Origin of the sequence: Sphingopyxis sp., from assembly GCF_965227415.1 — a bacterium.
In the GTDB taxonomy this organism is placed as follows: domain Bacteria; phylum Pseudomonadota; class Alphaproteobacteria; order Sphingomonadales; family Sphingomonadaceae; genus Sphingopyxis.
On the sequence record NZ_OZ245749.1, the window covers coordinates 173,015 to 230,685 of the forward strand.

47 protein-coding genes and 4 pseudogenes (2 of these 51 running past the window's edge) are annotated in these 57,671 nt (G+C 61.3%); 22 read left to right on the top strand and 29 right to left on the bottom strand.

The window, feature by feature from the left end:
- The 4 genes and pseudogenes from ACO055_RS00815 to ACO055_RS00830 form a co-directional block, all read left to right on the top strand.
- On the top strand, nucleotides 1-856 hold the 3' portion of the coding sequence (locus ACO055_RS00815) for an arylsulfatase (RefSeq protein WP_422060722.1). Its footprint begins 782 nt before the window's first position; 856 of the gene's 1,638 nt are visible here — the last part of the coding sequence; the start codon falls outside the window, past its left edge; it ends in the stop codon at nucleotides 854-856.
- A 91-nt stretch (nucleotides 857-947) separates the two neighbouring features.
- Nucleotides 948-1,439 (top strand): nuclear transport factor 2 family protein, encoded by a 492-nt coding sequence (locus tag ACO055_RS00820; protein ID WP_422060723.1) that lies wholly within the window; start codon nucleotides 948-950, stop codon nucleotides 1,437-1,439.
- A 46-nt stretch (nucleotides 1,440-1,485) separates the two neighbouring features.
- Nucleotides 1,486-1,833 carry a putative quinol monooxygenase gene (locus ACO055_RS00825; protein WP_422060724.1) on the top strand — a complete coding sequence of 116 codons (348 nt, stop codon included), beginning with the start codon at nucleotides 1,486-1,488 and terminating at the stop codon, nucleotides 1,831-1,833.
- Between the two features lie 162 nt (nucleotides 1,834-1,995).
- Nucleotides 1,996-2,328 (top strand): annotated as a pseudogene (locus tag ACO055_RS00830) (ATP-binding protein); the annotation flags it as partial.
- A gap of 406 nt (nucleotides 2,329-2,734) precedes the next feature.
- On the opposite strand, the gene ACO055_RS00835 reads toward ACO055_RS00830, so the two are convergent.
- The 4 genes from ACO055_RS00835 to ACO055_RS00850 form a co-directional block, all read right to left on the bottom strand.
- Entirely contained in the window at nucleotides 2,735-3,085 is a 351-nt protein-coding gene (locus ACO055_RS00835) for a response regulator (protein ID WP_422060725.1), read from the bottom strand.
- 166 nt (nucleotides 3,086-3,251) lie between these two features.
- Nucleotides 3,252-3,509 carry a DUF3606 domain-containing protein gene (locus ACO055_RS00840; RefSeq protein WP_422060726.1) on the bottom strand — a complete coding sequence of 86 codons (258 nt, stop codon included), beginning with the start codon at nucleotides 3,507-3,509 and terminating at the stop codon, nucleotides 3,252-3,254.
- The gene (locus tag ACO055_RS00845; protein ID WP_422060727.1) at nucleotides 3,506-4,024 is read right to left on the bottom strand and encodes a DUF1543 domain-containing protein; all 519 of its coding nucleotides are present in this window, start codon (nucleotides 4,022-4,024) and stop codon (nucleotides 3,506-3,508) included. Before ACO055_RS00845 ends, ACO055_RS00840 begins: the two co-directional genes overlap by 4 nt.
- Nucleotides 4,021-5,742 (bottom strand): FAD/NAD(P)-binding protein, encoded by a 1,722-nt coding sequence (locus tag ACO055_RS00850; protein WP_422060728.1) that lies wholly within the window; start codon nucleotides 5,740-5,742, stop codon nucleotides 4,021-4,023. The genes ACO055_RS00845 and ACO055_RS00850 overlap by 4 nt, the downstream gene beginning before the upstream one ends.
- Nucleotides 5,743-6,072: 330 nt before the next feature.
- Here ACO055_RS00850 and ACO055_RS00855 point away from each other — a divergent pair, with 330 nt between their 5' ends.
- The 4 genes and pseudogenes from ACO055_RS00855 to ACO055_RS00870 all read left to right on the top strand — a co-directional run.
- On the top strand, nucleotides 6,073-8,304 hold the full coding sequence (locus ACO055_RS00855) for a glycosyltransferase family 4 protein (RefSeq protein ID WP_422062385.1): 2,232 nt from the start codon (nucleotides 6,073-6,075) through the stop codon (nucleotides 8,302-8,304).
- Nucleotides 8,305-8,316: 12 nt separating this feature from the next.
- Nucleotides 8,317-9,597: a glycoside hydrolase family 130 protein gene (locus ACO055_RS00860; RefSeq protein WP_422060729.1), complete on the top strand. Its 1,281-nt coding sequence runs from the start codon at nucleotides 8,317-8,319 to the stop codon at nucleotides 9,595-9,597.
- Between the two features lie 68 nt (nucleotides 9,598-9,665).
- A complete protein-coding gene (locus ACO055_RS00865) occupies nucleotides 9,666-11,816 on the top strand; it encodes a catalase (RefSeq protein ID WP_422060730.1) in 2,151 nt (716 codons plus the stop codon).
- A 673-nt stretch (nucleotides 11,817-12,489) separates the two neighbouring features.
- Nucleotides 12,490-12,723, top strand: a pseudogene (locus tag ACO055_RS00870) (transposase); the annotation flags it as partial.
- Here the strand turns inward: ACO055_RS00870 and ACO055_RS00875 are convergent.
- Nucleotides 12,720-13,592: a bifunctional 5,10-methylenetetrahydrofolate dehydrogenase/5,10-methenyltetrahydrofolate cyclohydrolase gene (locus ACO055_RS00875; protein ID WP_422060731.1), complete on the bottom strand. Its 873-nt coding sequence runs from the start codon at nucleotides 13,590-13,592 to the stop codon at nucleotides 12,720-12,722. The pseudogene ACO055_RS00870 and the gene ACO055_RS00875 overlap by 4 nt on opposite strands.
- A gap of 4 nt (nucleotides 13,593-13,596) precedes the next feature.
- A complete protein-coding gene (purU, locus tag ACO055_RS00880; protein ID WP_422060732.1) occupies nucleotides 13,597-14,454 on the bottom strand; it encodes a formyltetrahydrofolate deformylase in 858 nt (285 codons plus the stop codon).
- A 758-nt stretch (nucleotides 14,455-15,212) separates the two neighbouring features.
- Between purU and ACO055_RS00885 the strand changes: the two genes are divergently transcribed.
- The gene (locus ACO055_RS00885) at nucleotides 15,213-15,650 is read left to right on the top strand and encodes a MarR family winged helix-turn-helix transcriptional regulator (protein WP_422060734.1); all 438 of its coding nucleotides are present in this window, start codon (nucleotides 15,213-15,215) and stop codon (nucleotides 15,648-15,650) included.
- A 14-nt stretch (nucleotides 15,651-15,664) separates the two neighbouring features.
- Here ACO055_RS00885 and ACO055_RS00890 read toward each other — a convergent pair whose 3' ends face one another.
- The 4 genes from ACO055_RS00890 to ACO055_RS00905 form a co-directional block, all read right to left on the bottom strand.
- A complete protein-coding gene (locus ACO055_RS00890) occupies nucleotides 15,665-17,188 on the bottom strand; it encodes a class I adenylate-forming enzyme family protein (RefSeq protein ID WP_422060735.1) in 1,524 nt (507 codons plus the stop codon).
- 90 nt (nucleotides 17,189-17,278) lie between these two features.
- A complete protein-coding gene (locus tag ACO055_RS00895; RefSeq protein WP_422060736.1) occupies nucleotides 17,279-18,580 on the bottom strand; it encodes a hypothetical protein in 1,302 nt (433 codons plus the stop codon).
- 29 nt (nucleotides 18,581-18,609) lie between these two features.
- A complete protein-coding gene (locus ACO055_RS00900; RefSeq protein WP_422060737.1) occupies nucleotides 18,610-19,452 on the bottom strand; it encodes a p-hydroxycinnamoyl CoA hydratase/lyase in 843 nt (280 codons plus the stop codon).
- Between the two features lie 15 nt (nucleotides 19,453-19,467).
- The gene (locus ACO055_RS00905; protein WP_422060738.1) at nucleotides 19,468-20,865 is read right to left on the bottom strand and encodes an aldehyde dehydrogenase; all 1,398 of its coding nucleotides are present in this window, start codon (nucleotides 20,863-20,865) and stop codon (nucleotides 19,468-19,470) included.
- A 121-nt stretch (nucleotides 20,866-20,986) separates the two neighbouring features.
- Here ACO055_RS00905 and ACO055_RS00910 point away from each other — a divergent pair, with 121 nt between their 5' ends.
- The 5 genes from ACO055_RS00910 to ACO055_RS00930 all read left to right on the top strand — a co-directional run bounded on the left by ACO055_RS00910 (nucleotide 20,987) and on the right by ACO055_RS00930 (nucleotide 27,521).
- A complete protein-coding gene (locus tag ACO055_RS00910; RefSeq protein ID WP_422060739.1) occupies nucleotides 20,987-22,165 on the top strand; it encodes a thiolase domain-containing protein in 1,179 nt (392 codons plus the stop codon).
- Nucleotides 22,165-22,545, top strand: a complete 381-nt coding sequence (locus ACO055_RS00915; protein ID WP_422060740.1) for a Zn-ribbon domain-containing OB-fold protein — start codon at nucleotides 22,165-22,167, stop codon at nucleotides 22,543-22,545. Before ACO055_RS00910 ends, ACO055_RS00915 begins: the two co-directional genes overlap by 1 nt.
- Complete coding sequence (locus tag ACO055_RS00920) at nucleotides 22,545-24,218, top strand: acyl-CoA dehydrogenase family protein (protein WP_422060741.1); 1,674 nt, start codon at nucleotides 22,545-22,547, stop codon at nucleotides 24,216-24,218. Before ACO055_RS00915 ends, ACO055_RS00920 begins: the two co-directional genes overlap by 1 nt.
- Before the next feature lie 199 nt (nucleotides 24,219-24,417).
- Entirely contained in the window at nucleotides 24,418-25,146 is a 729-nt protein-coding gene (locus ACO055_RS00925; RefSeq protein ID WP_422060742.1) for a hypothetical protein, read from the top strand.
- Nucleotides 25,143-27,521: a TonB-dependent receptor gene (locus ACO055_RS00930; protein WP_422060743.1), complete on the top strand. Its 2,379-nt coding sequence runs from the start codon at nucleotides 25,143-25,145 to the stop codon at nucleotides 27,519-27,521. Before ACO055_RS00925 ends, ACO055_RS00930 begins: the two co-directional genes overlap by 4 nt.
- Here the strand turns inward: ACO055_RS00930 and ACO055_RS00935 are convergent.
- On the bottom strand, nucleotides 27,499-27,708 hold the full coding sequence (locus tag ACO055_RS00935) for a hypothetical protein (RefSeq protein ID WP_422060744.1): 210 nt from the start codon (nucleotides 27,706-27,708) through the stop codon (nucleotides 27,499-27,501). The genes ACO055_RS00930 and ACO055_RS00935 overlap by 23 nt on opposite strands.
- A 47-nt stretch (nucleotides 27,709-27,755) precedes the next feature.
- Between ACO055_RS00935 and ACO055_RS00940 the strand changes: the two genes are divergently transcribed.
- From ACO055_RS00940 to ACO055_RS00965, 6 genes are all read left to right on the top strand, one after another.
- Nucleotides 27,756-28,352: a TetR/AcrR family transcriptional regulator gene (locus tag ACO055_RS00940; RefSeq protein WP_422060745.1), complete on the top strand. Its 597-nt coding sequence runs from the start codon at nucleotides 27,756-27,758 to the stop codon at nucleotides 28,350-28,352.
- Nucleotides 28,285-29,730 (top strand): amidohydrolase family protein, encoded by a 1,446-nt coding sequence (locus ACO055_RS00945; RefSeq protein ID WP_422060746.1) that lies wholly within the window; start codon nucleotides 28,285-28,287, stop codon nucleotides 29,728-29,730. The genes ACO055_RS00940 and ACO055_RS00945 overlap by 68 nt, the downstream gene beginning before the upstream one ends.
- Before the next feature lie 87 nt (nucleotides 29,731-29,817).
- Nucleotides 29,818-31,194, top strand: a complete 1,377-nt coding sequence (locus tag ACO055_RS00950; RefSeq protein WP_422060747.1) for an amidohydrolase family protein — start codon at nucleotides 29,818-29,820, stop codon at nucleotides 31,192-31,194.
- A gap of 122 nt (nucleotides 31,195-31,316) precedes the next feature.
- Nucleotides 31,317-32,474 carry a serine hydrolase domain-containing protein gene (locus ACO055_RS00955; RefSeq protein WP_422060748.1) on the top strand — a complete coding sequence of 386 codons (1,158 nt, stop codon included), beginning with the start codon at nucleotides 31,317-31,319 and terminating at the stop codon, nucleotides 32,472-32,474.
- 270 nt (nucleotides 32,475-32,744) lie between these two features.
- On the top strand, nucleotides 32,745-34,169 hold the full coding sequence (locus ACO055_RS00960; RefSeq protein WP_422060749.1) for an aldehyde dehydrogenase family protein: 1,425 nt from the start codon (nucleotides 32,745-32,747) through the stop codon (nucleotides 34,167-34,169).
- 60 nt (nucleotides 34,170-34,229) lie between these two features.
- Nucleotides 34,230-35,690: an APC family permease gene (locus ACO055_RS00965; RefSeq protein ID WP_422060750.1), complete on the top strand. Its 1,461-nt coding sequence runs from the start codon at nucleotides 34,230-34,232 to the stop codon at nucleotides 35,688-35,690.
- A 415-nt stretch (nucleotides 35,691-36,105) separates the two neighbouring features.
- Here ACO055_RS00965 and ACO055_RS00970 read toward each other — a convergent pair whose 3' ends face one another.
- The 6 genes from ACO055_RS00970 to gabT all read right to left on the bottom strand — a co-directional run bounded on the left by ACO055_RS00970 (nucleotide 36,106) and on the right by gabT (nucleotide 42,996).
- On the bottom strand, nucleotides 36,106-36,423 hold the full coding sequence (locus ACO055_RS00970) for a 2Fe-2S iron-sulfur cluster-binding protein (protein ID WP_422060751.1): 318 nt from the start codon (nucleotides 36,421-36,423) through the stop codon (nucleotides 36,106-36,108).
- Nucleotides 36,424-36,459: 36 nt separating this feature from the next.
- Nucleotides 36,460-37,656, bottom strand: coding sequence for a cytochrome P450 (locus ACO055_RS00975; protein WP_422060752.1), 1,197 nt, complete (start codon nucleotides 37,654-37,656; stop codon nucleotides 36,460-36,462).
- A 266-nt stretch (nucleotides 37,657-37,922) separates the two neighbouring features.
- Entirely contained in the window at nucleotides 37,923-39,362 is a 1,440-nt protein-coding gene (locus tag ACO055_RS00980) for an aldehyde dehydrogenase family protein (RefSeq protein ID WP_422060753.1), read from the bottom strand.
- Nucleotides 39,359-40,501 carry a CaiB/BaiF CoA transferase family protein gene (locus ACO055_RS00985; RefSeq protein ID WP_422060754.1) on the bottom strand — a complete coding sequence of 381 codons (1,143 nt, stop codon included), beginning with the start codon at nucleotides 40,499-40,501 and terminating at the stop codon, nucleotides 39,359-39,361. The genes ACO055_RS00980 and ACO055_RS00985 overlap by 4 nt, the downstream gene beginning before the upstream one ends.
- A gap of 3 nt (nucleotides 40,502-40,504) precedes the next feature.
- Nucleotides 40,505-41,674, bottom strand: a complete 1,170-nt coding sequence (locus tag ACO055_RS00990; protein ID WP_422060755.1) for an acyl-CoA dehydrogenase — start codon at nucleotides 41,672-41,674, stop codon at nucleotides 40,505-40,507.
- Between the two features lie 20 nt (nucleotides 41,675-41,694).
- Nucleotides 41,695-42,996, bottom strand: coding sequence for a 4-aminobutyrate--2-oxoglutarate transaminase (gabT, locus tag ACO055_RS00995; protein ID WP_422060756.1), 1,302 nt, complete (start codon nucleotides 42,994-42,996; stop codon nucleotides 41,695-41,697).
- Nucleotides 42,997-43,095: 99 nt separating this feature from the next.
- On the opposite strand from gabT, the gene ACO055_RS01000 reads away from it, so the two are divergent.
- A complete protein-coding gene (locus ACO055_RS01000) occupies nucleotides 43,096-43,674 on the top strand; it encodes a cupin domain-containing protein (protein WP_422060757.1) in 579 nt (192 codons plus the stop codon).
- A 202-nt stretch (nucleotides 43,675-43,876) separates the two neighbouring features.
- Here ACO055_RS01000 and ACO055_RS01005 read toward each other — a convergent pair whose 3' ends face one another.
- The 7 genes from ACO055_RS01005 to ACO055_RS01035 form a co-directional block, all read right to left on the bottom strand.
- Entirely contained in the window at nucleotides 43,877-46,042 is a 2,166-nt protein-coding gene (locus tag ACO055_RS01005; RefSeq protein ID WP_422060758.1) for a TonB-dependent receptor, read from the bottom strand.
- Between the two features lie 316 nt (nucleotides 46,043-46,358).
- On the bottom strand, nucleotides 46,359-47,780 hold the full coding sequence (locus tag ACO055_RS01010; protein ID WP_422060759.1) for a sigma 54-interacting transcriptional regulator: 1,422 nt from the start codon (nucleotides 47,778-47,780) through the stop codon (nucleotides 46,359-46,361).
- Nucleotides 47,781-47,829: 49 nt separating this feature from the next.
- Nucleotides 47,830-48,651 carry a hypothetical protein gene (locus ACO055_RS01015; RefSeq protein WP_422060760.1) on the bottom strand — a complete coding sequence of 274 codons (822 nt, stop codon included), beginning with the start codon at nucleotides 48,649-48,651 and terminating at the stop codon, nucleotides 47,830-47,832.
- The gene (locus ACO055_RS01020; RefSeq protein ID WP_422060761.1) at nucleotides 48,648-49,412 is read right to left on the bottom strand and encodes a gamma-glutamyl-gamma-aminobutyrate hydrolase family protein; all 765 of its coding nucleotides are present in this window, start codon (nucleotides 49,410-49,412) and stop codon (nucleotides 48,648-48,650) included. The genes ACO055_RS01015 and ACO055_RS01020 overlap by 4 nt, the downstream gene beginning before the upstream one ends.
- The gene (locus tag ACO055_RS01025; RefSeq protein ID WP_422060763.1) at nucleotides 49,409-50,143 is read right to left on the bottom strand and encodes a type 1 glutamine amidotransferase; all 735 of its coding nucleotides are present in this window, start codon (nucleotides 50,141-50,143) and stop codon (nucleotides 49,409-49,411) included. The genes ACO055_RS01020 and ACO055_RS01025 overlap by 4 nt, the downstream gene beginning before the upstream one ends.
- Before the next feature lie 53 nt (nucleotides 50,144-50,196).
- Nucleotides 50,197-51,711, bottom strand: coding sequence for a glutamine synthetase family protein (locus ACO055_RS01030; RefSeq protein WP_422060764.1), 1,515 nt, complete (start codon nucleotides 51,709-51,711; stop codon nucleotides 50,197-50,199).
- Nucleotides 51,712-51,716: 5 nt separating this feature from the next.
- On the bottom strand, nucleotides 51,717-53,036 hold the full coding sequence (locus ACO055_RS01035; RefSeq protein WP_422060765.1) for a hypothetical protein: 1,320 nt from the start codon (nucleotides 53,034-53,036) through the stop codon (nucleotides 51,717-51,719).
- A gap of 496 nt (nucleotides 53,037-53,532) precedes the next feature.
- On the opposite strand from ACO055_RS01035, the pseudogene ACO055_RS01040 reads away from it, so the two are divergent.
- Nucleotides 53,533-54,159, top strand: a pseudogene (locus tag ACO055_RS01040) (SDR family NAD(P)-dependent oxidoreductase); the annotation flags it as partial.
- 223 nt (nucleotides 54,160-54,382) lie between these two features.
- On the opposite strand, the pseudogene ACO055_RS01045 reads toward ACO055_RS01040, so the two are convergent.
- The 5 genes and pseudogenes from ACO055_RS01045 to ACO055_RS01065 form a co-directional block, all read right to left on the bottom strand.
- Nucleotides 54,383-54,771 (bottom strand): annotated as a pseudogene (locus tag ACO055_RS01045) (transposase); the annotation flags it as partial.
- Between the two features lie 304 nt (nucleotides 54,772-55,075).
- Complete coding sequence (locus ACO055_RS01050; protein WP_422060766.1) at nucleotides 55,076-56,017, bottom strand: Gfo/Idh/MocA family oxidoreductase; 942 nt, start codon at nucleotides 56,015-56,017, stop codon at nucleotides 55,076-55,078.
- On the bottom strand, nucleotides 56,014-56,856 hold the full coding sequence (locus ACO055_RS01055) for a class III extradiol dioxygenase subunit beta (RefSeq protein WP_422060767.1): 843 nt from the start codon (nucleotides 56,854-56,856) through the stop codon (nucleotides 56,014-56,016). The genes ACO055_RS01050 and ACO055_RS01055 overlap by 4 nt, the downstream gene beginning before the upstream one ends.
- A complete protein-coding gene (gene ligA, locus ACO055_RS01060) occupies nucleotides 56,856-57,266 on the bottom strand; it encodes a protocatechuate 4,5-dioxygenase subunit alpha (RefSeq protein ID WP_422060768.1) in 411 nt (136 codons plus the stop codon). The genes ACO055_RS01055 and ligA overlap by 1 nt, the downstream gene beginning before the upstream one ends.
- A protein-coding gene (locus ACO055_RS01065; protein ID WP_422060769.1) for an amidohydrolase family protein crosses the window boundary here: on the bottom strand, nucleotides 57,263-57,671 show its 3' end. It continues 611 nt past the right edge of the window; only the last 409 of its 1,020 coding nucleotides appear in the window; its start codon lies beyond the right edge, outside the window; the stop codon is at nucleotides 57,263-57,265. The genes ligA and ACO055_RS01065 overlap by 4 nt, the downstream gene beginning before the upstream one ends.

The window sequence follows — 57,671 nt, forward strand, 5'->3', positions numbered from 1 at the left end:
GCTCGGCATCCTCGCGCCCGACGTCATCGCCCACACGCCGCGCAACCGCGACGGCAGCTGGGATTCGCTGACCGCCGACCAACAGCGGCTCGCCGCGCGCAACATGGAAATCTATGCCGCGATGGTCGACCGGCTCGACCAGAATGTCGGCCGGGTGATCGAGTCGCTGCGGGCATCGGGCGAACTCGACAACACCGTCATCGTCTTCCTCGCCGACAATGGCGCCGAGGCGCTCGACGTCGAAACGACGGGCGCGCAAATGCTGGCCAGTTCGCTTGAAGGCGCCGATAACCGCATCGCCAATCGCGGCGCGGCGTCGTCGTACCTGACCTATGGCGCCGGCTGGGCGCAGGCCGCGACCGCGCCGTCATGGCTGACCAAGGGGTATCAGAGTGAGGGTGGCACGCGTGCGGTAGCCTTTATCAGCGGTGCTGGCGTGGCGCGGCGCGAAGGCGTCGAGACCCAATATCTGTCGGTGGCCGACATCGCGCCGACTCTTCTCGATCTGGCCCGAACCGATACGTCCGAGACGCAAATCGGCGGCCGTACCGTTCGACCGATCACCGGCCGCTCCTGGCTGCGCTGGCTCCGTGATCCGAGCGCGCATGTCTATGGTGCGGAGAATGGGATCGGATCGGAGCTTTTCGGATCGCGATCGTTTCGCCGCGGTGATTGGAAGCTGACGGACATCGGCGACGGCAACTGGCGCCTGTTCGACATCGCCCGCGATCCCGGCGAAACGCGCGACCTGTCGCTGTCCGATCCCGACCGGAAAGCGGCTCTGGCCGCGGCCTGGGACGATTATGCCAAGCGCGTTGGCGTTACCTTGCCCGACGCCATTCCTTATCGTCCCTGACGGGTCTTCTCGGTGTTCAGACGATTCCGGTTGCAATCATTTTCGCTCGAATGTTTTCCCCGGCCCGGAAGGCACGCACCTGATTAGCGCAATGATTAGTGCCGCTACAGGCACGCGCGATGCATGGTTCGACAAGTTGACACGTGTGGCACTCGAGCGTGGAGTTGTGATGACCTTTTCCGGACCATTGGAAGATCGCATGGCGCTTCGCGAACTGCTCGACGCCTATGCCGACGCCGTATGTCGCCACGATGCCGCTGCCTGGGCGACGACATGGGTCGAAGACTGCCTTTGGGTTCTTCCCGGTTTCGGCGAGTTTTCTGGAAAGGCTCTGGTCGTCGACACATGGCAAACCGCGATGGAGGCGTTTCCCGGTATCGTTTTTCGGGCCTGGCCGGGTGCTATGACAATCGACGGGGATCGGGCTTCGATGCGATCCTACACGTCCGAGACCTATACGCGCGATGGCGTCACTCACCACGACATGGGAGTCTATGACGATATTTGCTCCAAAGTCGGCGGGCGTTGGCATTTCGTGAGCCGCAATTTTCTTCCGCTGCGCCGAGAGCCAGCGGTTCGTTAGGAAGCATTCTGCCTCCATCATCTGCGATACGACAAAGGGGATGCCGATGAAGATCATCGTCGAAGCAAAGGTCGATATTGATCCGGCGCGTCGTACAGAGGCCTTGGACGGCGCGCGACAATGGATCGATGGCGCCCAGGCTCAGCCCGGGTGCCTTGGCTATTTCTGGACCGCCGATCCGCATGATCCGGCGCGCATACATGTGTTCGAGGAGTGGGACAGCCCTGAGGCTTTGTCTGCTCATCTCGCTGGTTCGCAGTATCGAGGAATGCTCAGCCACATTTCGGCCTATGGCCTGACGAACGCGATCAGCCGCAAGTTTGCCGTCGAACGCGAGGGGCCGGTTTATAATGATGCAGGTCTTGCGACCGCCGCTTTCGAGGTATCCAGCTGAAGGTGAATAGCCGTGAGGGGCCTCGTGGTCTGCTGCATGTCGTGGGTGTGGCGACGCATATCGCCCGGGCCTCCCCCTCGACTGGAGAGCTCTTCAAATTCGTTAGAGTTTGTGCGCCCAATTTCCGAAAGCATGAGCACTGTTCAGTAGACGGCGGCGGCCAATTTGCTCTGGTTGGTGACACGCCTCGAAGAGGAGACCCGGATCGGCAAGGGCGGGACCCTGGCGGCGCAGCTGTCGCGGCTCGACCTGATCGTGCTCGACGAGCTTGGATATCTGCCGTTCGCACGCTCGGGAGGGCAGTTGCTGTTCCACCTCATCAGCAAGCTTTATGAGCGCACCAGCGTCATCATCACCACGAACCTCGCGTTCGGCGAGTGGCCTACCGTCTTCGGCGATCCCAAGATGACCACGGCGCTGCTCGACCGCGTCACCCACCACTGCGATATCGTCGAGACGGGCAACGATAGCTGGCGCTTCAAAAACCGCAGCTGACCGCCACCTTCGCCGCCTTCAAAAATCTATCTTGCGCTGCGTGCGCCTCCGGTCGGGCTACGCCCGACCTCCGCCGCACGCAGCGCAAGGCTCACCTCAACAAACCCCCATCATATCCGCAAGGGGGTCCTTCTTCGACGCCGATCGGGGGTCCCGTTTGAACGCCGTTTGACACTCGCGGGTAAGGCCGCCGGCGAGGATATTGTCCAAGCCCTCGATTCCGGTTGAGGCGACGGCCCGTTGGTCGATAGTCTGGCTGGTCAATTTCCGCTCCCTAATGGTTTATCTCTAATGCACATGGCGGGATCGGGTTGCCGGAGGCAAGTCCGGGGAGAGTCATTTGGGCGTAATCCCGGACGGTTGCCGTGGAAAAAACGGACTGCACGCCAGTCAGAAAATCAGCAAATCAAGCCTGCAACGCGCGGAGGCCCTCCTCGATTTTTTCAAAGTTGAACGGTTTCATGAGGACAGGCCTGCCTTCATAGATCGGCGTAGCAGGCTGAACGAACCCTCCCGTACACACGAGAAACGATATCTGCTTTTTGTAAAGGGCTTCGGCGATAGGCTCGCTTTTCTCGCTACCGGCGAGATGAAGGTCGACAAATGCTGCGTCGATTTGAAGATCGGCAATTGCCGCAAGGGCAGATGCCACATCTTCAACCACCGCAACCGTCTTGCGCCCGAGGAGATCCAGATAGTCCTCCAGCATCATCGCCACGAGAGGATCGTCCTCGACGACCAGAATATTGACGAGCATCGGGCCCCTCCGGGTTGATGAAATCGGCGGTCAGGCGCGCACAAGATCGGACAACGGCCCGCTCTTCGATATGTTCCACGGCACGTGCAACGCTCACGCCGACGCGACGAACGAGTCCCAAGTCTGTGGCCGTCCTGCCGCGTCAAGATCGAAATATCAGGGTGTTTCAATTGTTGGGGCTGAAGCAGGTCGTGCTGTTGCTGAGATAGTCACGCACCGCATCGTGGCTCGGTCCAACCACTGCTACCGCGATCAGGATCCGCGGATGATGCACGCCTAATATGCGGACCCAGGCAAGCATCGCCTTCGGGTCGCTCCGGTTAATCAAGCCATCGTCCGGGAGTCCTGTATTCATGATCGCGGTCCTCGTTCCGTGCACATCGGCAAGGCGATGGAAAGTCGCTTCGGGGATTGGAATGGTCATGCCGCAGATCTCACGCGTATCGGCGTATAATCGCACGTGAACATGAGATCCTTGCGGGTTTGGCTAGGTACAAGATGCACATGCAGTCGCTGCGGGCCGCCACTGTCGCTGAGGGCGATTGCTTGCTCGGCCTCATAAATATCGTCGCGGTGCGGCTCGCGCCAATCGGCCGCGCTCTTGAGGGCGCGAGCCTTGGCCTTGGGCAGGCTGTCGGCCACAACGAAGATATTCTTGTGCTTCTCGAGAAACTCGCCCTCGGCGTAGCCGCCCAGATTGACATAGTAGAGGCGCTCGGGTCCGGCGAAGGGCTCGGGCCGGAGAGTTACGTCATGGCCGTCGACCTGGTCGATCTCTGCCCAGCAGTCGATATGGAGGCTGTCGGGAATGCCCCACCATTGGCGGCGAAGCTCGTCGTAGGTCTCGGTGATCGAAGGCGCGACGACAAAACGCATGTCATGGAGTTCGATGTTGGCGCCTTCGATCTCGCCGCCGATGTAGATTGCAAAAAGCTTCATGCGGCAATCTCCCCTTCGTCATTGGCGGGAGCCGGAGGCGTAGCGCGCAAAAGCGCCATTGCGAGCTGTTCGGCAACAACGAGGCCCATCTCGTGCGAGCTGGTGATGCCTTGAATGAAAGGGTGCCTTCCCAGCAGAAAGGGAAGGCTGAGGCAGAAGAGCTGATCTTCTGGAATGGCGTCTGAGACCGGATGGAATTGGTCGTCGATTGCGATCCCGCGCGAAGCGCCCGCCGGCGCGCCGGGCTGTGCGTCGCGCACGATGCCTTGCTGCAGGAGCGAGGGGAAGGGAAAGCTCTTCGCCTGCAGCGGCCGCTGCCCGGTCGCTTCGATGAAAATCGGGAAGGCGTGACGCTTGCTCATTGCGGTGACGACCGCCCCGCCTTCGGGCCGATGGCTGTCGATCCGATAATCGTCCCCGATAGCAAGCACGTCGAGCTTTCCGGCCCGATGCAGCGCCAGCATACGCCGGATCGATTCATGCGGGACGGTGGCATAATCGTCGACGAAAACCGGTTTGAAATGCTTGGCGAAGCGCCGATATTCCTCGGCGTCGAGGTGCGGCACGATCAGCGCCAGAACCTCGTGCATGCGCAGAATGGCATAACGCCAGGGTACCGTATGCTCGCGCTCGTAATTCCATCGCGCTTCGGCCAGGTTGGTTTCTGCCCATTCGAAGGGGTCCACGTCGGCGCGTTCGGCAAAGTAACGCTCGCAAAAATCCTCCAGTTCGAGATTGGCGAGGTCCGTTCTGGCCGCATAATCCGGATCCGCGGCAATGAGCTCCTGCTTGAACAGCGCGAAGGCGGGGTCGAGCAGCAGCCCGTCGGCAGCGATCAAGGCCTCCATCGCTTCGGGCGTACAGATCGATAGCGGCTCATAGGGCAGCGGCGCGAAAAAGTCTGCCTCGGGAAGCAGCCCCTTTCGCGACATCATCGTCATGTGGAACTCGTCTGTGCCGGGCGCGGGCTCATAGATGAGCTGATCCTCGCCATCTTCGGTGAATTCACCGTGTGACACCGCAAGCGCCACAGCCGCATCGATCGCGCTCAGGGACGTTCCCCGAATTCCGATCTGTGTCGGTGCAATGTCCGCCAGCGCCGACGCAGGCCAAGGACTGAGATAATAGCCCGGACGCGCTTGCGGATCCTCGGGCCATTGGTGCCCGGTCGCCAGCACGACATGGTCGAAGCGCGCCTCGCTGAGCGCGCCGGACCGGGCGCGGACGATGAGTTTCATCGCGGTCTGTTCGCTGATCGCATCTACGATGCGGCAACGTGTCCTGACATCGACCGAAATGCCGCGGGCTTTTGCCCGGTCGAGGACGGCGTGAAACTGGTCTGTGAAAAAATCGCCGAGCGCGAGGCGCGGATAAAAGGTCCGTTCGCCAATCTCGTCAGGATCGATTCCGAGGGCCAGTAGGCGGCTGGCCGGCTGGGCCCGTAGCCAGTCGATCAGCGTCATCTCCAGCGCCGGAATCTCGATGCTGGCGATGTTGGAGAGCATCGCCGGATCGTTCCAGCCGGGGCGATAGGGCGTGCCGCGCCCCGCAGTTGGTTGCTCTTCGAAGATGGTGAGCGAAAAGGGCGCGGTGCTCCGATCGAGTAGAGCATGCAGCGTGTAGATAGTGGTCGGGCCGGCGCCGACAAATGCGATCGATCTGGTCATCGCACTATAATGCGCCGCGCGCAGAAAGGGTGCGCGAATAATGACCAGCATAGATCATATTTTACGACTGTTGCGGGTCGATCCCAGCTCAAGCGGAGTGTTCGAAGAGCGAGCGGAAACGGATTGTCTTGGCGGACCGCAACAGCTGCTAACGACCTGGGTTCTCGAGGTTGAGGTCTGTTGCAGGCCTCTTGGGCGGCCCCACGTGACTTGCGCAAGACGGAACCAATGCCGCCCAGACTTGTTCTATTTCCGGACGCACTGCGGTCCGCAGCACGTCCCAAAAATCATCGACTCATTGGGTGAGGCCTTCTGTCGCTTCAACTTGGAAGGTATACGCCTGTGTACGAAGCTCCCGATCGCACGTCGTTCGACGAAGGCCTGGAAGCCTGTCAATCGCTTGGCCTCGGCGGAACTGATCCGGTCCGCCTCGCGCTGATCGGCGGTTTCCTTCCCCGGCGCTGCGGGATCGCGACCTTTACCGCCGATATATTCGCTTCGCTTCGAAACGCGGCGCCGGATCTTGCGGTCGATGTTTATGCTATGGCGCCTGCCGGGGTACAGACGGTTTTCGATCCTGTCGTGCGCGCATCGATCACCGAAGGCGTTGCCGCCAGCTTTATCGAGACAGCGAAGGCGATAGACGCGAGTTGCGCCGACGTGGTTTGGCTTCAGCACGAATTTGGGCTGTATGGCGGGCCGGGGGGAGATATGGTTCTCGAACTGGTCGACCGTCTTGCCGCGCCGCTGATTATCACGTTTCACACCGTTCTTGCCAAACCCGACGAAGACCAGCGGCGTGTAATGGACCGCCTGATCGCACGCGCCAGCAAGCTCGTCGTGATGTCCGAACGCTCTCGCGACCTTCTGCGCAACATCTATCGCGCCGACGAAGACCAAATCTCGCTCATCGCGCATGGCGTCCCTGACCGGCCGTTTGGCCGCGCGCTGCGGTTCAAGCCGAAGTTCGGATTCGAGGGCAAACAGGTCGCATTGACCTTTGGGCTCTTGTCGCCGGGCAAGGGGATAGAGGCGGTCATCGAGGCATTGCCTTCGATCGTCCAAGATCACCCCGACTTCCTCTATTGTATCGCGGGAGCCACGCATCCCAATCTGCTGGCCCATGAAGGCGAAGCCTATCGAGACCGGCTTCAGGCGCTGGCCGTGTCGCTCGGGGTCGATGCGCATGTCCGGTGGATCAATGCGTTCATGGACACGGACGATCTGCTCGATCTTCTCGAGGCGGCCGACATCTATGTGACGCCTTATACCGGTGCGCAGCAATCGACGTCGGGCACGCTGTCCTACGCGATGGCGCTGGGCAAGGCCGTGATATCGACGCCCTATGTTCACGCCGTCGAACTGCTCGCCGAAGATCATGGCGTACTGGTACCCTTCAACGACAGCAAGGCGATCGCAAACGAGATTGGCTACCTGCTCCGTCATCCCGATCGGCTGCTCACGCTGCAGCAGCGCGCCTATGACCGCAGTCGCGACCTGATCTGGCCGGTGTTCGCGGAGAGAACCTGCGCGCTGATAAGCGAGAGCCGCGTCGTGCGGAAATCAGCGCCCATTCCCGACCGGATAGGCATCGACGGGTTTCTTCGCATTTGTGACGATACCGGGATCCTCCAGCACAGCGTTCATATGGTCCCCGATCGCGCGCACGGCTATTGTGTCGACGACAATGCGCGCGCGCTGATGCTGATGCACCGGCTGGACGACAATGCGCTCGCTAGGTGCGGACAATTGACCTCGGTGTTTGCGGGTTTCGTTCAGCATGCCTGGAACCCCGACCGCGGCGAATTTCGCAACTTCATGGGCTTCGCGCGCAACTGGCTCGAGGATGTAGGATCCGAGGATAGCTGCGGGCGCACCCTCTGGGCGCTCGGCGCGACGGCCCGCGACGCACGTGACGCCGGTCTCCGGCAATGGGCGCATGAGCTGTTCGAGCGTACTGCTGCATCCGCTCTGGATTTCCAGTCGCCGCGTGCCATCGCCTTTGCGATGATGGGCGCCGACTTCGTGCTCGCGACCCATCCCGACCAGGACCTGGCGAACCGGATATTGCGCAGCGGCGCCGACCGGCTGATTGCGCTCTACGAAGTCGCGGCGCGGCCAGACTGGCGATGGTTCGAGCCGGTGCTCGCCTATGACAATTGCCGAGTGCCAGAAGCGATGTTGCGCGCGGGCGTGCGGCTGGAGCGTTCCGACGTCATCGCGTGCGGAGTTGATACGCTGCGGTGGATCAACAATGCGCAGATCTCGCCCGCCGGTCATTATCGCCCCGTCGGTTCCGACAGCTTCGGTCGTGCCTACGAACCGCCGCGCCCCTTCGATCAGCAGCCGCTCGAAATCTGGGCCGCCATCGACGCGGCTTCGGCGGCTTACGACGTAACCGGCGACGACATCTGGCTCACGCATGCGCGGCGGGCTTATGAATGGTTCGGCGGGTGCAACGACCGCGGCGTGATCGTCGGCGATGCGGTCACGGGCACGAGCAAAGACGGCATAAATCCGCGTGGGCTGAATCTGAATGAGGGCGCGGAGTCGGTTCTCGCCTATCAACACGCGACCTATGCCATTCGGGATTTTGTCCGGAAGGTCGGCTGAGAGGACAAGGATTTGCATCTGGTCCAGCATGAACTGCGGTTGCACGCCGACCCGACACGCGTCGTCGTGCGGCCCTTCCATCTAGCATGGCAGGCGTCGGGTCCCGATCTTGAACGCGTGCAGCGGCTGGCGCGCGAGATCGTTTCCCTCAATCCACGGACGGTACGTGCGGAACTCGGGGTGGTGCTGCGGGACTTCGCTGACCGGCACTGGCAGATCGAGAAGGTGTTCGAGGATCGCTTCAATGAGATCGAACCCAAGCTCGGGCTCGAAGGCCTGACTCTCAGGCGCGAAACCCGTCTCCTGATCGGCGCCTATTTCTGTCATGAATATAGCTATGCCGCGGCGGCCTTGATGAACCCGAGCGTCGTGCGTCATCCGGATCAAAGCGGGCTGCAACAGGGGAGCATCCGCATCCTGCTTTCGCTGCGCGCGGTGGGCGAGGGACATATTTCGACGATAGCGTTTCGCGAAGGCATCATTACCCATGATCGCGAACTGACCTTGCTGCCCCAACCGGGTTTCGCCACGGCGGCGATGCTGGGCCCACACCGCGAAGACAAACCCGACGATGTCGTCTCGCTCTATCGCCAGAAGGATAGCACCCTGTCCGGGACGGTGATTTTCCCGATCACCGAGGCCCAGCGAAACGGGCTCGAGGATCTGCGGTTGCTCGAGTTCGAGCGCGACAGCGGCAAGAGCGAGTGGATCGGCACCTACACGGCGTACAGCGGCCGCGACATCCAGTCCGAATTGCTACGCACGCGCGATTTCAAGGATTTCACACTGACGCCAATCAAGGGCGCCGCCGGGCGAAACAAAGGGATGGCACTGTTCCCGCGCAAGATCGACGGGCAGTTTTTGATGATTGGCCGCCAGGACGGTAAAAATCTGTATTTGCTGCGCTCCGACAAGATCGACGAGTGGGAGAGCGGCGGATTGCTGCTTGAACCGCGCTTCCCCTGGGAGCTGATCCAGATCGGCAATTGCGGCGCGCCGATCGAACTCGACGAAGGTTGGCTGGTGTTGACCCATGGCGTCGGCGCGATGCGCAAATATGCGATCGGCGCCGTCCTACTCGACAAGGATGATCCATCGAAGGTGATCGGTCGGACTGCCAATCCGATCCTTTCGGCCGCGGACGAAGACCGCGAGGGCTATGTCCCCAATGTCGTCTACACCTGCGGCGCAATCCGCGTCGGTGACGATATATTCCTGCCCTATGGCGTCGCCGACAGTTCGGTCTGCTTTGCGTTCGTCGCGATTTCGGAAATTCTGGCGGCGATGGATTAGCGCTACGCAACATATGGCGATGCGGCGGATTATAAGATGGTCGCGTACCGCGGCTGAAGGAACGACCGATGCCGAAAGCTCCGCCGCCGTCCCCCGCCACCGATCATGCGCTTCGCGAACACCAGCCCGGCGAAGGCCAGCCGAAGATCGCGGCGAACCGCGGGAACGGAGATGAGTTGCATCAGGACGTGGCGGCGAGCGGCAATCCGGCCGCTGCGTCATACCTGACCGATAATTTCGGCCACCGTATCTCGGACAACCAGAATTCGCTGCGCGCCGGTGAGCGTGGGCCGACGCTGCTTGAGGATTTCGTCCTTCGCGAGAAAATCTTCCACTTCGATCATGAGCGCATCCCCGAGCGGATCGTTCACGCGCGCGGTTCGGGAGCGCACGGCGTGTTTGAATGCACCAAGGCAATCCCCGGACTGACCAAGGCGTCGATCTTCCAGAAGGCTGGCGACTGCTGCCCCGTGTTCGTTCGCTTCTCGACCGTCGCGGGCGGCGCGGGGTCGGTCGATACCCCGCGCGACGTGCGCGGTTTCGCGGTCAAGCTCTACACCGACAGCGGCAATTGGGACCTCGTCGGCAATAATATCCCGGTCTTCTTCATCCAGGATGCGATGAAATTCCCCGATCTCGTTCACAGCGTGAAGATGGAGGCCGATCGCGGCTATCCGCAGGCGGCGAGCGCGCACGACACCTTCTGGGACTTCATTGGTCTGATGCCCGAGGCGATGCACATGATCATGTGGGCGATGTCCGACCGCACGATTCCGCGCAGCCTGCGCATGATCGAAGGTTTCGGTGTCCACACGTTCCGCTTCGTCAACGAAAAGGGCGACGGCAAATTCGTCAAATTCCACTGGAAGCCGGTTCTCGGCATCCAGTCGACGACATGGGACGAAGCGGTCAAGATCGCCGGCGCCGATCCCGATTTTCACCGGCGCGACCTGTTCGAGGCGATCGACGCAGGCGACTTTCCGGCGTGGGATCTCGGCGTACAGGTGTTCGACGAGGCCTTCGCGGCGGAGCAGCCTTATGACGTGCTCGACGCGACCAAGCTGATCCCCGAGGAGGATATCTCCGTCGAGATCGTCGGTCGAATGACACTGAACCGCAACGTCGATAACTTCTTTGCCGAGACTGAGCAGGTCGCCTTCCTGCCGTCGAACATCATCCCGGGCATCGATTTCAGTAACGATCCGCTGCTGCAGGGCCGGTTGTTCTCCTACCTCGACACGCAAAAGTCGCGGCTGGGTACGACCAATTTTCACCAGATCCCGATCAATGCGCCGAAATGCCCGTTCCACAATTTTCAGCGCGACGGGATGATGCAGACGCTCGTGCCGACCGGGCGTGCCAATTACGAACCCAACAGCCTTGCCGAAGCGGGCGAGAATGGCGGTCCGCGCGCCAGCACCGAAACGGGCTTCGCGACGTTCAGGACCAACGACGAGCGGAACGATCCTGCGCAGAAGCTGCGCATTCGCGCCGAACTCTTCTCGGATCATTTCAGTCAGGCACGGCTCTTTTATCTGTCGCAAACCGAGAATGAACAGGCGCATATCGCCTCGGCGCTGGTGTTCGAACTGTCGAAGGTCACGCTCGACCATGTCCGCGCGAGGGTCGTGGGCCAGCTTCGAAACATCGACGAGAATCTGGCGAAACGCGTTGCCGCCGGCCTCGCGATCGATCTGCCGGCAAAAGAAAAGGCCGCGCGTGCGCCGGTCGATCTCAAACCTTCCGACGCGCTGTCGATCCAGAAGAATGCCGACGACACGATGGAGGGCCGCAAGGTCGCGATCCTCTTCGCCGAAGGGTCGGACAAGGCGGCGATCGAAAAGCTGAAGGGAGATATCGAGGGCGCTGGCGGCACGGCTTTCCTCGTCGCGCCCAAGGTCGGCGGGATCAAGGTCAAGGGCGGCACGCTCAAGGCCGATGGGCAACTCGCGGGTTCGCCGTCGGTTCTGTTCGATGCGGTTGCCTCGATCCTGACCGACGAACAGGCTAAGGCGCTCTCGAAACAGGGCGCCGCAGTTCAGTGGTTCATGGACGCCTATGGGCATTGCAAGACGATCGCGCACGATGAGGCGACGCAGGTCTTGCTCGACAAGGCAGGAGTGGAGCCGGATGGCGGCGTCGTTGCGATCGACGGATTTGTCGATGTCGGCACGCGGCGCCACTGGGCCCGCGAGCCCAAGGTGCGCGATCTGGCTTAGCCGTCTATAGAGTCCGATCTGGTCGGCGCAGGTTGATTTTGCGATCGCCGCGCAGACGTAGACTTGAATCATTTTGCACGGCTGTTTCGGCTCGAGCCCGGCGGAGAGATTGCGCCCGGCAGCGGCGCAGATTCTTCTAATGGCGAATGCTCGGGAGGTCCGCGAACGTCCGCCATGCTGACAAACCCGCAGGAGCGGACGGTCTTCAATTGGCCACTGCCGGACGGACGGAGCGTGCTCTACCCGCAAAGTCGTCAGCGAACGCGAAGCGCTACAGTGTGGAAAAAATAGCTGCTTTCACAGCGATAGACTCGCGCTTTGCGCAGAGTTTTCCGACCCAATTCGCGGCCGGTCTCGACCTGGCTCCAGGCTGGAATAAATTTCACGATGATTTCATGGAAATGGTGGACGCACTAGGGCTCGAACCTAGGACCCGCTGATTAAGAGGCCGCTAATTCATTTAAATAAATCAGGTACTTAGCTGCATTCGTGTACGGTTTGAATGACAACGAAAGATAAGGAATGACGTCGAGCAACAACTAGCGACGTCACGAAATCACCTACATTCTGTCCCGGTTCGATTGGCGACTTTGCGCCCTATTCTGTTGAAAAACTCCCGCTTGCAGTGAGGCGCGGGGAATGATTCAGTTGTCTTGTTATCGGGAGACGGCAGATGATGGGCGAGCGGACGGTGATGCAGGAGGCGCTGTTTTACAGCTTCAGCCTCGAGGATCATGTTCCGGCGGACCACCTGCTGCGCTCGGTCGACCGGTTCGTGGATCTCGGCGGTCTGCGCGAGCATCTGCGCCCCTATTATAGCGAGACGGGTCGGCCCTCGATCGACCCGGAGCTGATGATCCGGATGCTGGTCGTCGGCTATTGCATGGGCACCCGACAATCGCGTCAAGGAGGTGACGACCGCGCGCCGAGATTTCGTGCCGCGGCCACCGTATTGCTGAGAAGGCAAGCAATCGTCATCGGTCCCACGCCGCCAGGCACGGGTGTAACCGCCTTTGCATGCTCAAGTTCGTGCGTCGCGCAATCTCCGACAATCTTCGTGGAACCGTCATGATCGCGCATCCGCGTGATGCCGACATCAATCACGATCGCACCCGGCTTGATCCAATAGCCTCTGACAAGATGGGGCGCTCCGGCCGCCGCGATAACGACATCCGCGGCGCGCGCGATATCCGGAAGATTGCGCGTCTCGATATGCGTGACGGTAACCGTGGCCTCCCGCTCGAGCAGGAGCATGGCGACCGGTTTCCCGACAATGTTCGACTTGCCGATCACGACGACGTTGAGACCGCGATAATCCTCGATGACACTATCGAGCAGCATCATGATCCCGAGCGGCGTGCACGGCACAAGCCCGCCAGTCCCCGTCGACAGCCGGCCGACATTCACCGGATGAAACCCGTCGACATCCTTCTCGGGCGCAATCCGGTCGAGGATGGCGCTCGCGTCGAACGCCGCCGGCAGCGGAAGCTGGACAAGAATGCCGTGGACGCCTGCGTCCCGATTGAGATCTTCGATCAGCGACATGAGGGTGGCCTCGTCGCAATCTCCGGCGAGGCGATGCTCGATCGAACGAATGCCGGCTTTGGCGCACTGAACGATCTTCCGCTGAACATAGACCTCGCTCGCCGCGTCATTCCCCACGAGCACCACGGCAAGCGAAGGAGAAATACCGTCCGCCTCGAGTTCGGCGACCGCGATAGCGGTTCGCTCGACCAGCTCGCGTGCCATCGCCCGGCCATCGATCAGCACACTCATTGGTTCAACTCCTGAATACGACCGTACGTGCGCCATTCACAAAGACCCTGTCTTCGAGATGCAGCCGTACAGCTTCGGCGAGCACGCGCCGCTCGACGTCGCGGCCCTTGCGAACGAGATCCTCGGGCGTGTCGGCATGTCCTGCCCACTCCACATCCTGGTGAATGATCGGCCCTTCGTCGAGATCTTCGGTCACATAATGTCCGGTCGCACCGATCATTTTGACCCCCCGGTCATGGGCCTGGTGGTAGGGTTTTGCGCCCTTGAAACCCGGCAGGAAACTGTGATGGATGTTAATGCAGCGTCCCGCCAGGAAGGAGGCCAGATCGTCGGACAATATCTGCATGTACCGCGCCAGCACCACCAGGTCGGCCCCCGTGGAGGTCACGATATCCTTGATCGCGCTCTCCTGCCTCGCTTTCGTCTCTTTGGTGACCGGCAGAAAGTGATACGGAATATCACCCAACAAAGATGTGTGAAGCACCTCGCGCGGATGGTTCGAGATGATCGCGACGACGTCCATCGCGAGCTCGCCGAGCCGGTGGCGATATAGCAGGTCGGCAAGGCAATGGTCCCACTTCGACACCATCAAAATTACCTTCTTCTGCAAATTCTCCGCGCGAAGCGACCACTCCATATTCGCAGCCTGGGCAATGGGCGCGAAATGGGTGCCGAGCGCCTCGCTCGTGTCGGCAGGGGCGGCATCGAACGCGATGCGCATGAAGAAACGACCGTTGAGCTTGTCGTTGAACTGTTGAGCATCGGTTATATTCGCCCCGCGCTCGGCGAGAAATAACGCGGCCGTCGAAACGAGACCGGGTCGGTCGGGACTTTGAAGCCTCAGAATGAAGTTGTTGGCCATCTATTTCTCCGGTCGAGCGGGCGCTGGCGACGCTCTTCAAGGCGTGGTGATGTCGGGCTCCTGTCGGGGATATCGCCCGCCCTTCATCGAAGCGGAGCGGGGCGATATGTTCCGACATCCGTTGTCGCGCTCTCGCGCAACCCAATCGACCTGGCCAATCAATTCGCCAAACATGACATAAGAATTTACGAAGATAGCTTGGTACTAAATGTCGCCCGCTGGTGAGCCCAGCCTAGGGGCGGCCGGAGGGAATAGGTTGAGGACTTGGTGCGATGACCGACGCGCGGTCGACGCCTGGGCATTTGAGGCCGAGTCGATCGCCATTTTCATGGTCACGCTCCCCGGGAGGCGAGGGGAGCGATGCCTATCGCCGAGCGGCCTTCTTCTCACGTCAGGGCCGGGATGGTTCGCAGGACGGAAAATGCTCCATGTGCGTTCGGCTCGCAGACGCTGGGATGTTGCCGCGCGTGTCGAGCTTAGAGCGCTGGCGGCGCGACCGAATGACAGGCCGCGCAAGACCTGCTGTCTGCTGACGGTTTTGCCGGATCGGTATCCGGAGTCACATGGCTGCCGGGCATTGGAATGCAAACTTGCCGGCGGTCTTCATCGGCATCGTGAACTGTCTCTCGCATCCGGGGGAACCGCCAAGTCTAATCATAAGCTTTGACGAATAATGCTAGCGCGCGATTGGCCGATCCCATATGCAGGACGCGTGATCGGGAATGGCCCGGCCGAGAAGATGCATGGAGGAGTCTGCCGTGAGCCAGTCCAGGGATGAGCACCTGCTCTATCGTCTCCCCGGATATCTTCTGCGTCGCGCGGCGCAGGCGTGGATGGGCCGACTTGCCGAGCGACTTTCCGCGCTTGACCTCAGGATTTCCGATGCGTCGGCTCTTTTGCTCATTGGTGAGCGCAAGGACATGACGTCGAGCGAGATCGGAAAGAACCTCGACATCAAACGCGCGAACATGGTGCCGCTGCTCGGCCGCCTGGAAGCGCGCGGATTGATCGTGCGGGCGCCCATTGACCGGAAGTCGCAGGCGGTCGTCCTGACACGCGCGGGGCGCGACTATCTTAAGAAAGTCCGGGTGATTACATCGGGTCTGGAACAGGATCTTCTTGCCGCGATACCGGATCCGCACCGTGATCATTTCATACCCTCGATGCGCGCGCTGTTGGAGATCGACCCGGAATAGGGCGCGAGCCTCGGTCAAGGGGCAATCGCCTGCCCCTCTTCGAAGATGGCGCGCAAGATGTGCTTTTGCGGCTTGCCCGCCCCGTTCCGCGGGATCGTCTCGCTGGCGATAACATGCGCTGGAACCTTGAATTTGGCCAGCGACCGAGCGCAGGCGGCGATGACCTCGTCGGCGCGAACATCCCCCACGACAAAGGCGCAGGCCACTTCGCCCCAGCGCGGGTTGGGCACGCCGACCACGGCCACTTCGACGACGCCGGGCATTTCGGCGATCACGCTTTCTATTTCAGCCGGATAAACATTTTCGCCGCCGGAGATGAACATGTCCTTCTTGCGATCAACAATGAAATGGAAGCCCTGCTCATTGACGCTTCCAATGTCGCCCGTACGCATCCACCCGTCCCGAAACAGCGCAGCCGTTTCGTCGGGCCGACGCCAGTAGCCGGGTGTTACCGTAGGACCGCGGACCCAGATTTCTCCCGGTTGCCCGGGCGGGAGGTCCGCGCCGTCGTCGTCGCATATGCGAACGGCACCAAAAAAGGGCTGCCGCCCGCATGAACCGGGAAATCGCTCCAACGCAGCGGGATCGGTAGCCGACATGCTCATGAAGCCGCCAATCTCGGACATGCCGAACCCGATCAGCAACGGGAGCCCGCGATCATGCCAGCACTGGAGGAGTTCCGCCGTGCTAGGCGCGCCGCCGACACCGACACTGACGAGACGCGAGCCGTCGAACTCCGAGAATTCCGGACGTTGACGCAACTGGTCGATCATCTGCGGTACGCCGCAATAATGGGTGGCATCGCTCAGGCGCGACAAGGTCTTCGCCGGATCGAAGCCGGCCGACATAAGGACGGTCCCGCCGCCAGCCAGCGATGCCCGGCACATCACCAGCAATCCGATGACGTGGAACAGAGGCGCATCGCACAGCGCGCGCGACCTCGGCCCGCGATCCGAAGCGAACACGAGGTTCAGCGAGCTGTAGTAGATGCTGCGCTCGTTATGGATAACCCCCTTGGGTCGTCCCGTAGTCCCCGAAGTATAAAGCAGAAGACATGGCTGTTCCGGATCGCGGGCGGGGCCGCTCTTCGAAAATGGGGCGCTCCCGAGACCGGCCTCTACCCGGCAGTCGATCTGGGCGCGGGCGGCCGCGTCGGCTGCGGTGTCCCGGAAGTCGGGGCCGGCGACGATGATCGCGGGTTCGCAATCGGCGAGGATCGCGGAGAGCTCGGGCGCGGCGAGGCGCCAGTTGAGAGGGACGAAGATGCGTCCCGACCGCGAGCAGGCGAGATGGGCGACCAACATGTCGACGCTATTGCGCCCGAGCCATGCCAGTCGGGCCCCCTCGTCGATTTGGTTCGCCAGCCAGCCGGCGGCAGCATCGACCAACGCATCCAGCTTATGGTAGCTGTATTCGGCGCCCGTTTCGCAGTCGATACACGCCAGGCGGTCGGGAGCGCTGCGCGCGTGCTGCGCAACCCCGTCGAAGTCTGAAACGGTAACGGCATGCACCGGCACGCCGCCTGCGGATTTCGTCATGTTCCTCTCCAATGCTTCGGGCCGGCGGTTATTCTGTCCCTCGTTTCGCGAGAGCAAGCTCGGCCCATTCGGGTGGACGCGGCGGCCGGCCTAGATGGCGTCGTTGCGGTCCTCGGTCAGATAGGGGTAGCGCTCGACGACGGCGCGAACCGGCTTGATGCGCGATCCATGGTCGCCCCACATCACCGTGACCTCGTTTCCTATGCGGGCCTCGTCGATATCGATACAGCCCATGGAGAGGACTTCGCGGTAGTGGTAGCTGTAGACAGTGCCGGACGAATAGCCGATCGGCCGGCCGTCCTTGAGGAGATGGTCGGCGTGACCAAGGACGCCTTCCTTCCATGTAGGCGACGACGGCAGGTCGAGCGTCTTATACGGTTCCCCGGGCTTCAGAAGTGACGCGTGGATGTCGAGAACATCCTCGGGGTGCCAGCGCAGCGTGACGGCGGTGCGACGCGGATTGGCGGCTTCGGCTTCGAGAGCCTTGCGGCCGATGAATTCATGGTCGAACTTCGTCGTCGATTGCCAGTTGACCTCGAACGGCGAGCGGTAACGGGCGCGCATGTCGGCGGGATCGACGCTGCCGCTGATATGAGCCGGAAAATCCCGGTTGCCGACAAAGTCCCGGTAGCCTTGATCCTCAAGATCGGCGGGCCGGAACGTCCAATTCTGCTGCGGAAAGCCACCCTCGATATGATTGACGAGATAGGTTCGCCAGCCGAGGCGCTGGATACCATGATCCTGGCCGGCGCGAAAAATTGCATCATAGACCTCCGGCCCGTCCGAAACCGGAACCCGCACTTCATAGGCGAGATTTCCCGACATGCCGAGCCGCGCGATTTCCACCTGCTTGCCGCCGATGGTCGCATGGCGATAACGCAGGAAGCGGATGTCGGAAAGCTCTTCTCCGGCAGCGCGTTCGAGCGTTGCCAGCGAGGTCGGGCCCGCTACCTGGAAGATGCTGATATCGACCATCGCCCGCTTCACGTCGAAGCCTGACTTGGCAAGCTGGTAAATCGGCCATGGTCCCGCCGCAAAGAATGTCAGCACATCTTCCTGATCGCGTTGCAGCACCCCATGGGCGGCGATCAGCCCTTGCTCGTTGCACATGACCGCATGTTTCATCGCGCCGATCGAGAATTTCGCAAAGCTGTTCGTCGAAATGGATTCAAAGAACGGGACAGCGTCGCGGCCGGTAAAGCGAATGGTTGGAAGGCTGCTCAGCCCGGCGTGGATGTAGCACCCGTTTTTCCACGAGAGGCTTTCCTTCTTCCAGCCATCGAACTCCCAGGCGAATATACGGCCCGCCAAAGCCAGGTAAGTGATGGGTTCGTCATAATAAGGCAGACCGCGAAGGTCCTTGAACGGGCCGGTTTCCATTATCTTGTCCATTCTCGAATATCTGGGTGGCGCCGGGGCGATCAGCGGCCGATCTTGGCGGTGTCGAACGTGCCTAGGCCCGGCTTGAAGGACTTTTCGTCCAGGAACTGGCGTGTCGCTTCCTTTCGGGCTTCCACGCCGCCGAAGCTGTGAAGGGCTTCCTGCGCGCGCACCAGATAGTCTTCGGCGTTGTCATAAGTCATTTCGACAACCCGGCGGACGGCCCATTTTGTCGCGCGCAGCGACTGTGCATCTTTCTTTTCGAGCGCAGCCGCGATTTCGCGGACGCGGGCTTCCAGCCGTTCGGCGGGGACCGCCTCGGTGACAAGGCCCTGTTCCTCCGCCTGGCGCCCCGAGAGGTTCTCGCCCATCATGGCATGGTAAATCGCCTTGCGAAGCGGCATGAGATCCGCAACGACTTTCGAGGCGCCGCCGCCAGGCAGAATGCCCCAGTTGATTTCCGACAGGCCGAACTGGGCCGCTTCGTCGGCAATCGCGATATCGCAGGCAAAGAGCGGGCCGTAGCCGCCGCCGAAGCACCATCCGTTGACCATTGCGATCGTCGGCTTCTCGAACCAGCGCAGCCGCTCCCACCAACCATAAGCTTCGCGCTGGGCCCGGCGGATCGCACCCAGGCCTTCGGCCTCGGTTTCACGGAAATATTCCTTGAGATCCATCCCGGCCGACCAGGCCTCGCCCGCGCCGGCAAGCACAAGGACGCGCACATCGTCGCGAAATTCGACGTCTTCGATGATCCTTCGCATCTGGCGGTTCAGCTTGGGGCTCATGCAATTACGCTTCTCGGGGCGGTTGAACCGCACCCAGGCAATGCCTTCGCTCACTTCAAGAGAAACTGTGTCGGCTTCCGCGCGTTCGCTGCTCATCGTCATTCCTTCTGTTCAAATGGGATAATGTCCGGGCTGGCTCTCAATCGTGATCCAGCGCAGCTCGGTGAAACTGTCTATGCCGGCCTTGCCGCCGAAACGGCCGTATCCGGACGCGCCCACCCCGCCGAAGGGCATCTGCGCCTCGTCGTGCACGGTGGGGCCGTTGACGTGGCAGATGCCCGATCGGATCCGGCGGGCGACGGCGAGCCCTCGCGCCGCATCGCGTGTGAAAACGGCGGCCGACAGGCCATAGTCGCTATCGTTCGCCACGCGGACGGCGTCCTCCTCGTCACGAACGCGAATGATGGCGACGACGGGACCGAAACTTTCATCGCCATAGATGGCCATGCCCTTCGAGACCCGGTCGATGACGGTCGCAGGCATCAGCACATTTTCCGCCGGGCCGCCGCTGCGCAGTACCGCGCCCTTCGCGAGCGCGTCGGCGATGAGCGCATTTACATGGGTAACGGTGCGCATGTCTACGACGGCTCCAAGCGGGGCGCCGTCTTGCCTCGGGTCGCCGGTGGGCATCGTCGCAACCTTGGCTGCAAAGCGGTCGCAAAAAGCGTCGGCGATCGCGTCGACGAGGATAATGCGCTCGGTCGACATGCAAATCTGCCCCTGATTCATGAACGCCCCGAAGGCGGCGGCCTTTACCGCCTCGTCGAGATCGGCATCTTCGAGAACGATCAGCGGTGCCTTGCCGCCAAGCTCGAGTATACAGGGCTTGAGATGGTCTGCGGCTCGACGCGCGATGATGCGCCCGACGCCCGTCGAGCCGGTGAAATTGATGCGCCTGATTTCGGGCGCGTCGATCAGCGCGCCGACGACATCGGCCGCCTGCTCCTGCGCGTTCGAGACATAGTTTACGACGCCTTCGGGAAAGCCGGCATCGGCGAAGGCGTCGACGATGAGCCCATGGGTCCGCGGACATAGTTCCGAGCCCTTTAGAATGACGCAGTTCCCGCAGGCGAGCGGCACGGCGATTGCGCGAACGCCGAGAATTATCGGAGCGTTCCAAGGCGCGATCCCGAGGATGACCCCCACGGGCTCCTTGAGGGCCATCGCGAGGCAACCGGGTTTGTCCGACGGGATGACTTCCCCAGAAATCTGCGTCGTCAGCGCTGCCGCCTCGCGAAGCATCGACGCCGCGAGGTTAAGGTTGAACATGGCCCAGCCCCGCGTGGCGCCGATTTCGCTCGTCATCGCCTCGACGAAGTCGTCGCCGCGTGCCTCGAGTGCTGCGGCCGCCTTCATCAGGAGGGCGCGTCTCGCGTTGGGGCCGGTGGCTGCCCAAGCCGGGAAGGCGGCCGCTGCACGGGCTGCCACCGCGGGCATGTCGGAGGCAGGCATCGCCTGCGCGCGGGACGCGACTGCGCCCGTAAGCGGGTTCGTGCGCTCGAAAATCATCTGGCTCTCCCAAGTGGTGAAAGCCCAATAGCAATTTTTTGCTATATGGAATAGCAAAAAATTGCTATTGGGCGATTGTCGTCGTCCGGTGGAGGGGACGGCAAGCCAAGGGGAGAATGGCGTGAAGGGTGCCGCCTATATTGTTGGAGCCTTTGAGCACCCCATTCGTCACGCGGGCAATAAATCCGTCGCGCAGCTTCATTCCGAGGTGGCGCTTGGTGCGCTGGCCGATGCGGGGCTGGGCATTCGCGACGTCGACGGCTTCTTCTGCGCCGGCGACATCCCCGGCTGGTCGGCACCCGGTACGGGGCCGTTCTCGCTCGTCGAGTATCTCGGGCTCAACCTGCGCTATCTCGATTCGACGGAGAGCTGGGGGTCTTCCTATATAAACCATGTCGCGCATGCGGTCGAAGCGATACGTGCCGGGCGATGCCGCGTTGCCCTCATAACCTTGGCGGGACGGCCGAGGGCCGATGCAAGCAGCCCCGATGCCAATCACCGTGAACCTGCCGATACGCCCGAGTATGAATTCGAGGCCCCCTACCGCGCCGTCGTTACCAACATGTACGGGATGGTCGCCAAGCGGCACATGTATGAATATGGCACCACGTCCGAGCAGCTCGCCTGGGTGAAGGTCGCTGCCTCCCATCACGCGCAGCACAATCCGCACGCGATGCTGCCGCAGGTCGTTACGGTGGACGACGTCCTCGCGTCGCCAATGATCAGCGATCCACTGCACCGCCTCGACTGCTGCGTCGTTTCTGATGGCGGGGGCGCGCTCGTCATCGCTGAGCCCGGGATCGCGCGCAGCCTCGGCAAGCCGCTCATCACGCCTCGCGGCAGCGGCTATTGCGTGCGCCAGCTCAATGGTGGCTATTTCGACATATTGCGATCGGGCGCCGAACGATCGGGCGCCGACGCTTTCGCGGAAGCGGGCGTACGCCCCGCGGACATTCGATACGCCTCACTCTACGACAGCTTCACCATCACCGTGCTCGTTCAACTTGAAAATCTCGGCTTCTGTCCGCCCGGTCAGGCGGGGCGGATGGCTGCCGACGGTGGACTCATCGCGGGCGTCGGCCGCCTGGCGGTGAACACCGATGGCGGCGGGCTTTGCAACAATCATCCCGCCAATCGCGGCGGGATGACGAAAGTGATAGAAGCGGTGCGCCAGCTGCGCGGCATCGCCGCACCGCAAACCCAGCTTCCCGATTGCTCGCTCGCCCTGGCACATGGAACGGGTGGGCAACTTGGCGGCCGCCATGGAAGTGCGACGCTCATTCTCGAAAGGGAAAGCTGATGTGTTCCGATCCGAACATCATACGATCGGCGACCGAACCCTTTTGGGCGGGCGCAGCCGAGGGGCGGCTCATGCTCCAGCGGTGCTGCGATACCGGGACCGTCTTCTATTATCCGCGCGCGACGAGCCCCTTCACCGGTGGGCCAACCGAATGGCTCGAGGCATCGGGAAAGGGCGAAATCTATTCTTGCAGCGTCTCGACGCGGACGCTCCCCGGCTATTGCCTTGCCTATGTCAGGTTGGAGGAAGGGCCGCTCCTTCTAACGAACGTCGAAGCCGACGACCTTCAGTCCATTGCGATCGGTCAGCGCGTCGCGGTCGCTTTCCGGCCGGACGCCTCCGGGCGTGCGGTGCCCGTCTTTCGCTTGCAGGAAAAATAATGATCCAAGACGATATTTGTAGCCCGGAAGCCATTGCGGCCCAGATTGATACGGTTTTTGGCGGCGAACGGCTTCGCGCCACCGGCCACATCCCTGATCCGGATCTCATCCTGTCGATGCTCCAGGCGGCGCATCGCTTTGCGAACGAGCGTATCGCACCCTTCGATCGGTCCGCCGACCGGGAGGGATGCCGCGTGGTAGATGGCCGGGTCGCGCTTCCTCGGGGGCAGGCGGAGCTATGGGCCGACTATCGAGAAGGTGGCTGGACGGCGATCGACCTTCCAGCAGCCCATGGTGGCCTCGGCCTGCCTGACGTCGTCGCGCTGGGCATCCAGGAATTGCTCGACCGTGGTTCCATCGGCTTCGGCATGCTGTCGGGAGCCTCGAGGGCAGCGTGCCGCGTGCTTGCCGATCATGCCGACCCGGCACTCGCCGCAACCTGGATTTCGGAAATCGCCGCAGGCCGCTGGGCGGCGACGATTTGCATTTCCGAAGCCGGTGCCGGGTCCGACCTTGCGCGGCTCAGGACGAGCGCGCGCCGCGCGGGTGAGAGATGGGAGGTGACGGGTGAGAAGCTTTGGACGTCGTTCGGCGACCACCCGCTCACCGAACGCATCGGCCACCTCGTGCTGGCGCGGACCGATGCCGAAGCGCCGGGAACGCGCGGGCTCAGTCTTTTCCTCGTGCCCGATCGCCACAGCGACGGCACCCGGAACGGCGTGTTTGTCCGAAGGGTCGAGGAAAAAATGGGCCTGCACTGCTCGCCCACCTGCGCGATGGGCTTCGAGGAGGCGGACGCCACGCTGATCGGCGCCGAGGGTCGGGGTCTCCCTCAATTGTTCAGCATGATTCAGGCGATGCGCCTTCACGTCGCGACGCAAGGCCTTGGGGCCTCGGCTTTCAGTCTCGACCTTGCCTGTCGCTACGCGAGCGACCGGGAACAGGGCGGCGCGCCCGACGAACGTCCCATCCCTATTATCGAGCATGCCGATATCCAGCTCGTCCTTTCACGGCTCGCCGCCCGCACGCTCACGCTGCGCGGGCTTGTCCTGGCCGCTGGCGCGAGCGCGCAGCTACGCGCGCTGGACGCAGAAGCGGGGGCGATGCTCGGCTGGTTGCTCCCGATCGTGAAAAATTCCGGCGCCGAGACGGCGGTGTGTGCCGCATCCGAGGCCATGCTCGTCTTCGGGGGTGCCGGATATACAAGCGAGTGGCCGATTGAGCAGCGCTTGAGAGATGCCAGGGTGCTCGCAATCTACGAAGGCACCACCGGGATGCAGGCCATCGACCTGGTCAGGCGGCGCTGGATCAAGCCGGGGCAGGGGAGCGAAGTCTTTCGCGCCGCGCTGATCGAGGAAGCGGGTTTGGCCGATGCAGGCGTCCGCCCCGCGATCAGGGAGGCAATAGCCCGTTTCGATGAGGCCGGCGCCTGGCTGCGCTCGCCCGAGCGCAGCGCCTTGCAGGTCGATGCAGCCTGCCGTTCGGCGCTGTTGCTGGCAACCGAGCTGGCGCATGGCTGGATGGCTGCGCGTCTTGTCCGCCTCGGATGGAGCGATCGGATCCGAAGTCTCGGGCTCAATGGACTGTCGGCGATGGAGGAAGCCTTGCCGGCCGCGCTGCACGCGATGAAGGATGGTGAGATGCGAACCCGGGCGTTCCGCTCGCTCCGGTGACACCGTCCGGGACTGACCGCAGCAAGGCGGCGCACCGCCGAACCCCGGACAGCGTCCGGGACCTGAAAGTCGTGGCGTCGGTCCGCCTCAGGCCTTGCCCGGCTTGCGCCCGCGACGGCCGAGCCACCCCGGTTTCGAGGAGTGGCGTCAGGCTCCAGTGGCTTTCGGTTGCGAAGCGGTCGGATCGGGGCCTTTTCGAATGATGCAAACGGTCTCTCAGCGCCGCTTCGCCGACGTCGCGCCGCTACAGGATCATGTTGCAAAAATGCAATGGAAAGGCATTTTTGCTATGCAATATAGCCATTGTTGCCTTCGATTATCGCGATGGCGGCCGGCAGACAGGCATGTCGTGGCTGATGATGTGATTTCGAAGCTTGTCCGGCAATTCTCGAAGTTCGGTCCCGCCTGCTGCGATCGCGGCGCTGGCGCTTTTCCGAGACTTGGGGGGCTTGTGGAACCCGTTCGGGCAGGGTTTGCAAAAATGCTGAACCCTTTGACAGGAATGCAATCTTGTCAATTTTGGGACTGCTTTGTCTTTCGCTCACGAGCAGAGGGTCTGCTGGCATGGATATTGCTTGAGTGCGCTGGAAAACAACAATTGCCGCTGCGGCGGGGGAAGGACGCCAGATTGCGCAAGAAGCTATCTGACCGCGATGGCAACCGAGGGCCAAAGGATCTTCGGCACGATCTGCCGCGTCGGGATGGCGGGTTCATGGCCTATGGCGCTGAACATTCGGCTTTCGTGCCGCTGCCGAGCGAGGCGCATCCGATTTCGAACGAATGCGCCAAGCAGCCCCGGATACACAGCGCGGCCGGAATGAATCCGGAAAATCCGGGAGACGGACGGGCTTCTCCCGGATCGTCAACACCCGGACCGACAATCGAGATTTTTGGCAAGGACTGCAAAAAAAGGGAGGCAGGCAAATGACTAATCACATGTTCCGGAAACTGGCTATGGCCGGTTGTTCGTTCGGGGCGCTGCTTGCGGTGCCATCATTCGCGCAGGAGGCGCCCACTGCGGCCGCAGGTGATCAGCCGGAAGATGTTTCGGGGGAAATCATCGTAACGGCCAACAAGCGCAACGAGAATCTCCAGGACGTTGGTGTCACGGTTCAGGCGATCGGCGGGGACACGCTGACCGAGCGAAACATCACCTCGCTCGGCGAGATCACAAAGCTGGTTCCGGGCCTGAGCTTCGCAGCGACCGCGAACAATACGCCGGTCTTGACGCTGCGCGGCGTGGGCTTCTTCGATTCCACGCTGGCATCCTATCCCAACGTTAGCCTTTACCTCGATCAGGCGCCGCTGGCCTTTCCGACCACCGCATCGCAGACCGCCTTCGACCTCGAGCGGGTGGAGGTTGTGAAGGGGCCGCAGGGGACCCTGTTCGGCAACAATTCGACCGGAGGGGCGATCAACTACATCGCAAACAAGCCGTCGGAAACGGCCGGTGGTGGTCTCGATCTGACCTATGGCCGGTTTGGCCGGATGGAGGTCGCGACCTTCGTGACCGGGCCGCTGTCCGAAACGCTGAAAGTCCGTCTGGCCGCGAAGACGGTGCAAGGCGGCGACTGGCAGAAGAGCTATACCCGGGACGACAAGCTCGGCGAAAGCAACTCGATCGCCGGACGCCTGCTCGTCGACTGGGAGCCGACCAGCCGCCTGCGGGTCTCGATCAATCTCAATGGCTGGCAGGACAAATCGGATCCCATCGCACCCCAATTCGTGAAGCTGTTCAACCAGGGTGTACCGTTACCACCTGAAATTTCCGCTTATCCCACCGCGCCGGCATCGCCGCGCGCTGCAGACTGGAATCCCGTGATCGACCATCCGCGGGCGAACAACCGCATGGTGCAGGCGATCGGCCGGATCGATTTCGACGTCACCGACGACATCACGCTGACGTCGATCAGTTCCTATGTCGACTATAAGCATGACCAGTCGCTCGAGGGCGACGGCACGGCCCTAATTTCGCTCGACGTGCCCAACACCGGCACCATCGAAAGCTTTGCCCAGGAGCTGCGGCTCGGCAATGGCGGCAGCGGTCCGATCCGTTGGCTCCTCGGCGGCAACTATGAACATAGCGACGTCGACGAGGCCAATGAAGTGCATTTCCCGGCCGCGTCCGGGGCATTCTTGCCCTTCTTCTACCAAGCGGGCAATTCTTCGAACCAGCGCATGCGAAACTATGCGGCTTTCGCAAATGTCGAGTTCGACATCACCGACAGTCTCACGTTGAAGGGCGGCATTCGTCAGACGCGCGCCGAGCGTTCGTCGATCAACCGATCCTATCCGGTCGACAATGATGCAAAGTTCTTCTTGAAGCCGGCGTTCGAAGCCTATCGCTTCTTCGTCCTCGGACTTGCCGACCCTACCATTCCCGACTCCTTCTTTCCCGGTCCGTTTCTTGGCGGTGCGGCCGATCCGGCAACGGGCCTGCCCGGCCTTTATTACGGGAAGCTCAACGAAGACAGCACGTCCTGGCTGGCAGGTGTCAACTACAAGCCCGCAGACGACGTCATGCTTTATGCCAACGTGTCGAAGGGCTACAAGGCCGGTGGCTTTCCTACGCTCTCGGCAAGCTTCTGGAGCCAGTTCGAGCCTGTTACCCAAGAGTCGCTGGTCGACTATGAAGTGGGCTTCAAGACGCAGTTCCTCGATCGCCGGGTGACCTTCAACGGCGCTGCATTCTACTACGACTATCGGGACAAGCAGCTGCGTTCGAAAATCATCGATCCGCTTTTTGGCATTCTCGACGCCATCAAGAATGTGCCGAAATCGACGGTCAAGGGCTTCGAGTTCGATCTTTCGGCCCGCCCCGTTCAAGGCTTGTCTGTGTATCTCCAGGGCACCTATCTCGATACCCGCGTCGATCGCTATGTCGGGATCGTCGGATCGACGATCAATCCGCAGACCGGCTTCTTCGAGCCGGTCACCGCTAATCTTGCCGGTGAGCGTCTTCCCTTCGCGCCGAAGTGGCAGTTCGCGACAGGGGCGAGCGGAAATATTCCGCTCAGCGCCGCGGTGGAACTGAACATTGGGGCAGACCTTCGTTATCAGAGCAATTCGACGAGCGTCCTTGGCAGCGCGCAGGCGATGGCCGACACCCGGATCGATGCATCGACGATCGTGGATGCGCGCATCGGCATCTCCGATCGCGACAAGCGCTGGTCGCTGACACTGTTCGGCAAGAACATCTTCAACGAATATTATTGGACCAACTCGCTGACCACGTTCGACACGGTGGTTCGCTACGCCGGACGACCAGCCGAATATGGCGTTACGGCCACGTTCCGCTTTTAGCCTTGTCAGGCCCGGCCGGATTGTCGCGCCTGTCGCGACCCTGTCCGGCCGGGCTTTCTTCTGGCACGGCCGCCGCTGGCGGATCGGGATCAAGGCCCTGAAAAACCGGGAGTTTTGTTTTTTGCCCGTCCGAGCGGAGATCAAATTTATCATATTTGACAAGAATGCCATTTCGGTAGATTGTCATCCGTGACAAGATTCGGGAAAGGGTCGAAGCGGATGGCGAGAACGCGAGTGGATGCGGAACGTCGCGAACGCATTCTCGAGGCGTTCGAAGCGTGCGTTATACGCCAGGGAATAGAGCGTACGACCCTGGAAGACATCGCACGGGAGGCAGGTCAGCCGCGCTCGCTCGTTCGATATTTCGCCGGCAATCGCGATGAGCTGGTTGCCAAACTCGTCGACCGCCTGCTTGCCCGCACGTCGGAAAGAGTGCGGTCGATGCGAGAGCGAAGTGCCGGGGACACCGAGGAGTTGGTGCGCCTCTATTTCGCCGAGTTCTTTGCGGACGAACACTCGAATCGTATCGTTGTCGAGCTGTGGCGCATGACGGGCCATTCGGAAGATATCGCAGGCCGGGTGTTCGGGCTTTACGACGAAATTCTTCACGATCTGGCAGCGGATCTGTCGAGAGACAGCGAAAAATCTCCGCAGTCCGTTTTCGATGGGGGGTACGCGGCTTTCTCCTTGGGTCTTGGCATGTCGATCCTGCGCAGCATCGGGGTCTCACCCGTGCAACCGGCCAGCCTCGAGAAGTTGGCGCATGCTCTGGCCTTGGGGAAGCTGCCAGTGCCAGCCCGTAATCACCATCCTGATCCGAGGGAGAGCTAAAGTGACACAGACTGCGATTGTCGGCGCAACGCTGATCGACGGCAACGGTGGGGAACCGATCCGGGACGCGGTCGTCCTCTTCGAAGGCGACCGGTTCGTTGCCGCGGGATCGCGCGAAGGATCCACGCTTCCCGAGAATATCACGCAAGTCGACGCTGCCGGGAAATTCCTCATTCCGGGAATTATCAATGCAAACGTGCATCTTCTCGACGGGTGGACGTTCATGATCGGAACCGGGACGGTAGAATATCTCGCCCGCTTCGAAGGACGGCTCCACGAGGTGATCGAGGAAGCTGCGCAAATCGCGTTGGCGAACGGCATGACGACTGTGTTCGACACCTATAATGCCCTGCAGCCGGTACTTTTTGCGCGCGATCGCATCGCATCGGGCAAGGCGCTTGGCGCACGTATCTACGCCGCTGGCAATATCGTTGGAATGGGCGGGCCATTCTCCGCAGACTTTTCGAAAAAGGCTCGCGAGACGACCAGCCAGACTTTCTGCGACCGTATGGATGCGATGTTCGAGGCGGGGGTTGGCCGAAGGCTGGCCGCACTGCCACCCGAGGAGGTCCGCCTGATCATTCGGGACTATCTTTCCAAGGGCGTCGACCTCCTCAAATTCGCTGTCAGCGACCATATCCTTCTCGAATATATGAACCCGCACCTCACCTTCTCGGCTCGGGTGCAGCGCGTAATCGCGGAAGAGGCATGGGCGGCAGGAAAGCCGCTGCTCAGTCACACAACATCGCTCGAAAGCCTCAACGACGCCGTCACTCTGGGGGTCGACGCGATGATGCATACCAGCCTCACGGCGGGCGTTCCGATACCCGATGATATCATCGAGCAGATCATCAGGAAGACGGTATGGGCCGAAATCCAGCCTGTGAACGACGAATATCAGCATCACCTGGAAACGACGGGAGGCATGATGGCCGGCTACGCTGGCGGTGTGCACCGGGAGAATATTCAGCGCCTGATCGCTGCTGGCGCGCCGATCCTGCTGGGTACAGACGCCGGTTGCACGGATCCCGATTGCCTTGCCGATATGAGCGAAGGCGATCGTCACGACCGCCCATGGTCTATCGGGGGTGATCATTTCCACTGGTTCCGGGCGATGCGGCAACTCGGGATGAAACCGATGGACATGTTGCAGGCGGCAACGAAAAATATCGCGCGGGCGTACAAGAAAGAAGCCGATCTTGGAACGGTTGAGGCCGGAAAATATGCGGACTTTCTGATTCTCGATGCAAATCCCATCGATGACGAAGACAATTACAAGCGCATCCACGCAATCTACCAGGGCGGAAGATTGGTCGATCGTTCCGCGCTGCCGGTAAAGAGGCTCGTCACCCAATATCCCCGGTTCGAACCGTCCTGAGATGAACAAGGGCCACTCGCAAGGACGGCGCGACGAGGTCGCGCGCGAGCAGAGCAGCTCGCAATAACTCTTATAAAGGAGATCGAAGTGACCGATTTGCTGCTGGTAGGTGCCACCTTGATCGATGGGACCGGCGCTGCCCCTGTTCCCGATGCCGTCATAAAGGTCGAGGGGGGGAGGATCGTTGCTGCGGGCGCACGCGAGGGCTCCTCCTTGCCCGATGCGAAGCGCGTCGTCGATGCGACCGGCAAGTTCGTGATCCCCGGCATCGTGAACGCGAACGTGCACCTTCTCGACGGAATCATGATGATGGGACGGGGCGGCCTCGAATATCTGGCGCGCTTCGAGGGCCGGCTGCATGAGGTTATCGAGGAAGCGAGCCAGATCGCGCTTGCAGCCGGCATGACGACGGTTTTTGATACCTGGAACGCGACCCAACCCGTTCTCTATGCACGCGACCGGGTGAATGCCGGCACGGTGGAGGGCGCGAGGATCTTCGCCGCGGGGAATATCGTCGGCATGGGCGGCCCGTTCAGCGTCGATTTCAACAAGCTTGCGGCGCAGGTCGCGAGTATCCCCTTCGTGAACCGCATGAACGATCTTTTCGAGGCAGGTGTCGGACGGCGTCTCGCTGCTCTGACGCCCGACGAGGTTCGCGAAAAAATCCGGGCCTATCTGGAGGGCGGCGTCGATCTCCTCAAGGTGGCGATCAGCGACCATGTGATGGCGGAGGCATTCAGCCCCCATCTCAGTTTTTCACGGCGCGTGCTCGAGGTCATGGCCGAAGAGGCGTGCCGGGCCAATGTGCCTTTGCTAAGCCACACCGTTTCTGTCGAAGCGATGAACGAGGCGATCGAACTAGGGTGCGATGCGATGATGCATTGTACGATCACGTCGCAGGTGCCGATCCCGGACGAGATGATCGAGCGGATGATAAGCAAGAAAGTCTGGGGCGAAATCCAGCCGGTCACCGACGACTATCAATGCTATCTCGAAAAGCACAATCATCCGTTCACCGGATATGCGGGCGGTGTGCATCGGGAGAATACGATCCGCCTGATCGAAGCGGGCGCACCCATTCTCATGGGCACGGACGCCGGATGCACCGATCCTGATATCCTTGCGGAGGACAGCGACGAAGTGCTTTCCATGCGCCCGTGGACCCTCGGACAGGATCATCTGCTCTGGTTCGAGGCGATGGGCTCATATGGCATGAAGCCGATGGATATGTTGCAGGCCGCTACGCGAAACCCTGCGATCGCCTATCGTCAGGACGATTTGATCGGCACGCTGGAAGCGGGGAAATTCGCCGATATGCTTGTCCTCGACGGCGATCCGCTGGCGGACCACCGAAATTATGCGAAAATCCACGCGATCATCAAGGAAGGGCGTGAGATCGATTTCGGCCAGCTTCCCAACCCCAAGGTGGTAACCGCCTATCCGCGCTCCGAACCGCGCGGCTGAACATGTCCGGGCTGCGCGGCACGTGCGAAGCGTTGACCGGCCCACGCTTTTCCAGAATCCCGAGCGGCAATCGGGGAAGGTCTTGACACCACAGAGCGCATTTTTGTCACGGGAGACGCGGTATGGAACAGAATATCGAAGCAGTAGGCCTCGCTGCCTTGGGGCTGTTCAGCGGAGCGCGGCAATATGAAAATTTTTCGCGCATCCGGTCCTTCGTTTCAACAAAGACGATGCAGCCGTCGTCCGTGCCATTCGACTTTCCTGACGGGGAACCGATCGATCTTCCTGAAACCTATTCATGTCGCGGCGAAACCCGAAGTCTGCCCGGTCTTCTCGAGGATACCGACACCGCTGCGCTGCTGGTGCTCAAGGACGGGGCGGTCCGGTACGAGCAATATTATCTGACCGGCGGACGCGAGGTGCCGTGGCTCTCGATGTCGGTGGCCAAGAGTTTCCTGTCCGCCTTGATCGGCATTGCGCTCGCCGAAGGCGCGATCGCGAGCCTCGACGATCCGGCCGAGCGCTATGCCCCGTTCCTCAAGGGAAGCGGCTATGAAGGTGTCTCGATCCGAAATATTCTGCAAATGTCGTCTGGCACGCGCTGGCGCGAGGATTATGTCGATCCGGAATCGGAGATATTCGGGCTGAACGGGGCAATGGCGCCTGGGGGCTCTCACGATGACTTCCTGGCGACCATGGTGCGCGAAACGACCCCGGGCACCTTGTGTCAGTATAACTCGGCCGACACTCAGGCTTTGGGCGCCATTCTCGTCGGCGCGACCGGGCGTTCGGTCGCCGACTATATGCAGGAGAAGATCTGCGAACCGCTTGGCATGGAGGCCCCGTCGTTCTGGATTCAGGATAGTCGCGGGATGGAGCTTGCCTATGCGGGGCTCCTTATGACGGCGCGCGATTTTGCAAAGCTCGGCGAACTCTATCGCAAGCGCGGAGCATGGGAGGGCCGAAATATTGTCCCGGCGGATTATGTCGATGCCTCGCTGACCATCGCGGCGCCGCACTTGGCGGTCGGCCAACCGCTGGTTGGAGGATATCATTTCCCCCTAGGCTATGGGTATCAATGGTGGTTTCCGGATGGCGACATCGGAGAATTTAGCGCGATTGGCGTCTACAACCAATATGTGTATGTCGATCCCTCGCGCGGCGTGACCATCGTGAAACTTTCGGCAAACCCGCGCTACGGTCTGTCGCACGACGACGAGGATAACAAGGACGCCGAGAATATTCAGGCGTTCCGCTCAATCTGCAGCCTCTTCGACTGAACAGACTTTTGAAAGCTGGCGGGGGACGGATATCGCGGCAGATATCGAACCCGGGCGAAGCGCGGTGACCCGCCGGCTCCATATTGCCGCGCAAGCATGATTTTTCCACATTCGGAGCAGGCTCCCCGCTTGACCCTTCGCGTAGAGCGACGTCGAGCAAACTCGCACATTCGGCGAAAAGCCCTTGCTGCTGGCACGATCCTTGCCTTGGCATGGAGAAGAGGGAGGCCGCGGCCATCGCCTCGATTGCAGGTCAAGGGGACAGGCTGAGTGATAGACGCGAAAAAATTCTATATCGGCGGAGCTTGGCAAAGTTCGGCTAGCGGCGTTAAAAAGCCGGTTGTCGACCCGGCAACGGGCGAGCCGATCACTTCTGTCGCGATCGGTACCGCCGCCGACGCCGACCTCGCCGTCGCGGCGGCGCGCCAGGCCTTCCCAGGCTACAGCAGGACCACCGTCGCCGAGCGCCTTGAACTGCTCGAAGCGATCAACGCCAGACTTGTCGAGCGAAACGATGAGATCGCGGAGGCTATCTCTTCCGAGATGGGCGCGCCGATCGCGCTTGCCCGCGAGGCGCAAGCGCCGTCAGGGCCGCAGCATTTCGGTGAAATCATCAGGATTCTAAGGGCGTATGCTTTCGAGAAGGCCATGGGTTCGACGCTGATCCGGCGCGAACCGGTGGGGGTTTGCGCTCTGATTACACCCTGGAACTGGCCAATGAACCAGCTCGCGACGAAGGTCGCGCCGGCGCTCGCTGCCGGTTGTACAATGGTGTTGAAGCCAAGCGAACTCGCACCACTGGATGCTACGATCCTGGCCGAGATCATCGATGAAGCAGGAGTCCCGCCCGGCGTCTTCAATCTTGTGCATGGGGACGGGCCGGGTGTGGGCGCGCGTCTAGCCGAGCATCCGGATGTTGACATGGTCTCCTTCACAGGATCGACCCGCGCCGGGATCTCCATCGGGGAAGCCGCTTCTCGCTCGATAAAGCGCGTCGCCCTCGAGCTCGGCGGCAAATCGGCGAACATCATTCTCGATGACGCCGACTTTGATGTCGCAGTTCCACAAAGTGTCCGTGCAATTATGCTCAACAGCGGGCAATCCTGCAATGCCCCGACGCGCATGCTGGTGCCCCGCGCTCGTTACGAAGAGGCATGTGGGCTTGCCGCCGCGACCGCGCGCAGTCTGAGTGTGGGAGCACCCGGAAGCGGCGCGGATCTGGGTCCGGTGGCCAATCGCCCGCAATATGAGCGGGTCATCGCGATGATCGAAAAAGGTATCGGAGAAGGCGCACATCTTCTCGCCGGGGGCGCGGTACGTCCCGCCCATCTCGAGCGCGGCTTCTTTGTCATGCCCACCGTGTTCGGCGGTGTCACATCGCATATGGCGGTCGCGCGAGAGGAGATTTTTGGACCGGTACTCGTCGTGATTCCGTTCGAAGACGACGCAGACGCCATCCGGATCGCCAACGACACCGAATATGGACTCTCGGGTTACGTCTGGAGCCGGGATCGCGAACGAGCACTGGCAGTAGCAGGCGCGCTTCGCACGGGGATGGTCCATCTCAATGGCGCGTCGCTGGATACGGCCGCGCCCTTCGGGGGATATGGAAAATCGGGCAATGGGCGTGAATGGGGCGTCTTCGGCCTCGAGGAATTCCTCGAAGTCAAATCGATCTACGGCGGCGCGAGCTAGGTGCCGCCGAATGGGGGAGGGGGCCAAGAGGCCGGCGTTGCGAAGCATATAGGGGAAATTATGTCGGTAAACATTCAAGGAGACTCGGAGCAGCTCATTGCGCTTGGTATCGAGCCGAAGTTCGACCGGTCGATGAGCATGCTTCAGAACTTCGCTCTGGGCTTCACCTATCTTTCGCCGGTCGTCGGCGCTTATACTCTGTTCGACAGCAGCCTCGCCACAGGTGGTCCACCGATGATCTGGACCTATCTGATCGCTGGTGCCGGACAATTGCTCGTAGCCCTGATTTTCGGCGAACTGGTGTCGCAATATCCCCTTGCCGGCGGGCTTTACCCCTGGGCTCGCCGTCTTATCGGCAGGCGTTGGAGCTGGATGGTCGGATGGGTGTATGCATGGGCACTTTTCGCGACCATCGCGGCAGTCGCAACGGGCGCGGCTCCATTCTTGTCGATACTTCTGGGGACTGGCGATGGTGCGGGGCTGGCGGTGGTCATCGCACTGGGGCTTATTTTCTTCGCGACCGTCTGCAATCTTGCGGGAACAAAGTTCCTGGCACGCGTCGCAATGTTCGGGTTCATATGCGAGCTTGTCGGCGCATTGTTGGTGGGCGGCTACCTGCTTCTCTTCCACCGCGTGCAGTCGCCGGCGATCCTCTTGGATCCGATGACAGCAGGGGCTGGCAATTATCTTCCCGCCTTTCTTGCGGCGTCGCTCCTTGGTCTCTTCTCCTGTTACGGATTCGAGGCCTGCGGCGATGTGGCCGAGGAAGTGAAAGATCCCGGCACCAAGATTCCCAAAGCCATGCGAATGACAATCTATGTCGGCATCGGGGCGTCCATCTTCGCCTGCCTGGCCCTGCTCCTGGCTGTTCCGGATATTCCTGCCGTTATCGCAGGGACGTCTCCGCATCCGCTCGCGGATGTTCTCGTAGCCGCGTTCGGGCAGTGGGGAACCAGGGCGATTGCGATCGTTATCCTCATTTCCTTCATGTCGTGCGTGCTGAGTCTTCAGGCAGCGGTCAGCAGGCTGATATTTGCATTCGCGCGCGATCGGATGATCTTCGGAGCGAGCCTCTTTTCGCGTCTCTCGCCAACGACCCATGTTCCAGTCGCCGCGCTGATGCTCGCCGGCGCGGTGCCGGGCGCGATCGTTCTATTGGGCGCGGTTCTTGCCGATGCCCTGACAACGATCGTGACCTTCGCCGTCGCCGGTGTATATCTAGCATTTCAGATGGTCGTGGCGGCTGCGCTCATTGCTCGCACCCGCGGCTGGCGCCCTTCGGGTAGCTTCACATTGAAAGGCTGGGGCTGGACGGTCAATGTCATGGCCTTGCTTTACGGTGTGGCAGCGCTCGTCAACATGATGTGGCCGCGCGCGCCGGATAGCCCTTGGTACCTGAACTTCGCAATGCTTCTCGGCGTCGCATCCGTGCTGGTTAGCGGCTTCGTCTACCTTGTAGCGGCGCGGCCGGAACGGCGGAGTGATGCTCCTTATGGCGATGCGGCGCCAGCTGCGACCTGATGGAGATTTGGCGGAACATGTCACGAGGAGGAGCGAGGGTGCGCTTCGCTCCTCGTTTCGCCTTTGCGCTAAGCAAAGACGCTTCTCCGGGGGATGTCGGAAAAGCCTGACGCGGCGAGAGAGCCGGCATCTCCATCCGCGAGCAGCGAGGCGGCAGAGCGTGCTGAACGTCTGGGAGCTCCGGGCAAACGCCGGTGATCGGGCAAGGGGACAAATGAAGCCAAGACGCGCGGGATCGTCCGGCCTGTCGCAGCCATAGGCTTCTAGCGGCCGAAACCCCGTCTTCGTCGTCCGGTTAGCCCGCTCGACGCTTCTTCAGGCTCGGCAACGAAACGGAACGTCGGCGCCCCCGATCACCTTTGCGATCGTCGCGAGCGGCGGGACGCCCGGCCTCGTTCCTGGCCTGAAAATCTGCTCAGTCTTCGGGTGCAACCCTCACCGCCAGCCCGTCGAGGTCGGCCGCAAAAACGAGTTGGCACGACAGCCGCGACGAAGCTTGGCGATTGGAAATGCTGTCGAGAAGCTCATTTTCGTCCTCCGACATCGGAGGGAGCTTGTCGAGCCACTCGGCGGCTACATAAACATGGCAGGTCGCACATGCGCAGCAACCTCCACAGAGCGCCATGATATCGTCAACGCCGCCGTCGCGGGCGATTTCCATGAGGCTAGCGCCTTCGGCAGCGTCCAAGGTCATCGCGTCGCCGCTTCGAAGGGTGACGGTGATGCTAGTCATTCTATAGCTCCCATAAGTCGGTACCGGCCTCACCGGTCAAGCGCGTTTCTCAAAAGCGATGGGGAAGGAGATCGGTCCTGTGTTTCCACTGTCCGGGAGCCAGCGTACCTCACCATTCTCGCGCGGGACGTGCATTCGGGCCGGCAGGACCGTCAGCGCGACCCCCATGTCGGTGCGCGCAACGAACTGCCCCACGCAGAAATGCGGCCCCTTGCCGAACCCGAAGTGCAGTGGGCGCGTCTTGGTGATATCGAATTCCTCGTCGCTGATTTTCAGCGGATCGGTGCCCGCCGCGGCCGTGAAGAGGTGCACCGTGGTTCCCCCCTTGATTTCCAAGCCCTGAAATTCGAAATCCTCGAGTGCTTCGCGCGTGACCCACGTCGTCGTGGGACGGCATCGCATGACCTCCTCAACCGCGTTTCGCGCGAGCGCCGGATCATTCGCGAGCAGCTCCCACTGCCCGGGATGGCGCATCAGCAGGTCGAGGCCAAGCCCAAGTTGATTGCGCGTGGTGTCGATGCCGCCGAAGACCAGCCCGACCATGAGATTGAGCATTTCTTCGTCGCTAAATGTCGGATCGACGTCCTGCTGCCGAATGAGCGTCGATAGAAAATCGTCGGTCAGATTCCGGCGCCGGCGTTCGACAAGGCTCGCGCAATAGGCCGTCATGGCATCGGTCGCAGCATTGATCCTGTCCATGTCGCGGCGATAGGTGACGCCGAGAGCGAGACCCATTTCGAGAGCCCAGTCCGCAATCTGGCGCCAGTCCTCGGGCGGCGTACCAAGAAGAATGCACAGCACGCGCGTCGCATATGGTTCGGAAAAGTCGGCCATGAATTCGCAATCGCCGCGATCGATGAATGCGTCGATCAGTTCGTTCGCCAGCGCTTCGAATTGAGGGACCAAGGGCCGAAGGATCTTCGGTTGAAATGCGCCATTGGCAATCCGCCGGAGGCGACGATGATCTTCCCCCTCCTTGTTGATGATCATTCCCGACCACCAGTCAGCAAAGCTGCCAGTGGCGCCATTATGCGCCGGCCACGCGTAACTTCCCTGGCGGAGCCGCGGATCCGTTACCAGCTTGTCGACGGCGTCATAGCGCAGAATGGCGAGGCCGTAGTTGGTACGGGCATAAAAATTCCGTGCCCTCGCGTCGCGAACCGCATCCGAATCCATCGCGAAATCGGGCGCCGAAATATCGAGATAGGCGGCATCGCCGAACTGCTGTTCCATGGCTGGCTATTCTCCGTAAGAATTTTCCGTCCACCTTTAAAAAGCAAAGTTCGTGCCAGCCGTTTCGGGTTGGCGCCATTGCGAAACGGTGCGCGGAAACCGGCTGGATATCGAGAAGCGCGACAGCGGAAAGTCCGGAACACCGCGCAGACAAGCCCGGGGTTAAGGCGAATCTGCAATGGGTCTCCGCGGTTTCGCGAGCAGTTTCGCAATATTGCAATATCGCGGATACGGTCCTCCGATTTCGGCTAACCCGCCCGCAATAGCTATCCGATATAGGTCGTTTTCGTGGCGGTATAAAATTCCCGCGCATGCCGACCCTGTTCGCGCGGGCCGAAGGAAGAGGCCTTCCTGCCGCCGAAAGGCACGTGGTAGTCAACGCCGGCGGTCGGCAGGTTCACCATCACCATCCCCGCCGACGAGAGCCGCTTGAATGTCCGGGCGCTGCTGAGGCTCGTCGTGCAGATGCCAGACGACAGCCCGAACGGCGTGTCGTTCGCGATCGCAAGGCCCTCGTCGAGATCGTCGCACTGTATGACGGCAGCGCACGGACCGAATATTTCTTCGCGCGAAACTTGCATTTGATTGGTCGCACCAAGGAAGAGTGCAGGCCGCTGAAAATAGCCCGGAGCCGATGCGTCGATCCGCTCGCCTCCGATCACCTCCGCGCCTTCGCTGCGCGCCATCTCGACATAGCGCAAATTATTTTCCAACTGCCGTTCGCTCGCAACCGGTCCGATCTGGGTCGCCGGATCCAACGCATCGCCGACCCGCAGCGCCGTCATCGCGCCGGACAGCCGGTCAACGAATGCGTCGTGAATCTTGCGGTGGACAATCAGTCTCGATGAGGCGGTGCAGCGCTGGCCGGTCGAAAAAAATGCCCCGTCCAAGCAAACGCGAACGGCCACATCAAGGTCTGCGTCGTCGAGGACGAGCATCGGATTTTTTCCGCCCATTTCGAGCTGGATCCGCTTCATTCCTCCGATCGCCGCACTCGCGATAGCGCGGCCGACCGGCACCGAGCCGGTGAAGGAGATAGCATCGACATCCGGATGCTCGACGAGATGCTGGCCGATCGTCGATCCAGGTCCCATGACAAGGTTAAAGACGCCCGCCGGGCAGCCAGCCTCATCGAGCAGCCGCGCCAATATATGAGCGCAACCGGGCGTAAGGTCGGCGGGTTTCAGAATGACGCAGTTTCCACATGCCAAAGCAGGCGCGATCTTCCATGCCGGGATCGCTATCGGGAAATTCCACGGCGTGACGAGACCCACGATGCCGACCGGTTCGCGCCGAATCTCGACATCGACCCCTGGCCGGACGGAAGGAATGGAGTCGCCCTCGACCCGCAACGCCTCCTGTGCGAAGAACTTGAATATCTGACCGGCTCGAACAGTCTCGCCGACGCCTTCGGCGAGTGTCTTTCCTTCTTCGCGCGACAATAACCTCCCAATTTCGCTTCGTTCAGCGAGCAGCCGGCTGCCTACGGCGTCGAGCAGATCCGCGCGGACCTGGGGCGAATTCGTCGACCAGTCCTTCATTGCGTTTCGCGCGCTTGCCACTGCCGCATCGACGTCGGCGAGGCTGCCCTGCGCATAGCGGCCTACGAGGTCGTTCGTATTCGACGGGCTTATATTGTCCAGGCGAGCACCGTCGCCGATCCACTTGCCGCCCACGAGATTCAGATGGTCAGGCGCCATTGTCATGCTGTGTCTCCGGGAAAGCGGGGGGAGGGGGCGGAAAGGGACAGGCCCGCTTCCGCGAAGCGTATGGGCAGGCGAACGCCGGGAATATTGATGCCCTCCGCGTCGGTAAGCGAGACGGCCATTCCCCGCGCCAGAACCTGCGGATCGGCGAACGCCTGCGCCACATCGTTGATCGGGCCTGCGGGCACGCCCGCTTCCGAAAACATTGCAAGCAGCCGGTCCCGCTCGAACCGTCCGCTGGCGTCGCTGATCAGAGCGGTGAGTGCGGCACGATGCTCGACGCGGCAGGCGTTGGTCGCGAAGCGGGGGTCGTCCGCTACGTCGGGAATTCCAAGCAATGTGCAGCACCGACGAAACTGCTGGTCGTTTCCCACCGCGAGGATGAACCAGCCGTCGCCGGTAGGAAAGACCGCGTAAGGCGCAATGTTCGGATGGGCATTACCCATCCGGGACGGCGGCGTGCCACCGATCATATAGTTGAGCGCCTGATTGGCCAGAACGCCGACCATCACGTCGAGCAGCGCCATGTCGACATGGTCGCCGCGTCCGGTCTGCGCGCGACGCGAAAGCGCAGCCTGAATGCCGATGACCGCATAAAGGCCCGTCATGATATCGGCGAAGGCCACCCCGATCTTCTGAGGCTCGCCGTGCGGGTCGCCCGTGAGATCCATGATCCCGGCCATACCCTGGACGATGAAGTCATATCCCGCCCGCGGGGCATAGGGTCCGTCCTGTCCGAACCCCGTTATCGAGCAATAGACGAGCCGGGGATGGTCGGCGGCTAGCGAAGCATAGTCCAGTCCGTACTTGGCGAGACCGCCGACCTTGAAATTCTCGATGACGACGTCGGCCTCCATGATGAGGCGTTTCACTCGCGCGACGTCGTCGTCGACGGTGAAGTCGGCAACGATGGACTTCTTTCCGCGGTTTGTTGCGTGAAAATAGGCCGCATCGCGCGTGCCGTTGCCATAGTCTAGAAAGGGCGGCCCCCACGAGCGTGTGTCATCACCCCCTGGACTTTCGACCTTCACCACATCGGCTCCGAGATCGGCCAAAATCTGTCCGGCCCACGGACCGGCAAGAATTCGCGCGAGTTCGACAACCTTCAAGCCCTTGAGAGGTGGGTCGCTTCTTGTCATCGCTCAAAAAGCCGCGATGCCGGTAATCGCCCGGCCGAGGATCAGCGCATGAATGTCGTGAGTGCCCTCATAGGTATTAACAGTCTCGAGATTTGCGAGGTGGCGCATGACCTGATATTCGCCGGAAATTCCGTTTCCACCGTGCATGTCGCGCGCATGGCGCGCAATCTCGAGTGCCTTTCCGACATTATTGCGCTTCACGATCGAGACCATCTCGGGAGCAAAGCGCCCCTCGTCGATCAAGCGGCCTACGCGCAGGCTCGCCTGCAGCGCGAGCGCGATATCGGTTTCCATGTCGGCGAGCTTCTTTTGATACAATTGCGTCGCCGCAAGCGGTCGGCCGAACTGATGCCTGTCGAGCCCATAGGAGCGGGCGGCGTCAAAGCAGAATTCCGCGGCACCGAGGGCGCCCCAGGAAATGCCGTAGCGCGCGCGATTGAGGCAGCCGAAGGGGCCTTTCAAGCCCTCGACATTCGGCAAAAGCGCTTCCTCGCTCACGACCACATCATCGAGCATCACCATTCCGGTCACCGAGGCTCGCAGACTGAGCTTCCCCTCGATCTTGGGCGCCGAGAGTCCGGCCATGCCTTTCTCGAGAATGAACCCGCGAATTGCGCCGTCATGAGCGTCGGATCTCGCCCAGATGATGAAAATATCGGCAATAGGAGCATTTGAAATCCAGGTCTTGCTTCCCGAGAGACGATAGCCGCCTTCGATCTTCTCTGCGCGCGTCTTCATTCCGCCTGGATCGGACCCGGCGTCGGGTTCGGTGAGTCCGAAACACCCCACCGCTTCACCGCTCGCCAGCCTCGGAAGAAATCTCTGCTTTTGCTCTTCCGACCCGTACGCAAGTATCGGATACATCACGAGGCTCGACTGAACGCTCATCATCGAACGGTAGCCGGAGTCTATCCGCTCGACTTCGCGGGCGATCAAGCCATAGGCAACATAGGTTGCGCCCACGCCGCCGTAGGCCTCCGGCACGGTCGGACCAAGAAGCCCCAATTCTCCCATCTCGCGAAAAATTGCGGCATCCGTAGTTTCGCTCGAATATGCATCGATGATCCGCGGCGCGAGCTTCTCCTGCGCGTAACTCCGCGCGGTGTCGCGAACCATCCGCTCCTCTTCGCTCAGCTGGTCTTCCAGCAGGAACGGGTCGCTCCAGTCAAACATGTCAACGGTCCTTTTCTTGGTCAGGCTGCCGTAATCGGCGTCTGGAGCGTGGCCTCGATCGAAGCTTCGAGTATTTCGAGGGCTTCGTTCAAAGTCTCTTCTTCGATAGTGAGGGGCGGCAGGAGCCGGATCACGTTGAAGCTCGTTCCACAGACAAGGATGATGAGCCCACGTCGTTCGGCTTCGGCAACGAGCGCTGCGGCAGTTGCAGGGTCGGGGGTCAATGTGTCGCGATCGGTCACGAGCTCGAACGCAACCATCGCTCCGAGACCGCGTACATCGCCGATCCGTTCCATTCCCTGCCGCGAAGCAATATCCTGCAGGCGGTTGACGATCGTGGCGCCGACATGGGAAGCGCGATCGCACAGATTCTCGTCGTCGATGATGTCGAGCACAGCGTTGGCCGAAGCCACGGCGAGGGGGTTTCCTGCATAGGTGCCGCCAAGACCGCCCGGCTGGGCGGCGTCCATCAGGTCCGCGCGGCCGACGACGGCGGACAATGGCATGCCACCCGCCAGTCCCTTCGCCATCGTCACCAGGTCCGCTTTGACGCCGCTATGGTCCATGGCAAACATTTTTCCGGTTCGCGCCATGCCGGACTGGATCTCGTCGGCAATAAGAAGGATGCCGAGCCGATCGGCCAAGGTTCGAAGTCCCTCTAGAAAGGCCGGCGGCGCGGGAAGAAATCCTCCCTCTCCCTGAACCGGTTCGACGATGAACGCCGCAACCCGTGCGGGATCGACATCGACGGCCAGCAGTGCCTCGAGCGCCGAAAGCGCGGCCTCCACCGTGACGCCGCGAAGCAGATTGGGAAACGGGGCGTGATAGATGTCGGCCGGGAAGGGGCCGAAGCCCTTCTTATAGGGTATGACTTTCCCCGTCAGCGCCATGCCGAGCATCGTTCGCCCATGAAAGGCGCCTGAAAACGCGATGACAGCGGTGCGTCCGGTTGCGGCGCGCGCAATTTTTATAGCATTTTCTACGGCTTCGGCACCTGTGGTGACGAGCATCGTTTTTGCAGGGGCCGACACCGGGGCGATCACGTTCAACCGTTCGGCGAGCGCGATATAGGCTTCGAACGGTGCGACATGGAAGCAGGTATGCGTGAAGGCTTCCGCTTGCGCGGTGATCGCCGCGAGGACCCGCGGATGGCGATGACCTGTGTTGTTGACCGCGATGCCGGCTGCAAGGTCGATGTAACGCTTGCCGTCCACATCCCAGAGCTGCGCATTCTCGGCGCGCTCCGCGTAGATGGCCTTGGTGCCGACCCCGCCGGTGACGGCGGCGAGGTGGCGCTCGCGCAAATTGATTGACCGACTCATCCTGTCCTCCTGTATGACCTGATCATAGTATGTTTAATATATTGAGCAAGTGTATATGATATTGTCCATCGTGGCCACTCGAAGTTGAGGATGATGAGAATGGAACAGTTCGACGTCGGCTATCGCCTTCTAGAAATCCGAACCCGGCTCGGGCTTTCGCAGCGCCGTCTAGCGGCGCTTTCGGGAGTACCGCACGCCCAGATTTCGCAAATCGAACAGAATAGGATCAGTCCGTCGGTCGCGACGCTGCGCAAGGTTCTCGCCGGCATCCCGATGACCATGGCCGAATTTTTCGAGCCCGAACCTGCCTTCGCTGACCAGATTTTTTTCGCGGCCGACGAACTCGTGGACCTGACATCGAAACTCGCTGGCACCATGAATGACGGCGCCCCGCAAATTGTCATGCGCCAGGTAGGCAATGCGCTCGCGCACGGCCTGCAGATTCTCCACGAGCATTATCTTCCCGGAGCAGATACAGGCAGTTCCGGCCTCGAACACCGTGCCCATGAGGGCGGCATCGTCATTGCCGGCGAGATCGAGGTCACTGTTGGCGCCAACCGACGCGTTCTCCGCAAAGGCGAGGCCTATCTGTTCGACAGCAGTCTTCCCCACAGATTCAGAAACCTTGGGGCCGAACCGGCGGAAATAATTTCCGCCTGTACTCCGCCCTATCTTTGACGACCCGACTGCTGGCACGCCCACCGTGCGGTGTTTGCGCTGGAGACGGATTCGGGCGCGGATCTTCCGCATGGCGCGATGCGCGCGCGCGAACCGTCTGCTGGCGCGCGGCGAATTGCGCCGCGTTGGCGCGGGTGCCGTCAAGACGATGATTATGTCGCTTGTCATGGTGCAAAGGTCGCGGCGGTGAATATGCCGGCGATCAGAACCGGGCTCCGAACGACACACCGTAGGAGCGCTGTCGTCCAAACTTCCGGATGGTGTAGCCGAGGGTTGAAAGGTCGAAGATGGAATTGATGTACCGTTCATTGCCAATATTCTCGGCATAGATGGAGAGTTTCCACGCGTCCGACTTCGGACCGACGCTGATGCTCGCATTGTGAAGTGCATAGGCGCTGTCGCGGACCACGGGCGCGTTCACGACGTTATAGTAGCGGCTGCCGGCGTAATTGCCGTCATATTGGACGACGAGCGAATAGCGCCCCAAGTCGAAGGCGTTGCGGACGAGCCAGTTGAATTTCCATTTTGGCGCGTTGATCGGACGTTGCGACTGGACTCCGGCGGCGGTCGCGATCCCCTTGACCTTGGCGTCGAGGTAAGACGCGCCTGCCACCAGGTCCAGTCCGGAAAGCGGCGTCGCGATGGCTTCCAGCTCGCCACCTTTGAATGTGCCGTCCCGGTTGAGAATGACCGACGTCAGGCCGTCGAACAGAAAGGTCTGGAAATCCTTGTAATCGTAGAGAAAGGTGCTGCCGTTGAGCCGAAGTCCCGGCAGAATGCGGGTCTTTACGCCCGCTTCATAAGCATAGAGCTTCTCGGGGCGATAAGGCAGTTGGGCGGGCGTCAGGAGCCCGTCGAGCGGCACCGTGAAGCCGCCTCCTTTGAGGCCCTTGCTCGCGCTTGCATAAAGCAAGGTTCCCGTCGCCGGCCGCCAGTCCACTTCAATTCGCCCCGACCAGTCATTGATGTTTTGCTTGAGATTGACGGTCGTCCCCAGGTCGTTGATCGTCCCCCCATTCCCTGAAAAACCGACAAAGTCGCACGCGCCGGCTGCCGTTTCCACGCAGGCTCCGTCCAGCCGCAACTTGCGTCCGTCGGCAGTCCAGCGGGCGCCGGCGATCAGCGTCAGGTCGCTGGCGAGATCATATTCCGCCTGGACGAAAGCCGCAGCGGTCGTCGTGGTCAGCTTGTAGTTGCTCGTTGCCGCTGCGCCGGACCGGGAATCGGGAAATGTCGCCGGATCGAAAAGATTGGCAAGTGTCGGCAATGCGAAGCGCGTATTGTATCGGCCCTCGAGAAGGAGGAAATAAAGTCCGGCGACCCACCGGAACTCGCCGCGATCGTCATTGATCCGAAGCTCCTGGGAAAACTGGTCGCTGCTTTCGCGCGCATCGTAAAAGGTCTGCGCGAAGGGCGTTGAGTCCGTATCTTCCAGATAATAGGATTTAACGCGCATATAGTCTGTCAGGGACGCGAAGGTCAGGCCTGCGGCCTCATGAGTGAAGTTCGAGGTGAACCCGAACACATCCTTATCGATGCGCCCCACAAGATCGGGATTCACGACGAACGGGTTGCCGTCGTCTTCGCGATAACCGTAGAAGTCGCGCCCCGGCCCCGTCCCGTAGACGTCGACATTGGTAGGCACGAACTGGCTGATGCCGTTCGCGTCCACATAGGACGGCACAGGGTCATAAACGCCCTCGCGCGAGCGCTCGCGAAATCCGCGGGCGATCAGGTGCCACTCGGTGTCGTCGGTCGGAACGAAAAGTAGCTGCAGACGGCCGGCCAGCCGGTCTTCTGCGCCGAGATCGGCACCGCCGAGGTTGTGAAGATTCCCGTCGCTCTTGGAATAGAATCCGGAAAGGCGCGCCGAAAGGCTTTCGGAAAGCCCGCCGCTGACATGCGCTTCGAGCCGACGCTGGTCGAAACGACCATAAGCGACTTCGACGCCACCATCGAAGTCGCGCGACGGTTTGGCGCTGATGAAATGAAGAAGTCCGCCAGTGGCATTTCGCCCGAACAACGTACCTTGCGGCCCCCGAAGCACTTCGACCCGGTCGAGGTCGAAGACCGGAAAGCTGGTCGCGGTACTGGCGCCCGCGTAGACGCCGTCGAAATAGACTGCGTTCGGCGTCTCATGATGCGCGGCGAAATCGCTGTTGCCCGAGCCTCTTATCGTGACGACGCTGACGGCCGATCCGGCCGCCTTGGCGATCGTTACGCCCGGCGTGACGAGAGCAAGCTTTTCCGGCTCATTGATTCGCAGGTCCTCGAGTTGCCCGCCATCCAGCGCCGTAATCGATATGCCGACGCGATTTACGGATTGTTCGCGACGCGTTGCCGTGACGACGATGTCATCACCAAACACATTTTGCGACCCTTGCGTTTCGTCACGCGCGGACGATGCTGCCTCCTGCGCAGCGACAGGACCGCACGGGAGAAACACCGTCGTCGCAGTCGCGGTAAAAAGCAGAATATGGTGTCTTGCCGAGTACAGGCCCATCGCGTCGCCTCCTACTTCGCAGGTCCCCAAGCCTGCGCTGCACGTCACGAAGCAAAAGCCGTGCCACCTCGTTAACAGGCGGCAGTCAAATCAAAATGATCCTGGATTCGTCCGGGCAGTGTGGCAAGTCTGCCAGATCACACGGCAGGATTGCCACGCTGGGCAACAGGGCCATGCGCGGTCAGGTTTTGGGGCCACGCGCGAGTTTTCGGATCAAGGTCGAGACGTCGATTCCCAGAACGCGGGCCGCTTCGCGCTGCGAGCCCGCATCCTTGAGAGCTTTCTCGATGAGCTCTCGCTCGTAGCTCTGGACCCGGTCTCGCAAATTCTCCGCCGCGTCTGGCTCCGTTCGGGCGACCGGTGGATTTCGTGATGTGTCTGACGTCAATCGAAGGGCCAGATTGTTGTGAGACAATGGATCGAGGTCGCCGATGTCGGCCTCTTCGTCGACGACGATATCGAGATAATCGACGAGGCTGCGCAACTCGCGGATGTTGCCCGCAAAGTCCGATGCCAGCAAATGGGCTCGGCAGCGCGGGGTCAGGCGAAGTGGAACGGGCCTGGCGCGATTCACGCGATCGAGGAACATGTCCAGCAGCCGATCGACATCGGGTCGATCGCGAAGGCTTGGAACCACCACCGGAAATGTCGCAATGCGGAAATAGAGATCGCGGCGGAATTTGCCTTCAGCAACGAGCGCGGGCAGATCGCGATTGGTAGCGGTGATCACGGTCGTTTCGATCCGGCGCTGGTTAGCGGATCCAACCGGCTGAATGGTCCCGTCTTCGAGAAATTTCAGCAGTTTCGCTTGGCTGCCGTAGGGTATTTCTCCGACTTCGTCGAGAAAAAGGGTTCCGCCGGCGGCGCTCTCTATGAACCCCCTTTTGCCGGCCTGAAGGGCACCTGTAAAAGCCCCCCGCTCATATCCGAACATTTCCGATTCGAAGAGCGTCTCGGGTATGCTGCCGCAATTGACGTGAATGAAAGGCGGGTCATCGTTTGTCGCTTCGGCATGTAGGTGCCGCGCAATCGCGGTCTTTCCGACGCCAGATTCGCCAAGCAGGAGGACACGAACGCCGCGCCGGTAGGCGCGAACGGCTTGCTTGATCTGCAGTTCGATCTCAGGGGGGAAAATCAGCGCTGGCGCGGCGCATTTCCCCCGGGGCGCGGCCGCCCGACCGGAATCCTGTCGGAGCGATTGCAGGGTGAGCATCGTATAGCCGTTGGTATCGCCCTTCAGCGGGATGACCCGCCGTGTCGCAAACAGGTCGAGACTGCCAGCAGCGCCGCGCACTCGCGCATCGGAGCGCCCCTTTACCGCCTTTGAAAGCCAGTCATCGATATCGAGTCCTGACCGCCGGAGAAATCGTTCGAAAGGGCGTTGTTCGATCTCGGCGCGGCCCATTCCCGAGAGCTTTTCTGCGGCAAGATTGGCGAGGACGATATTCTCGCTGCGATCCAGGATGATGAGAGCGGCTGACAGCAAGTCGGCAAATGCGCGGAACGAAGCGGATGCCAGCATGGCTTCGAGATCGCTCTGCGTAACCGGTGCTGCGGTTCGCGCTGCGACTGTCATCGAAGGAATGTGGCGCTCGCTCGTCATTGCATCGCGATCGCGTAAGACCGGTGCTGCCTGATCAAGGTGATGCAGTTCATTTCGGGATCTCCTCGCTGACGTCGCGGCAATTTCCCCATAAGCGTCTCAGATATCCGTCGACGATTTCGGCCCGAACGTCATTTTCGAGACTGATCGAAGTTCCGTCATGCCTGACGTCGTGCGACCGCGCCCTGTCGATGACATAGCCGGCGTCGATAATCTGACCTACGAAAGCCTCGTTTTCCGGGCTCCTTGGCCAATAGAGTCGCACATCCTCTGCGCGGATCGACTGCCCGTGCGGAAGGTCATAGAGCCTCGCCATGGCAGGATTGGCCACCCGCCACACCGACGCATTGTCGAAAACCTCATCGATGATCTGCGATCGCGCCTTGCTGGTATCGACGGGTTCCAGAAACTCGATGCACCAATGACCCTCGTAGGCGGTATCGATAATGTCGCGGAGAAGCTTGTTGCTTGCCTGAGCCTCGCGCATGCCCTCCGCCAGCTGCCCGAGCGGGCTTTTCGCGACACGAAATGCGAGCTTGCCCGCGAAAGTCATGCTGGTGCACACGGCGAGCGTGGGCAACTCGCGTCCGCCCCGGCCGAGAAGGCTCAACTCTATCGTGGTCCGATATCCATTCGGTACGGACCGTTCGAAAAGGCTCCATATCGCCTTCGTCGATCTCCGGTCATACAGATCAGCGATGTCAAATCCCACCGTCGGCGCATCAATCCCGAGATAAAGACGCTGCTCTCGATTCAAGGCAACGACGGCTCCGGTTTCATCGATTATGTCGACCAGAATGTCACCGCTGATGTCGAGCGGATCGAAGCCGGGCTCCCCGGTCGGCTGCGCATTCGGTTCCTGGCTATTCATCGCTTCTCCATTGCGCTTGCCCCGCGCGACTGCGCCACCCTTGCAGCCTCTCCAAAAGATCGCAGCAGATTGGCGTTTGCCGGGTGCAGGTCCGGACGATACTCCGGATGCCATTGCACGCCAATCGCGAATGGGTGGCCGTCCACTGCAATAATCTCGGGCAACCCGTCGGGCGATCGCCCGTGAACGGTCAAGCCGGCGCCGATCCGATCTAGTCCCTGATAATGCAATGAGTTTACGGCGAAGCGCTGGGCACCGAAAACATCGTCGAGCGACGAGTGCGGATCGAGAACCACCTCATGCAATGGCGCGTATCGCGCGTCATAAGGAAGATCGGCCGCCGGGTGGTGACCGTCAAACCGTGCCGAACCCGCAAGGTCGGCGTTAAGGGAACCACCCAAAGCAACATTCAATTCCTGGAAGCCGCGGCATATGAAAAGGGCAGGTGTCCCGCGTGCCAGGACTTCATGGATTAGAGGCAGGGCGAAGCCGTCTCGAACGTGGTCGAACGGGGGAGAACCGGTGGTCGCCCCGTAGCGCAGGGGGGAGATGTTCGATACGCTCCCTGTGAAGACGAAGCCATCGAACATTCGGCTTATCTGGCGGACGTCGTCGCCGTCGAGCGAGGGAACCAGACCAACCGGCAGGCAATCCGCGAAAGCGTGAATCGCCGCTGCGTATTTGTCGCCGAGAACATGGTAGGGCATACCGTCGACGTCGCGCAGATCGGTCACGAGCGCGACAGTGGGCCGGCCGGTCATGCCGGCCTCTCCCGTCTCTCCGGTACCTGGCGCAGGAAGTTTTCGATGAGGCGCTCGCGCCCGGGAAGGAATTCGAAACGTGCCGGGTCCTGCGTGAAATGATTCCAGAATGTGGCGAGCCGATCGCAGCTGACCTCGGGATGGAACTGCACCGACACCCAGCCGCCGCCGAAATCTGCGGCTGCGATCGTATCCGCGCCCATAGCGAGCGCGGTTGCCCCCTCAGGAAGTGTCGAAACATGGTCGAAATGCGCAAACTGGAACAGAGGGTTGGCACCCAGGCCGTCGAACAGCCAATGCCCGTGACCGTCGGCCGTGAGCACGGCGCGGCGCGTCCCCGAAACCGGCCCCTGGGCGCGCCGGGAAACCGTGCCGCCCAATATCTGCGCCATCATTTGATGGCCGCCGCATATCCCGAGCAATGGGCGACCGGTGGTCCGCCATCGCAGGAGCCAGTCGCCGAGCGCCCATTGCCATGACAGTCGGTCGTTTACCGAGGCAACGCTGCCGCCCAATATGACTGCATCATAATCAAGCGCCGGTATCTCGCCGCGGTCCGCATGGATCGCCTCGAGACGAAAGCGCGAAGCTTCGTCCATCGTCTCGAACACGCCCCGGAACGCCTCGGCGTCGTCGCAACCGCCGCTCAGGCGCCTGAAAGGCCGGCGGTCCGTCTCCTCGGGTATCGCCAGCTGGGCCACGAAGGCCAGGCGAAGCGGCCGATCAGCCATGTCGGGCGTTTGTGGTGCATCTTTCGGCATAATTTTGCTCCAGCCGAAATGCGTCAGGGAAGCTGCTCGAGGAAGCGTTCATAGTCCCACTCGGTCACCGTCGCCATGAAGCGCTCCCATTCGTCACGCTTGAGATGAAAGAAGCAGCGCTGCATGTCTCCGGGCATCGCTTCGAGGATCACGGGATCGGCTTCGAGAGCGTCGAGTGCGTCACGCAGATCGGTCGGAAGCCTGCGGACTTCTTTGCCTGCTTCCATGGCTTCGTAAATGTTGCGCTGCTCGGGCTGTCCCGGATCCAGTTTGCGAACCAGGCCGTCGTCGAAAGCCTTGAGCAAGCCTGCGCCCATCAGATAGGGGTTAACCAAGCTGTCTACGGCGCGATATTCGACCCGTCCCGGAGCCGATACGCGAATTCCGACCGTCCGGTTCTGCATTCCCCAGTCGGCATATATCGGCGCCCAATAGCCGGTGTCGCTCATCCGGCGATAGGAGTTCACGGTCGACGATCCGATGGCGGTCAGCGCCGGAAGATGTTCGATGAGCCCGCCGATGCTGTGCAGCCCGATTTGGTCGGGCATCCATTCGCCGCTCGCGCGCAGAAAGGCGTTCTCACCGCCCTTGCGGTAGGTGAAGGAGTCTTCGAGACCTGGCAAGTCGTCAAAGCCGAGCATGTTGACGACCTCGTCGCCCCCGCGCCAGAGCGATACATTGTGATGGCAGCCATTCGCCGAGGCGCCCATGAAGGGTTTGGTCATGAATGTCGCGATAAGATCGAACTCCCGCGCCACCTGCGCACAAATCTGACGATAGGTGGTGAGGCGGTCCGCCGTGCGGAGAACATCGTCGTACATGAAATTCAGTTCGAGCTGGCCGGGCGCATCCTCGTGATCGCCCTGGATCATGTCGAGGCCCATGGCGATCGCATATTCATGAACACGCATGATGACAGGTGACAATTGTTCGAACTGATCGATGTGGTATGCGAAGGGCTTGGTCGTGCCGCCTGCGAACTTTCCGTCCGGTCCGCGCTTCAGCCACATCATCTCCGGTTCGCAGCCGAGGCGAAGCTCAAGTCCGTGCCGAGCCTTGAAATCGCTATGGATGCGTCGAAGATTTCCGCGGCAGTCGGAGGTCAGGAAGGCGCCCGGCTCATCTTCTTCCTCGCGATGCCGGAAGAGCGTGCAGAATACGCGGCCCACCTGCTTGTTCCAGGGCAGTTGGACGAAGGTTTCCGGGTCGGGAATAGCGACCAGTTCGGCTGCATTCGAGCCATAACCGATATAATTGCCCCGCCGGTCAGCTTGTACATCGGCCGTCGCGCCGTACCACAGTTGAACGCCCTTGTCGGCGATGCTTTCCCAGTGAGCCGCCGGAACCGACTTCCCCATGACGCGGCTCGTAACCGAAACGAACTGAAAATAGACCTGCTTGATGCCAAGCGCATCGATCTTTTGTCGAACCTGCTTCACGCGGTCCCTGCGTTGCTCATCGGCGACAAAGCGCTCGAGATCGCTTTGCGTTCGCGATGGCGAAATCGTTGCCTGGCTTGCGAGTTGATTGGTGGTCATTTTTGTCATCCTTCCAGATATCGCTTTGTTTCTGACTGGCTTACCGCCCGGGCGAGGCTGGCGTGCTCAACCTCGCAAGCCGTCGCGAAATGATCGACGAAACGTTCGCCAAAAAGCCTGCGCGCGTCGGGGCTGGACCGCAGGGCATGTGCCGCCGACGCCAGATCCTGGGGAAAGCGCTGAGCTCCGGGAGGCACGTCATTCGGTTCGCGGTTCGGTTCCGCTTCCGGTACGTCGAGCGAATTTTCCAGCCCATCGAGTCCCGCCGCGAGCATCAAGGCCAGCGTGAGGTGCGGGTTGCAGTCCGCGCCCGGCAAGCGGAATTCCAGCCGTGCCCCTTCGCCTGAAGAGGGGACCGACCGCACCGCAGTGGTGAAGGTCCATTCCGCCCAGGTAAGCGACTTGGGTGCCCAGGTTCCCGGGGCGAACCGGCGATAGGCATTGACCGTGTGTGCGCACATTGCGAACGCCCCGGGCACGACCTGCATCATGCCCGCGATGAAGCTGCGGGCCTCCACGCTCGTCCGGCCGTCCGCCGACGCGAACAGGTTGCGACCGCTCTTCCTTTCGATGAGCGAAAGGCTGAGATGCCCTCCCAAGCCCGGAAAATTCTCGCCCATGCTGGGCATGAACGACGCGGTCAGTCCGGCATCGCGGGCGTAGGCGCGCGTCGCCTGCCGGAAAAAGCCGGCGTCGTCTGCCGAGCGCAGGCCGTCCGTCGCGGCGAGCGTCGCTTCGAAACAGCCCGGTCCGAGCTCGCCGCCTACCGCAAAAAGCGCAATGTCGTAGGATCTGATCGCCTTTTCCAGGCCGGCAACGAAAGCCGCTTCCTGCGCCGCTGTCTGTCCCGACCAGCATTTGTTGTCGGGGGCGAAGGGCCGAAGCCGGCCATAGCCGCCTTCGCGGAGCGACGCGGCCGTCTCTTCGACAAATATCATTTCAAATTCGAAGGCTGCCCGAACCTCCAGACCGAGCGCCGACGCCCGGGCAAGCTGCGCCTTCAGGACCTGGCGCGGCATGAGATCTTTCGATGCGCCCGAGAAATCCGCAATGATCAGACCCGCAGCGGGCTCATGGGGAAATGTGCGAAGCGAAGTCGCGTCGATCGCAACCGTTTCGGTCAGGTGGGGCCCTGGGGCAAACAAACTGTCGGCGCCGTCCCATTTCGACAAGGTATTGGCGAAGCGTGCGTCGCGTGCCCATTCGCCGAACTGGTCACGGCCCAGTCGCCGTTCTCGGAAGACCGAGGCATAATCGAACTGCCCAACATGGAGCGTCTGGATACCGCGCTCATTCAATTGCTGCTCGAGATCGCCTTCACCCACCGATTCGCCCCTTCTGTTCTTTCCGCCATCAAGCAGGAACTGTGCCAGTTGGGCCCGCACGCCGCTCGCCGCGATTTGCGGCATTCGGGGCTTCGATGCTTCTAGGCAGATTTGCCTTGCTGATAGCAAATTTGCATCGAGGTCTTGCAACGATGCGTGTGCGGCTTGCGGGCGTCGATCGCCGGGTCGGCCCGGCTTGGCGTCATTTCGGGTTTCCGGTCACTTTCGCCGCGGCTTTGGCGGTGCGAGCAGGTGATGGGCCGCCCTGCGGTAGTGCGTCATAGCGTGAAGGGACCGCGGTGGCGAACGCGCGGGGCGGGGCGGTCCGCGGCTGCCTATGGCCACCGATCATTTGGGACGCCTGACAGGCGATGAGTCGCGGCGCCCAAGGAACTTTGACACGACAAAATTGCTATGTAATAGAGCAAACATCGCCATCGGCCCTGGCGCCCGTCGCTTGCGTGACCGCTGCGCTGCATCAATTCGTGGAGGCGCAATGGACTTTGGGATCGGGACCCGCGCAGCGATTGTGACGGGAGGAACAAGCGGGATCGGAAAGGCGTGCGCGGCCGCGCTTGCCGGGCATGGCGCACGTGTCCTGTTCGTAGGGCGTGACGACCGGCGCGGTCGCGATACCGAAGCCGAACTTCGCGCTGCCGGAGGCGAGGTCCGTTTCCTTCGCGCCGATCTTCGCAATGTGGGCGCCGCCGACCAGATCGTCCGGCACGCCGAGGCGCTGTACGGCACCGTGGACATTCTGGTGAACAACGCCGGCATTCTCCATCCCGGTAACGCTGTCGATACGAGCGACGCGGCATTCGACGAGACTTTCGCGATCAATGTGGGCGCCGTCTTCCGGCTGTCGCGGTCTGTTCTTCCGCTGATGATTGCGGCGCGGCGCGGCGCGATCGTCAACATTGCGTCCGAATGGGGCGTGAATGCGGAGAGCGGCTATGTCGCCTATTGCGCCAGCAAAGGGGCTGTCGTCCAGATGACACGCGCCATGGCACTCGATCATGCGGCCCAGAATATCCGCATCAATAGCATCAGCCCCGGCGAGGTGCATACCGAGATGGTCGATGCGATGTTGCGCGACATGGGCCAGACCCCAGATCAGCTGGCAAGTGGCATTCCGCTACGTCGTCTCGCTCGGCCCGAGGAAATTGCCAATTGCGTGCCTTTTTCTCGCCAGCGATCTCGCAAGCTATGTCACGGGCTCAAATCTCGGCGCCGACGGTGGAACCGCCATAACCGGCGGCGCCTATCCATGAACGGACATTCGACCGACACAAGGCCATGCGCGATTATCGGCTGCGGGCTGATCGGGCAGTCGTGGGCGGCGCTTACCTCATTCTTCGTCGCCCCCATCCGCGATCATGCTTTTTTTGAGCAGACGGTTTTCCAGCGTCAGGTCGGCCACGCATTCCTTCAGGGCACGGGTTTCGCGGCGCAGGTCGTGCACCTCGCCGGTGGTCGCAGCTCGGGCGGTATCGCCGGCCAGACGACGCTTGCCCGCTTCCATGAACTCCTTCGACCAGGTGTAATACAGGCTCTGGGCGATGCCTTCCTTGCGGCACAGCTCGGCGATGCTGTCTTCGCCGCGCAGCCCCTCCAGCACGATCCTGATTTTGTCCTCTGCAGAGAAGTGCCGGCGCGTCGCACGCCGTATGTCCTTCACCACCCGCTCAGCTGGGGCCTTCGGCGCTGATTTTATCAAGGAGGATTTGGGCTTCATCTTCGTTCCTTCGTCACTACGACGAAGCCCAAATCCTCCTTAAATCACAACCTCAAATCTGTGCCATTGGCGCTGACGGCGGACAACATGCTCACAAACGGCTTAAGCACGGGCTCGTTTGCGGCGGCAACTTCCTCGGTCGTAGGCCGGAAAGCGAAGATTTGCTCGTCGCATTTACGTCGAGACATGAAAAATTGGCGGCTGTCGAGGGGATCGGGCCGATAAAGTCAGCGCGAACAGACGCGCCGCACTGATCGAGTCCGTCCGCTTCGCGAGCAACGACGTCGCAGCGCTTGCTACGTCTTCATCGGCCGAGCTGTAATTCGAGCGCATCGAGCACGCGATAGCAGGGCAGGACCTGAGCCACGCTTGCATTTGGCTCACGACCTTCGCGGATGGCTGCCACGAACTCGCGGTCCTGCAGTTCGATGCCATTGGTCGAAACGGCGACGCCGCTGAGATCGATCGGCTCTTCCTTCCCGGTAACCAGGTCGTCGTAGCGCGCGATCCAGGTGCCATTGTCGCCGATGTAACGAAAGAAGGTGCCGAGCGGCCCATCATTGTTGAACGACAGCGACAGGGTACAGATCGCACCGCTCTCAGATTTCAGCTGGATCGACATGTCCATCGCGATGCCGAGCTCAGGATGATGCGGTCCCTCAATCGCGTTCGCCTGCACGATCTGCCCCGCTTGGTAAGCGAAAAGATCGACCGTATGCGCGGCGTGATGCCAGAGCAGATGGTCGGTCCATGACCGCGCCTCGCCCTTCGCATTCATATTCTTGCGGCGGAAAAAATAGGTCTGGACGTCCATCTGCTGAATGTTCAGTTCTCCCGCCGCAACCTTACGGTGGATATATTGATGGCTTGGGTTGAAGCGTCGCGTATGGCCGACCATCGCGACAAGGCCGGTTTCCTGTTGCTTCTTCAGCACCGCCTCGCCGTCTGCAAGATTATCGCACAGCGGGATTTCGACCTGCACATGCTTGCCCGCATCCATGCACTGAATCGCCTGAGCGGCGTGCATCTGCGTCGGCGTGCAGAGGATCACGGCGTCGAGACCGGGCTGCTCGAGCGCCTCCGCCAGCTCGGTGGTCGCATGCGCCACGCCGTATTTGGCGGCGACCGCCTGTGTTGGTTCGAGGCGGCGACCGACGAGCGAGATCACCTCGACCCCGTGGATATTCTTGAGGCCGTCGAGATGCTTTTCTCCGAAGGCTCCCGCCCCGGCGAGTGCAATTTTCATATATTTGGCTCCAATACAATATGGCCGATGGCGGTGTTGCTGCACGGGACATGATAGTGGCGATGCAGCAGGCGGGCGCTCGGCCCGAGCGCGCCGCGCATGATCAGCCACATCACCATTTCAATCCCTTCGGAGCCGGTCTCGCGCAGATATTCAAGGTGCGGAATGTGGCGGAGATGGTCGCTGTCGCCAATCAGGCCGTCGAGGAAGCGATTGTCCCATTCCTTGTTGATGAGGCCGGCGCGCGGTCCCTGGAGCTGGTGGCTCATGCCTCCCGTCCCCCAGATCTGGACGTTCAGATCCACAGGGAAGCTTGCAACGGCGCGCGCGATCGCCTCGCCGAGCGCCCAGCAGCGATTGCCCGAGGGCGGCGGATAGGTGACGACGTTGACCGCCAGAGGAACGACCTTGACCGGCCACTCGGTAACGTCGCCGAACATCATTGACAGCGGCACGGTCAGGCCATGATCGACGTCCATCTCGTTGATGATGGTCATGTCGAATTCGTCGAGGATGAGGCTCTGCGCGATATGCCAGGCAAGGTCGGGATGGCCGATCACATCGGGCACCTGCCGCGGCCCCCAACCTTCGTCGGCGGGCTTGTAGCGCTCGCCGCAGCCGATCGCGAAGGTCGGAATGAGCTTCATGTCGAAGGCCGACGCATGATCATTGTAGACAAGGATCACCGCGTCGGGTTTCTCGGCCATTTCCCATTTGCGGGTCCAGTCGAAACCGTCGAAGATCGGTCCGAAATAGGCATCGCGATCCTTCTTCTGGTCGTGCGCCACGCCAAGCAACGGCACATGGCTCGATCCGACGCCGGCGGTGATGCGAGCCATCAGCGGTTTTCCTTTTTAGAGCGCATGCCATCGGGCGAGCGGCCCCCGGCGTTCATCATCGCCTGATAATCCTCGACGCTCGCTCCGGTCATCGTGCTGACCGCTTGGACGAAGCTGAGGCCATCGGTGGAGAATATCTTCGCCAGAAAATAGATGTTGCCGCCGAGGTCGAGAAGACGATTATAGTCGCGCGCCAGTATCGCTTCCCTTTGGTCGTCGGAAAGCGGCCAGTCGGCAAGATATCCGGTCTCATCGGTCTTCCATCGCTCGCGATTCTGCGGTTTCATCAGGCTCATCGCAAACTGGTTGAGATGATAGCCCGCGCGCGCGCGGGCCGCGGTGAAGACACGCGTGCCGGGGATATCCTCGAACGCAGCGAGATAGTCGTGGATGTCCTTCGGCCCGGTCACAAGCCCCGAACCTTCAGCATGGCATCGAGGCGCGGGAAAACACGGCGAGCATTGCCTTCAAAGATCGCGTGACGCTCCGCATCGCTGATGTCGAGCGCATCGATATAGCGTTTGGTATCGTCGAAAAAATAGCCTGTCGTCGGGTCGATACCGCGCACGGCACCGACCATTTCGCTGCCAAACAGGATGTTCTTGCTGTCGATTACGTCGGCGAGCAGGTCGATCCCGGGCTGGTGATAGACGCAGGTGTCGAAATAGATATTGTTCATAAGGTGCGTATCGAGCCCGGGCTTCTTCAGCATGTCGGCGAGCCCGCGATAGCGGCCCCAATGATAAGGCACTGCGCCGCCGCCGTGCGGAATGATGAAGCGCAAGGTCGGGAAGTCGGCAAACAGATCGCCTTCA

Excerpts from the sequence above, each read along its gene's own strand:
- ACO055_RS00820 (WP_422060723.1), top strand. The coding sequence starts at position 948 with ATGATTAGTGCCGCTACAGGCACGCGCGATGCATGGTTCGACAAGTTG.
- ACO055_RS00825 (WP_422060724.1), top strand. The coding sequence starts at position 1,486 with ATGAAGATCATCGTCGAAGCAAAGGTCGATATTGATCCGGCGCGTCGT.
- ACO055_RS00835 (WP_422060725.1), bottom strand. The coding sequence starts at position 3,085 with ATGCTCGTCAATATTCTGGTCGTCGAGGACGATCCTCTCGTGGCGATG.
- ACO055_RS00840 (WP_422060726.1), bottom strand. The coding sequence starts at position 3,509 with ATGACCATTCCAATCCCCGAAGCGACTTTCCATCGCCTTGCCGATGTG.
- ACO055_RS00845 (WP_422060727.1), bottom strand. The coding sequence starts at position 4,024 with ATGAAGCTTTTTGCAATCTACATCGGCGGCGAGATCGAAGGCGCCAAC.
- ACO055_RS00850 (WP_422060728.1), bottom strand. The coding sequence starts at position 5,742 with ATGCTGGTCATTATTCGCGCACCCTTTCTGCGCGCGGCGCATTATAGT.
- ACO055_RS00865 (WP_422060730.1), top strand. The coding sequence starts at position 9,666 with ATGCCGAAAGCTCCGCCGCCGTCCCCCGCCACCGATCATGCGCTTCGC.
- ACO055_RS00875 (WP_422060731.1), bottom strand. The coding sequence starts at position 13,592 with ATGAGTGTGCTGATCGATGGCCGGGCGATGGCACGCGAGCTGGTCGAG.
- purU (WP_422060732.1), bottom strand. The coding sequence starts at position 14,454 with ATGGCCAACAACTTCATTCTGAGGCTTCAAAGTCCCGACCGACCCGGT.
- ACO055_RS00890 (WP_422060735.1), bottom strand. The coding sequence starts at position 17,188 with ATGACGAAATCCGCAGGCGGCGTGCCGGTGCATGCCGTTACCGTTTCA.
- ACO055_RS00895 (WP_422060736.1), bottom strand. The coding sequence starts at position 18,580 with ATGGACAAGATAATGGAAACCGGCCCGTTCAAGGACCTTCGCGGTCTG.
- ACO055_RS00900 (WP_422060737.1), bottom strand. The coding sequence starts at position 19,452 with ATGAGCAGCGAACGCGCGGAAGCCGACACAGTTTCTCTTGAAGTGAGC.
- ACO055_RS00905 (WP_422060738.1), bottom strand. The coding sequence starts at position 20,865 with ATGATTTTCGAGCGCACGAACCCGCTTACGGGCGCAGTCGCGTCCCGC.
- ACO055_RS00915 (WP_422060740.1), top strand. The coding sequence starts at position 22,165 with ATGTGTTCCGATCCGAACATCATACGATCGGCGACCGAACCCTTTTGG.
- ACO055_RS00920 (WP_422060741.1), top strand. The coding sequence starts at position 22,545 with ATGATCCAAGACGATATTTGTAGCCCGGAAGCCATTGCGGCCCAGATT.
- ACO055_RS00925 (WP_422060742.1), top strand. The coding sequence starts at position 24,418 with ATGATGCAAACGGTCTCTCAGCGCCGCTTCGCCGACGTCGCGCCGCTA.
- ACO055_RS00930 (WP_422060743.1), top strand. The coding sequence starts at position 25,143 with ATGACTAATCACATGTTCCGGAAACTGGCTATGGCCGGTTGTTCGTTC.
- ACO055_RS00935 (WP_422060744.1), bottom strand. The coding sequence starts at position 27,708 with ATGACAATCTACCGAAATGGCATTCTTGTCAAATATGATAAATTTGAT.
- ACO055_RS00945 (WP_422060746.1), top strand. The coding sequence starts at position 28,285 with ATGCTCTGGCCTTGGGGAAGCTGCCAGTGCCAGCCCGTAATCACCATC.
- ACO055_RS00955 (WP_422060748.1), top strand. The coding sequence starts at position 31,317 with ATGGAACAGAATATCGAAGCAGTAGGCCTCGCTGCCTTGGGGCTGTTC.
- ACO055_RS00965 (WP_422060750.1), top strand. The coding sequence starts at position 34,230 with ATGTCGGTAAACATTCAAGGAGACTCGGAGCAGCTCATTGCGCTTGGT.
- ACO055_RS00970 (WP_422060751.1), bottom strand. The coding sequence starts at position 36,423 with ATGACTAGCATCACCGTCACCCTTCGAAGCGGCGACGCGATGACCTTG.
- ACO055_RS00975 (WP_422060752.1), bottom strand. The coding sequence starts at position 37,656 with ATGGAACAGCAGTTCGGCGATGCCGCCTATCTCGATATTTCGGCGCCC.
- ACO055_RS00980 (WP_422060753.1), bottom strand. The coding sequence starts at position 39,362 with ATGACAATGGCGCCTGACCATCTGAATCTCGTGGGCGGCAAGTGGATC.
- ACO055_RS00985 (WP_422060754.1), bottom strand. The coding sequence starts at position 40,501 with ATGACAAGAAGCGACCCACCTCTCAAGGGCTTGAAGGTTGTCGAACTC.
- ACO055_RS00990 (WP_422060755.1), bottom strand. The coding sequence starts at position 41,674 with ATGTTTGACTGGAGCGACCCGTTCCTGCTGGAAGACCAGCTGAGCGAA.
- gabT (WP_422060756.1), bottom strand. The coding sequence starts at position 42,996 with ATGAGTCGGTCAATCAATTTGCGCGAGCGCCACCTCGCCGCCGTCACC.
- ACO055_RS01000 (WP_422060757.1), top strand. The coding sequence starts at position 43,096 with ATGGAACAGTTCGACGTCGGCTATCGCCTTCTAGAAATCCGAACCCGG.
- ACO055_RS01010 (WP_422060759.1), bottom strand. The coding sequence starts at position 47,780 with ATGACGAGCGAGCGCCACATTCCTTCGATGACAGTCGCAGCGCGAACC.
- ACO055_RS01015 (WP_422060760.1), bottom strand. The coding sequence starts at position 48,651 with ATGAATAGCCAGGAACCGAATGCGCAGCCGACCGGGGAGCCCGGCTTC.
- ACO055_RS01020 (WP_422060761.1), bottom strand. The coding sequence starts at position 49,412 with ATGACCGGCCGGCCCACTGTCGCGCTCGTGACCGATCTGCGCGACGTC.
- ACO055_RS01025 (WP_422060763.1), bottom strand. The coding sequence starts at position 50,143 with ATGGCTGATCGGCCGCTTCGCCTGGCCTTCGTGGCCCAGCTGGCGATA.
- ACO055_RS01030 (WP_422060764.1), bottom strand. The coding sequence starts at position 51,711 with ATGACCACCAATCAACTCGCAAGCCAGGCAACGATTTCGCCATCGCGA.
- ACO055_RS01050 (WP_422060766.1), bottom strand. The coding sequence starts at position 56,017 with ATGAAAATTGCACTCGCCGGGGCGGGAGCCTTCGGAGAAAAGCATCTC.
- ACO055_RS01055 (WP_422060767.1), bottom strand. The coding sequence starts at position 56,856 with ATGGCTCGCATCACCGCCGGCGTCGGATCGAGCCATGTGCCGTTGCTT.